Origin of the sequence: Streptomyces sp. NPDC050703, from assembly GCF_040654435.1 — a bacterium.
Taxonomy (GTDB): domain Bacteria; phylum Actinomycetota; class Actinomycetes; order Streptomycetales; family Streptomycetaceae; genus Streptomyces.
The window spans coordinates 55,849-113,132 of sequence record NZ_JBFAHX010000009.1 but is presented as its reverse complement, the minus strand read 5'-3'; the positions used below and the strand labels follow the sequence as shown (position 1 = coordinate 113,132).

The window sequence follows — 57,284 nt, the reverse complement described above, 5'->3', positions numbered from 1 at the left end:
CTGCCGCGGGAGGGGGCGGCACGTTCAGCGCGAGGGGCCGGCGGGCCGGGCCGGGGACGCCAGCCGGGCCGCCATGTGCTGCTCCTCGGCCGTCCGCCGCTGGTCGCGGTAGAGGTCGCGCGCGTTCGTCCACGCCTTGCGGGCGCCGTGCGGGTCGTCACGCTCGGCGCGGACGTCCCCGAGCCTCGCCCACGTGTCGGCCTCGCGGTTGGCGTTGCCGATGGCCTGGAAGTGCCTGAGAGCCTGTTCGTAGGCGTGCAGGGCGCGTTCGGTCCTGCCGGTGCGCCACATGATGTGGGCCAGGGTGTCCCAGGTGGCGGCCTGACCCTCCCCGTCCCGGTGGTGCTTGAGCAGCGGCAGCGCCTTCAGGCAGTGCTCCTCGCCGCTCGCGTAGCGCCCCAGTCGGGCCAGCGCCCACCCCGTGCCGTTGAGGGTGTTGGCCTCGCCGACCTGGTCGCCGAGGCGCCGGTAGCCGTCGAGCGCTTCCGCGAAGTGGGGGAGTGAACTCTCGTGTGCGTCCCTGCGGACGTGCACCTCGGCGAGCGCGTGGTGGGTGCGGGTGAGTCCGGCGGGATCGTCCTGGGAGGCGAAGCGCGACAGGGCCTCCTCCAGATGCGGCAGCGCGTCCTCGTACCGCCCGGCCTGGGCCAGCGCGACCGCGAGACGCAGGCGGGTGTGGGCCGCCAGGCGCGGGTCGTCGAGGGCCGCCGCCGCGTCGAGTGCCGCGAACCAGGCCTCGATGCTCTCCGTGAACAGCCCGCGCCGCCAGCGGAACGTGTGCAGGGACCACGTCAGCCGGCACACCTCGGCGTGCCACTGGCGGCGCCGTGCGTACGCGGTGATCTCCCGCAGGCACGGGTACTCCGCCTCGAACCAGGCCAGGGCGCTCTCGGCGTCGTCGAAGCCCAGGGGTTCGGCCTCCGGCCGGTGCGCGGGGAGCGGGTCGTCGGCGGCGCGGTGGGGGTCCAGGGCCTGGTGGGCCGCGTGGGCGTTGCTGACGTAGAAGTCGGCCAGGCGGCGCACCGGCCGGTCGCGTGACTCGGCGGGCAGCGCCGCCGCCTGCTCCTCCGCGTACAGCCTGACCAGGTCGTGCATGTGGTGGCGCCCGGGGCGGTGCCGGCGCACCAGGCAGGCCTCTTCGAGGACGCGCAGGACCCGGCGTGCCTGGACCGGTGGGAGGTCGAGGAGGCGGGCGAGCGCCAGGAGGTCGAGGTCCAGGTGCGGTGCAAGACCCAGCAGGCGGAAGGCCCGCGCGGCCTCCGGTTCCAGGGCCTGGTGGGAGGAGGCGAACAGTATGCGCAGGTTGGTGGAGACCTCGCCCGCGTCCAGGGCGTCGAGGCGCGTGTGGGGGTCCCGCAGCTCCCGGGCGAGCTGGTGCAGCGCCGTGGCGGGAAGACCGACCGCGTGCGCGGCCGCGATGTCGAGGGCGAGCGGCAGCCCCGCGCACGAGCGGACGATGTCGCGCAGCGCGGGTTCGCCCTCGGTACGAGCGCTGCCGACGCGCCGCGCGAAGAGCCGGGCCGACTCCGCGTCGGGCAGCACCGCCAGGTCCACCGAACCGGCGCCCCACCGCACCTTCAGGGCGCTCAGCCGGTTCCTGCTGGTGACCAGGGTCAGGCAGCCGGGCGTCGCGGGCAGCAGCGGCAGGACCTGGTCGCTGTCCCTGGCGTTGTCGAGCAGGACGAGCATCCGGCGCTCGGCCATGAGGGTGCGGTAGAGGGCGGCGCGCCCCTCGGTGTCCGGTGGGATCTCCCGGTCGACGGCGCCGAGCGCCACGAGGAACGCGTGCAGCACGTCACCGGGGGAGGTGGGTGGTGTGCGCGGGCTGAAGCCGTGCAGTTGGGCGTAGAGCTGGCCGTCGGGGAACGCGTCGAGGTGCGCGTGGGCCCACTGGAGGGCGAGCCACGTCTTGCCCACCCCGCCCATGCCGCCGATGACGGAGACGGCCGGCGCGTCGTGGCCGGTGCCCGCGTCGGTGTGCCGGTCGAGCAGGGCCAGCGTGTCGTCGCGTCCGATGAAACCCGTGGGACGCGCGGGCAGTTGGCGCGGGACGCGGGCGGGCGGCCGGGTGGCCGCGGGTGGTGCCGGGGCGGGTGGTGCGGCGGGGGAGTGCAGCAGGTCCTCGGACGAGACCAGCATCCGCTGGTGCAGTTCCTGGAGCCGGGGCCCGGGGTCGACGCCCAGCGCCTCGGCGAGCCGCCCGCGCAGTTCCTCGTAGGCGGTGAGGGCGGCGGCGTGCCGGCCGCCGCGGTACAGGGCCAGGATGTGCTGGTGGGCCACGCGCTCGTCCAGGGGGTGCTCGGCGGCGAGTGCCGTCAGCGCGGGCACGAGATCGGCGTGGCGGCCCTCGTCGAGCAGCAGCTCATGGTGTTCGAGCCGTACCCGCAGGTGCTCGGCCTCCAGGGAGACCCGGTAGGCGTCCAGCCAGTCGGAGGTGAGCCCGGCGAACGGCCGGCCCCGCCACAGGGCGAGCGCCTCCTCGTACGACCGCTTCGCCTCATCGGCGCCCGCGCCACGCGCCCGCTCGGCCAGCGAACGGAACCGTGCCAGGTCCACGAGTCCTTCGTCGGCCCGGAGCGTGTACCCGGCGGAGGAGCGCACGATGTCCCACTCCTCCGGGTGCGGCAAGGCCGCCCGCAGGGCCCGCAGCCGGGAGATGTAGCTGTAGAGCGTGGCGGAGGCGCGAGGTGGGGGCGCCGTGCCCCAGACCCGGTCGATCAGGGTGTCGAGGGACACGGGCCGGTTGACGTCGACCATCAGCAGCGCGAGGACGCAGCGCTGGCGCGGGGGTCCGGGGACGGTGTCCGATCCGCCGGAGCGGACGACCACATCGCCCAGGAGCGCGAACCGGATGCTCATGCGGCTCCTTCTCGTGTCCTTGCAAGAAAATAGCAAGGTGGCTGCAGGACACCTACGGCAGTCTCGTCCCAAGGGCGTACCGACGGAGGGTGCGTGGGCGCGGGTGACCGCTGACCCACCGCACGCTCCGTGCCTCCCCGTCGGCGCGCCGGCTCTTCACCCACGGGGGTGGTGGAGAGCCGGCGTGCCGGCCCCGCCGACGCGGCGCGTCACGCACCGGCCGAACCGATCGCGATCCCGGCCCCGCCGCCGGATGCGGGTCCGGTCCCGGCCGGGAAGGGGCAGCCGAGCGGAAGGACGCGCTCACTCAGGCAGCCCGTGAGGCGGGTGTCGGTCAGGGAGACGTCCGCGAACCACTCGGCGGCCGTCAACTGCTCGACCAGGGCGCCGAGGTCACTCGCGTCGACGGCGCACAGCGCGGCCACGGCATCCGGGTCCAGGCCCCCGCCGAGAGCGCCGAGCCGGCCGTCGGCGCTGCTGTGGGCGGCACAGACGAGCGCGAGCAGCCGCGCGGCCGCGGGCAGCCTCTTCTTGCGCAGCTTGCGTTCGCCCACGGTCTTCTGCGCCCACCCGGACAGCTTGGCCCGCGTCGTCCTGCCCAGGCCGAGCACTCCGCTGACGCCGTCGGGCGCGAGAAGCGAGTCCACGCGGACATGGGTGGGGTTGTCGGAGCCGGAGGCCAGCAGATCGGCCACGGTCCCCGGCAGCCGCAGCCAGCCCGCGTCGACGAGGCTCCGGAGGACCTGTTCCGCATCGGTCAGGGGCCAGCCCTTGAGATCGAGGCCGGTGACGTTGCCGCTGCCGCCGCACGCGGAACGCAGGGTCAGCATCAGCACCACCAGACGCGCCTCCGGCCCCGGCACCGGCGCGTGGTCACGGACGTGGGCCAGGACGGCACGCGCGTGCTCCCACTGGTTGGGCCCGGTCAGCAGCCGCGTGACGCCCTCGGCGCCCTCACCGGTACGCTGCGCGTGCTGGGCGAGGGCGGTGGCCGCGGCCTGTTCGGCACGCCGCGCCTCGGCACGCAGGCTCGCGTCACCCGTCACCTCGGCCCACGTGGTGAAGGCGAGCGCCTTGCGTTCGTGCAGCCCGGCCAGCCGGGCCAGGTCGGGTTCGGCGGTGCTCTGGTAGGCCCGGAAGGCGTCGCCGAGTTCGATGAGCTCATCGCGCAGGACGGTTGGCTGGAGATCGTGCGGCACATGGCGTTGCGCGATCTTCCCCGACCGCTTCGCCCTGCGGGGCTTGGCCACGGCCGCGCGCGGCGCGGGCAACCGGTCGGCGCCGGCCGGAGCACCGCCGGCGGAGACGGCGTCCGGCGAGGGTGCGGAGAAGAGCGGGACCCCGGCTCCGACTCCCGGGACACCGGCGGACACGGGGGCGTCGTCGACGGCGGCGGCCGGGGCCGCCTCGGGGGCGGTGGCCACCACGCGGGCGGCGGGGTGGGCCGCCGCGCAGCGCGCGCAGCACTCCCACGCCCGCCACCAGCGCCCCATGGGGTCGGTGAGCACGGCGAGCACGACCGCGCCGCCGCACCGCCAGGCCGGTCCCGCGGAGCCGCGGCCCGCGCTCTCGGCGTGGCCCTGGCACCCATCGGCACGGCAGGCACACGCCGCCTCGCCGCGGGGCCCGCCGGCGGCCCGCAGGTGCGCCCTCAGATGCGCGGCGGCGAAGGCCCGCCCCTGGGCGGCCGAGCCCAGGCGCTGCGGGGTGCAGGCCGCCCGGCTGCAGTCCACCTTCACCGCCGTCAGACCGCGCCCCGCGGCATCCAGACGGACCGTCCACACCCGCGCCGCCACCTGCTCGCCCGCCGCATGTGCCTCTGCCATGAACTGCCCCTTCCCGCTTCACCGAGGGCCCGGCTCCGCTGGCCCTCATCATCTGCCACCGGCGGCCACGGATCGCGCAATGGACGCGGGCCACGCCGCGTCCCGGGGCGCGAATGGCTGGTCAGCGCATGCCTGAGGGACACAACGGGCGGTCGGTTTCCTGGTGTGGCAGCCGATACGGGAGTTGCCGCCCCGGCGCGGGCCCGCCGCGACGGGTCAACTGCCCGGCCCCGCCGGCCCGCCGTCCGCTTGCGGTGACTCCACCGCCCTTCCCGGCACGAGGACGGCGAGGGTGCTGCGCGCTTCACGGCGCAGAGTGCGCCGCCGGGCGAAGGTCGCGGTGAGGGCGAGGACCGAGACCGTGCTTCCGTAGAACACGGCGGCGATCGTGGAGAGGAGCCCGACCGTCATCGGGCACGCACCTTTCTTCCCCCGTCCGGCTCGCCCGGCTCATGGCGCGGGACGAGCGTTGATGCGTTTCCCTCTCACCATACGCGCGGTGTCAACCGCCGCGTGCCGTCAACACCCGGCCCCCGGCCTCTCGTTGGCGGCCCCCGGCGCGGCGGCCGCCAGGTCGGCGACGCTGCCCGACATGATCGTCCGCACGTGCCGGGTGATGTGCTCGGCGGGCCAGTCCCACCAGGCCAGCGCCAGCAGCCGGCCGACGTCGTCGGGCTCATACCGGGTGCGGATGAGGCGGGCCGGGTTGCCGCCGACGATGCCGTAGTCGGGTACGTCGCCGGTGACCACCGAGCCGGCGCCGATGATCGCGCCGTGGCCGATCCGTACGCCGGGCATGACGGTCGCCCCGTGGCCGAACCAGACGTCGTTGCCGACGACGGTGTCCCCTCGGTCGGGCAGCCCGGTGAGCAGGTCGACGTGTGCGGACCACGAACCGCCCATGGTGGGGAAGGGGAAGGTCGAGGGGCCGTCCATGCGGTGGTTGGCGCCGTTCATGAGGAAGCGGACGCCTGTGCCCAGCGCACAGAACTTGCCGATGACCAGTTTCTCCGGTCCGTAGTGGTACAGCACGTTGCGTGTCTCGAACGCGGTCGCGTCGTCCGGGTCGTCGTAGTACGAGAACTCCCCGACCTCGATGAGCGGCGAGGTGACCAGCGGCTTGAGCAGTACCACGCGTGGCTGTTCGGGCATGGGGTGGAGCACGGTCGGGTCGGCGGGGACAGAGGGCATGACGGATCGCTGCCTTTCCGGCTGTGGTTGTCGTGAGGTCAGGAAAGGGCCAGGTGGGTGCCTTGCCAGCGGCGGCGCAGCCGGCGGTCGTGGCTGACGACGACGAGGGCGCCGTGGTACCCGGCGAGCGCCGCCTCCAGCTCCTCGACGAGGGCGGGGGAGAGGTGGTTGGTGGGTTCGTCGAGCAGCAGGACGTCGGTCGGCTCGCTGAGCAGCCGCGCCAGGGCGAGCCGCTGCAGCTGCCCCGTGGACAGCCTGCCGACCGGCACCGTGAACTGTTCGCGGTCGAACAGGCCGAGCGTGAGCAGCCGTTCGGCGTGCTCGTCGGCGTCTCCCGCCCGGCCGCGGCCGAAGGCGGCCAGTACGGTCTCGTGCGGTTCCCCCGGGCGCGGCTCCTGGGGCAGGTGGCCGATCCTGCCGTGGCGGACGACGCTGCCGCGGTCGGGGGCGATCCGCGCGGCCAGCACGCCGAGCAGGGTGCTCTTGCCCGCTCCGTTCGGCCCCGTGATCAGCAGGCGTTCGCCCGCCTTGACGGTGAGGCTCGTCCGGTCGAGCCGGTCGGTGACCGCGACGTCCGTGGCGTCGAGCACGACGCCCCGGAGGCGGCCCGACCGCAGCACGGGGGCGAAGCGCAGCGGTTCGGGCGGCGGCGGAACCGGGTCGGCGAGCAGGCGGCGCAGCCGTTCCTCGGCGTTGCGCACCCGGCTCGCCAGCGACTGCTGAACCCGTCCGCCCGCGCGGTCGTACGCCATCTTGTTGCCGTCCTTCATCGCCCGGCCGGGGGCCACTTGGCGCGCGGTGGTCGCGGCGGCCTCGCGGAGCCGGTCGACGTCGGTCCGCCACTGGTCGTACGCCTGGGCCCAGCGCCGCCTGGCGGCGGCCTTCTCCGCGAGACAGCCGGCGTAGCCGTTGCCGTACCGGACGACGTGGTGCCGGTCGGCGTCGACCTCCAGCAAGGTGGTGGCGACCCGTTCGAGGAAGACGCGGTCGTGGGAGACCGTCACCGTGGTGCCCCGCCGGGTGCGCAGGTGTTCCTCCAGCCAGTTCAGGGCGGCGTCGTCGAGGTGGTTGGTCGGTTCGTCGAGCAGCAGCACCTCCGGTGCGGCCGCCAGGACGGACGCCAGCCGGAGCCGGACCTGTTCGCCGCCGGACAGCGTGCCGGCGGTGCGGTCGCGGTCCACCAGTCCCAGGCCGAGGCCGTGCAGGGCGCGTTCCACCCGGGCGTCGGCGTCGTAGCCGCCGCGCAGTTCGAAGACCGTGAGCAGTTCGCCGTACTCGGCCATGCCGGATTCGTCGCCCTCGGCCATGGCGGCCTCCAGGCGGCGCATGCGGTGTTCGACGGCGCGGAGATCGCCCAGCGCCCGGTCGATGATCTGCTGGACGGTCGCCTTCGCGGGCAGCCGCTCGTCCTGGGCGAGGTGGCCGACGCCGCCGGCGGCCTGGACGACGATCTCACCCTGGTCGGGCCGTTCGCGACCGGCGAGCAGGCGCAGCAGGGTCGTCTTGCCCGAGCCGTTCTCACCGATGATCCCGGTGCGTTCGCCCGCGGCGAGCGAGCACGTCACGGAGTCAAGGACGAGCCTGCCGTCGAAGGACTTGCTGACGTCGAGTGCGGTGATCTGAGTGGGCATGCGGAGACTCCGAGGCATTCGGGGACGGGGCGGCGGACAGGGGCCGCGGGGCCGGGCGAACGCTTCGAAGGATCATGGACCACTCCACTAGTGCGACAACTGATGCATTAAGATGGTGCCATACCGCCGTCCCCTGAGCAACGGATCACCGAGATGACATCCGAAGCCTCCGGACCGGGAGCGGAAGACACCCGGCCGGCACCGTCCCTCAAGCAGACCTCCGCACCGCCCCGCGAGCCGACGCGACGCCGGCCAGGGGGCCGCACGGCCCGCATCCGTACGCAGGTGCTCGACGCGGTCCTCGCGGAGCTGGGCGAACACGGTTACGACGGGCTCTCCGTGGAAGGCGTCGCCGCCCGCGCGGACGTGCATCGCACCACGGTGTACCGGCGCTGGGGAGACGTCGGCGGCCTCCTCGCCGACGTGCTCGACGCGGCGAGTGCCGACGACTGGCAGCCGCCGGATACCGGCTCGCTGGAGAGCGACCTGACGCTGCTGAACCAGGAGATCCAGGACGCCCTGCTGGCGGAGCCGCCGATCGTCGCGGCTCTGATCGCCGCCTCGTTCCGCTCCGAGAAGGCAGCCGAAGCGCAGCGCAGGCTCTGGGAGGACCGGTACGCGCGCTGCGAGATCACCGTCGGCCGGGCCGTCATGCGCGGCGAACTCCCGCCGCGCACCGACGCCCGCCGCCTGCTCATCGCCGCCACCGCGCCGATGTACCACCAGCTCCTGCTCCTGCACACGCCGGCCGACCCGCGCCTGCCGGGCCGCGCGGCCAGGACCGCCGCGCTCGCGGCGGTCGCCGGTGCCTTCACGGAGCCACCGTCGGCGGGGGGCGACGGCTGACCGGGCCCGCCGCCCCCCCCCGCGCGTCAGGCGGTCGGCGTGGCGGACACCTCCGGGGAGAGGGCGGACTCCAGGCCGTCCTCGTTGAGCGTGGCGACGGCGTAGTAGTACGCGGTGCCGCCGGTCAGACCCCGGTCGATGTACTCCGTACCGCTCGTGACCGTGGTGAACTCCGCGTTCTCCTTGGTCACCCGAGGGCTCGTGGCGCGGTAGACGCGGTAGCCCGTCACGCGGGACTCGTCGCTGCCGAACGGGGCGGCGGACCAGCCGAGCCGCACGCTGCCCGCACCCGGTGCGACGTCGTGGATGTACGTGGCGCCCGGCGGCCGCGGCTCCGTGTACGCCGGCTTGACCGACGCCGAGGCGGGGGAGCGGACGGAGTGCTGGGACGTGGCGACGACGGCGTAGTAGTGGTGCCGGTCGTCCTCGCCGACCGTGGTGGTGTACTCCTTGCTCGCCGTGCCGGCCAGGCGGTTGGCCGGGTCGGATGTGTCGACCGGGGAGGTCTTGGAGCGGTAGACGGTGTACGAGGAGACCGGCACGTGCGGACTCTGCGACCACGACAGCGTGAGCCGCTTGCCCACCAGCCGGGCGCTGCCGAGAGAGGGAGCCTTGGGCGCGGTGGCGGCGGTGACGGTCCTGGTGCCCGTCACGGAGTTCGACGCCTCGGACTCGTTCCCGGCGGCGTCGACACCGCGCACCTCGTACGAGTAGGTCAGACCCGGGTCGCCCTTCGTGTCGCGGAAGGTCAGCGAGGTCGTCGAACCGACCTTGACCCGGGCGGCGCTCGGGGACTCGGCGCGGTACAGCACGTACTTCACCGAGTCCGAGTCGCCGGTGCGCCACGTCAGCGTCACCCCGCGCTCGTCCTGCCGGGCGCGGGTGAGGTCCCGCGGCGCGAAGGGAGCGACGGTGTCCCGTGTGCCCCGCAGGGGTTCGGTGTAGGGCGAGACGTGTCCGGCGCCGTCCAGGGCGCGGACCCTGTAGGCGTACGCGACATCGGGGTCGGCGGTCTCGTCGGCGTAGGAGCCGGTGGGCACGGTGGCGATCAGTTCGTACGGCCCGGTCTCGTCGGGCCCGGTCCCCTCGGCCTCGGCGCGGTGGACCTCGTAGGCGGTGGCCGCGGAGAGGGGGCTCCAGGAGAGGGAGACCGCATCGCGCCCGGAGTCGACGCGGAAGCCCTCGGGCGCGTCGTACAGGGGGTTCTCCGGCTGGTCCGGGTCGTCGTCGGCGCGGACGGCGGAGCCGGGGGTCGTGGCGGGCGCGGCGGCATGGGCGGTGCCGGTGAGCCCGAGGGCGAGGACGACAGCCGCCGCGGAGGCGACGGCTGCGGGTCTGAGGTGACGGCGTCGAGACACGGCTGGCGTTCCCTTTCCGGTGAACCGCGTACGGGCGTACGGGGATACGGGGATGCAGTCGTGGGGGGAGGTGCTGCTGCTGTGCAGTTGTACCGCTGTGCTGTCGTGCTGCTCTGCTGTCGTGCTGCGGGGGGCAAGGCACTGTAGCCGTTCATGACCATGCGGGGGGAGGCGGCGCGCGCCGCGGCCGGCCGAAGGGTCACACGGTGCTGCCGCCTGCCGCCAACTCCCGCGCCGCCGACGGGAGAAGGGCACGGCAGGGGCGGTGCGGGCGCGGACGTGACGCCGGTGCCATAATCACCGGACCACCTGCCGCCTCACCCGCAGCGCCCGCCACCGGTTCGGTGGAACACGGCCGGCGATCTCGTACACGCTGGAGTCACGCATGACGTCACGGTCTTCCGCAAGCCGCATCGACACGAGCAAGGCCCACCCGGCGCGCGTGTACGGCTGGCTGCTGGGCGGCAAGGACAACTACCCGGTCGACCAGGAAGTGGCGGAGAAGCTGCCGCCGGAGGCGCGGCTCAACGCCCTGCGCAACCGGGCGTTCATGCACCGCGCGGCGGCATGGCTGGCGGGGGCCGGCGTCGACCAGTTCCTCGACATCGGGACGGGCATCCCGACCGAGCCGAATCTGCACCAGATCGTGCAGGGCATCGTGCCGTCGGCGCGGGTCGCCTACGCCGACAACGACCCCATCGTGCTGCGGCACGCCGAAGCGCTGCTGGTCAGCAGCCCCGAGGGCGCCACCGACTACATCGAGGCCGACGTCCGCAGGCCCGCCGCCATCCTCGACCACGCGCGCACGTTCCTGGACTTCACGCGGCCCGTAGCACTGTCCATGATCGCGCTGATGCACTTCGTCACCGACGAGGAGCACCCGTACGGCCTCACGCGGACGCTCGTCGACGCCCTGCCGTCGGGCAGCCACCTCATGTTCTCCCACGGCACCACCGACGAACACCCGCACCTGGTGACGTCGGTGACGAAGACCTACCGCGAGGGCGAGATCCCGCTGCGCATGCGCACGCGCGCCGAGGTCGAGCCGTTCTTCGACGGCCTGGAGCTCCTGCCCCCCGGCCTGGTCACGGCGACCCGGTGGTACAAGGACACCCCGGCGCCCGCCGAGGAGCCGAGCGGTTTCTACGTCGGCGTCGCGCGCGTGCCCTGACCGGGCGGTGAGCCGCCGGTCCGGCTACGCGGCGGCGGTCAGCCGCTCCAGTTCCTCCCCGATCGCGCCGCGCAACGCGTCGTGCCGCGCGGCCAGGGCGTGGCGCTCGTCGTGCCAGTGCTCGCGCCCGTAGAGCCACACCGGCCGGTGGACGAGGCCCGGCGGCTCCCACTCGTAGCGCGGCCACACATGGGCGTGCAGGAAACCGTCGGTGTTGCCGAGGATCTCCAGGTTCACCCTGCGGAAGGCCGGGTCGGAGTGCCGGCAGGCACGCTCGACCGCCTCGCCGAGCGCGTCCATGTCCGACAGGAACGACAGCCTCCGCGCCTTCGGCAGCTCGGACAGGCGCTGCACGCGCGGATCGTCCACGAGCAGCACCGAGTACCCCGGCAGGAACTGGAGGTCCCCCATCGCCGCGAATCCCGCCCGCAGCCGGCGCAGCACGGTGGGGTTCTCGCCGCGCAGCGCGCTGCCGATCCGGTCGGTACGCCAGTCGTCCGTCATGACGGCAACCTGGCGCGGCGCGCGGGGTAAACCAGCGCGGTAGGCCGATGTCCACCCGCGGCTGTATGCCGCGGCGAGGCGGTGGCGATAGCGTCGGACGGCCGTCGGACAGGGGCGGCTGCGGCGGTGCCGACCTGCTGGTTCCGGTCCGGGAGACATCGATCCGAGGGGTGGCCATGCGGTGGTGGAGGTCCGGGACGACGTGGCGTGTGGCGACCGCTCTGATCGGCGCTCTGGCGCTCTCCGCGGCTTCGCCCGCGGTCGCATCGGCCGCCGGGGGGCCGGCCACGGCTGCCCCGGCGGCCGTGAGCTGCCCGGACATCGGGTCCGGTGACTCCGACGGGCTGGACATGCGGTACTGGCGGCCCTCGCCCGACGGTCTCGTCTGCGAGGCGGAGTTCACCACCGACGCGCTGTTCACACCGCGCGGGCCCGGTGCGCCGCAGATCGACCCGGTGCGCAAACCCGTGCGCGTCCGGGTCCACCTGCCCGCGGGATACGACCCGTCGGCCGACTATCCGGTGCTGTACCTCCTCCACGGCGGTGCCGCCGATCACGAGCAGTGGAGCAGCGGCGGCGGCGACGTCACCCGCAGCGTCGGACGAGCCGGCTTCCGGGGCATCGTCGTGATGCCCGAGGGCGGCAAGGTCGGTTTCTACTCGGACTGGCACGGCTCCACCTACGGCAACTTCGCCCCGCTGTGGGAGACCTTCCACATCACCCAGCTGGTGCCCTGGATCGACGCGCACTTCGCCACCTCCGGGGAACGGGCCGTCGCCGGCATGTCGATGGGCGGGTACGGCGCGCTGAAGTACGCCGCCCGGCATCCCGACGTGTTCAGCGCCGTCGGCGCCTTCTCCGGCGGCACGGACATCCGGCGCCCCGACCACCAGCAGATCGTCGGCAACGGCACCACCGTCTACGGGGCCCGGTTCGCGTGGCACGGCGCGGGCGGCGACGCGGGGAACTACTGGAAGTACCTGCTGCCCGGCAACCCCGATGCCCTGGGCCGCACCGAACTGGTCCTCGGCCCGCGGTCCGGCTGGCCGTCGTTCAACCCGGCGCAGGTCGCCCAGAGCCGACCCGACGCGTACCGCTCGTACCAGGGGAAGCTGGCGCTCTACGCCGGCCGGGCCGAGGACCCCTACGCGTGGAACAACGCGCTCCACACGACGCTGGAGCAGCAGAACGTCTCCCACCGCTACTGTTCGGGACCCGGCGGCCACGACTTCGCCACCTGGACGCCCGCGCTCGAACACTTCCTGCGCTTCGCCTTCGCCTCCGGGGCCACCGCCTGCCCCGACGGCACCGGCTGGCGGCAGGAGCCCTGAGCCACGGCTGGTGCCGGCACCGGAGCCGCGTCGGCTATCCCGGCTTCGAGGGGGCGGTCCGTGTGCGGTGGCGTGGCTTGTTCTGGCGCGGGGGGCGGGTCAGGGTGATCTGCCGGACGAGCTGCTGGAAGCAGGCGAGGGCGGCCAGGGCGGGCAGGGCCGCCGCCGCCGCCTCGACCGGGGCGCGCGGCGCCTGCGCGACGCACAGGAGCATGGAGACGGTGGAGAACAGCAGCACGACCGCCCAGGAGTGCACCGCGCGGCGCCGGTGGAGCGCGGCACGCAGGATCGACAGCGAGGCGACCATCCAGGGGCCGTAGACCAGCAGGGGCCACCAGCCCACCGCGGTGGCCGAGGTGCGGTACTGGGCGAGGTGGCGCAGGGGGTCGTAGCTCACGATGCCGCCGAAGACGCACACCATGGAGACGACGACGGCGGCGAGCGCGGCGAGGAAGAAGCTGGTCGTGCGCAGCGCGCCGAGCTTCCGTGCGCGCGAACGCGAGCGGGAACGCGAACGGCGACGGCGGCGGGCCGGGGTGGGGCGCAGCGGGGGCAGCTCACTGGTGATCCTGGTGAGACCGGCGAGCCGGTCGTCGCCGAACTCCTCGCAGACGGGTGCTTCGGGTTCGTGGTCCGGCGAACAGGCGCTGTTCCGCTCGTCCTTGATGGCCTCGTGCAACAGGTGGGCGAGTTCCTCCGCCGGGTCCCAGTGCACCTCCAACGGGTCCAGCCGGCCGGGGGCCGACTGCTCCCAGGCCGGGGAGTGACCGGCTGCCGCCCGGTTTCCGTTGGCCGGCCCCTGGGCGGGCCCAGGACGGCTGTGACGGCCCCGCGTCTCATACATGGGCGACCTGCGGCCGTGAGGCGTGGGAGTGGACGCCGCACCCTTTGGGGGTGCTCGCCAGAATGGTGAAGTGGGCCTCGATCAGGCCGAGTTCGGCAAGCAGGTCTTCAAGGAGCTTGGCGGAATACCGCAGATCGACTCTTCGGAATTCGTCCTGCAACGTCGCGCTGAGGTGGTCGGCTGGGGCCGGGGTGAAGACCCAGGTGCCCATGCGGACCGCGGATGCCGCACCGCTCATCGTGCCGGCCAAGAGGTGCCCTGAAACATACGTTGGCCTTGCTGTGGTCATATCCCGTCCAACGGACCCGCGTGAGGGAAGATGCGTGGCAAACGGGTGGCCGACAGGTCGCATTGTGCGTCTGTCGGTCTAATGATTATTGGTTCCGACGGTCGACCCGCCGCGGGCCCGCCCACCCGGTGTACGCACGGTCGCCGGGACGGCCCGTTCACCGGGGAATCGCTCGTCCCGCCACGGGATGGCGCACCATGGACGCGAAGGGCGGCACCGCCCGCCAGGACGCGCCGGCGTCGGCGCCGAGGGGGAGGAGAGACGGTGAGCGGACGACGACCGGAGGCGAAGGGCACGGCCGCCGCGATGCGGGAGGCGGCGCACGCGCTGCTCGCCGTACTGGACCCGGCTCAGACGCGCGAGCTGCGCGCGGGCCCCGCCCGGCTGGACGCGCCCGAGCTACGGCAGTGGACGTACCTGCCGGGCCCGCGCCCGGGGCTGCCCACGGAGGCCCTCGACGCCCGCGCGCGTGAGGCCGTCGACGCCCTGCTGGCCACGGCGCACAGCGCGGCCGGTGCGGAACTGGCACGCGGGGCGATCGAAGTGGAGCGCCACCGCCGCGCCCTGGCCGGCGCCACCGGCGGGGACCGCTACTGGGTGCGCCTGCTGGGCGACCCGGACGGCGGCGGGCCGTGGGGCTGGCGGATGAACGGCCACCACCTCGCCGTACACGTCACGGTCACGGCGGCCGGTGTCCGGGTGACACCGCACTTCATCGGCGCGGAGCCGGCGCGCGTCACGGACGGCCCACGGGCAGGTCGCCGACTCCTGGGACCGGAGGAGGACCTGGCGCGGGAGCTGGTCACGGATCTGGACGGCGGCCGCCGCGCCAAGGCGGTCTTCGCCGCGGCTCCGCCGGACGACATCCTGACCCGCGACGACCCCTTCGCCGATCCGGGCCGGCTGCCGGCGGGCCTGTCGTACGCCGACATGACGGCCGGCCAGCAGGCGGTGCTGGAGAGCCTGGTGCGCCGCTACCTGGACCGGGCACCCGCGGCATACGCGCGGGAGTGCTGGTCCGGCACCGTGGCCCAGGGGCTGGACGCCCTGTCCTTCGCCTGGGCCGGCGGCCGCGCATTCGGGGACCGGCACTACTACTGCGTTCACGCCCCGGATTTCCTCATCGAGTACGACCACACCCAGGACGACGGCAACCACGCCCACTCGGTCTGGCGCCACCGACGCCACGACTGGGGCGCCGACCTGCTCCGGGCGCACTACACGGAACAGCACGGCTGACGCCCTGACGCGGCGGGTGACCGGATGCACCGGACCGGTTTGACCTTGACACGGTGACAAGGTCTTCGCTGTCGCCCCAGGAGGTGGTCTCGATGACGATCACGGAGCAGGGGCAGGACACGGGTGCGGGTGCGGGTGCGGGATCGGGTACGGACGCGGAGACGGTACGGGCGCTCCGCGGACTGGAGGACGGGCGCGCGTCCGTGCGGCTGCGGGCGGCGCTGGCGATCGGTTCGACGCCTGATCCGCGCTACGTCGACATGCTCGTCGAGCGGTGCGCGGTCGAGCCCGAGTTCTCCGTCCGCGACATGCTGACCTGGGCGCTCACCCGCCATCCGGTGTCCCGCACGCTGCCCGCGCTGCTCGGCGAGGTCCGCTCGGAGCGTGCGCAGGCGCGGAGCCAGGCGCTGCACACGCTGTCCAAGCTCGGCGACCCGCGGGCATGGCCGGCCATCACACGGGAGGTGCTGTCCGACGCCGACGTCGAGGTGGCGCGCAGCGCGTGGCGGGCCGCGGTCGTCCTCGTGCCCGAGGGCGAGGAGCCCGCCCTGGCCGCTGAGCTGGTGACGCAGCTCGGGCGCGGGGAGCGGGGGACGCAGTTGAGTCTCAGCCGGGCGCTGGTGGCCCTGGGCGAGGTGATCGTGCCGGCGCTGCGTGCTGCGACGATGGCCGATGACCCGCGCGTGCGCACGCACGCGCTCGCCACCCGGCAGCTGCTGCGCGACCCGGAGGCCGGATTCGGGTTCGCGGTCGAGGAGGCGAAGCGGATCGTGGCCCTCGGCGGCTCGGGCGGTGAGGGACACGGGACTGACCAGGAGGGACGGTAGGGCGTGTTGATCGGTGAGGTGGCGCGGCGGTCCGGGGTCAGTGCCCGCATGCTGCGGCACTACGAATCACTCGGGCTGATACGGCCCTCCGGCCGGACGGGCTCCGGATACCGGCAGTTCTCCGAGGACGACATCCGGCGGATCTTTCACATCGAGAGCCTGCGCTCGCTCGGGCTGTCGCTGCGTGAGATCGGGCGCGCGCTCGACGACCCCGGCTTCACGCCGTCGGCGCTCGTCGGCGACCTCGTCCACCGGACGCGCGAACGCATCGCCGCCGAGACCGAGCTGCTGACGCGGCTGCGCCGGATCGATGCCGCGGAGCCCGCCCGCTGGGAGGACGTCCTCCAGGTCGTCGCGCTGCTCCAAGCGCTGGGTTCGAAGAGCCCCGACGCACGCCAGCGCGCGGCCCTCTCCACGGCCGACGGTCCCCCTCTGCCGGTGGAGGCCCTGGTCGAGGCCGCGCTGAGCGAGACGGAGCCGAACGTCGCGGGCACCCTTCGATGGGCCCTCGCACGCTCGGGCGACGGCGTCACGGCGCTGCTGGCGGAGGGGCTCAGCTCACCGGTGGCCGCGGTGCGCGGGCGCGCGGTGCAGTGCCTCGCCGAGATGCCGGGCGACGAGACCACCGCGCATCTGCGCCGGGCCCTCGCGGACCCCGACGCCGTGGTGCGCGGATGTGCCGCCCTGGCGCTCGGTGCACGAGGGGTGGACGGTGCGATTCCGGCGCTCGTCGACATGATCGTGGCGGGCAGGAACGACACCGACGCGGCGGACGCGCTGAGCGTGCTGGCGGGCGACGCCGGGACGGCGGACCGGATCGCGGTCCGGCTCGTCGACCGCCTGGCCCACGGCGCCACCGGGGCGTCCGCGCGGGGCAGGCTGACGCAGGCGCTGGGTTCCGTACCGGGGGCGACGGCGGCGCGCGCCCTCGCGGACCTGACGCACGACGAGGACCGAGCGGTCGCGTTCACGGCGACGTACCTGCTGCGCTCGCGCGACGCGTCCTGACGCGCCCGTGAACTGCGGGGGCTCCGGCAGCTTCGCCCCGTTGACCACCCGGGGCGCACGATGCTTGGGTGGCGCCGGGTGAGCCGGGCCGGAAGCCGCGACCGGATCGCACCCACCTGGAGGGCCCGTCATGGAGAGCGTTCCGCACCCCCGCACCGGCGGGAGCTGTGGCGGACCGGTGCGCTCGCCGCGGCGGCTACGGCATGTGCGGCCGCAGGGACGAGTACGAACCGGGCGCGGCCGTGGCGGAGTGACCGGCACGGGGAACGCGGGAAATGCGGGGCACGGCGCCCGCTGAACGGTCCGCGCGGGGGTACACGGCCGGCATGGCATCCAAGACCGCTCGCGTGACATCCCCGAGGGCCGTACGGCAGCTGCGCAGGGTCCGCGCCTTCTACCTGGTGGCCGCCCTGCTGTGGGCGGCGACGACGGCGTGGACGGGCCGGCAGTCCGCGGGGAGCCGGGAGATGTGGCTGTCCGCCCTCCTCCTGGCCGTCTTCTCCGCGCTGCTGCTGGCCGCTTCCGTGTGGCTGCGGCGGCTTCGGCCCGCGGACCCGGCCGGGCCCGCGCACCGTACCGCGACGCGGGCGGCGACGCCCCGCCGGTCGCACGCCTGACGGGGCGCGCCCGGCGGGGCCGCGGGTCAGATCACGCCCTGGGCCAGCATCGCGTCCGCCACCCGCTCGAAGCCCGCGATGTTCGCGCCCGTGACGTAGTCGCCGGGGGAGCCGTAGCGCTCGGCGGTCTCGTGGCACGTGGTGTGGATGTCGTTCATGATGTGCGTCAGCTCTTCCTCGACCCGGTCCGCCGTCCATGACGTACGGGCGTGGTTCTGCGCCATCTCCAGGGCGCTGACCGCGACGCCGCCCGCGTTGGCCGCCTTGCCGGGGCCGAACGCGACACCGGCCTCCTGGAACAGGCGCACCGCCTCGGGGGTCGACGGCATGTTGGCGCCCTCGGAGACCGCCTTCACACCGTTGCGGATGAGCGTGGCGGCGTCGGTGCCGTCCAGTTCGTTCTGCGTGGCCGACGGCAGCGCGATGTCGGCGGGGACCTCCCAGACGCGCCCGCCGGGCACGAAGCGGGCCGAGGAGCCCCGGCGTTCGGCGTAGGTGTCGACGCGTCCGCGCTCGACCTCCTTGACCTGCTTGAGGAGGTCGAGGTCGATGCCCTTCTCGTCCACCACGTAGCCGGAGGAGTCCGAGCAGGTCACGGCGTTGGCACCGAGGGCGGCGAGCTTCTGGATGGTGTAGATCGCGACGTTGCCGGAGCCGGAGACGACCGCCGTGCGGCCCTCCAGGTCCTCGCCGCGCTCGCGCAGCATCGCCGCCGCGAAGAGGACGTTGCCGTACCCGGTGGCTTCCGGACGGATCAGGGAACCGCCCCAGCCCTGGCCCTTGCCGGTGAGGACACCGGCCTCCCAGCGGTTGGTGATGCGCCGGTACTGGCCGAAGAGGTAGCCGATCTCGCGCCCGCCGACGCCGATGTCGCCCGCGGGAACGTCCGTGTGCTCGCCGATGTGCCGGTGCAGCTCCGTCATGAACGACTGGCAGAACCGCATGACCTCCGCGTCGCTGCGGCCGTGCGGCTCGAAGTCGCTGCCGCCCTTGCCGCCGCCGATGCCGAGACCGGTCAGGGCGTTCTTGAAGATCTGCTCGAAGCCGAGGAACTTGATGACGCCGAGGTTCACCGACGGGTGGAAGCGCAGACCGCCCTTGTAGGGGCCGAGCGCGCTGTTGAACTCCACCCGGAAACCGCGGTTGACCTGGACGCGACCCCGGTCGTCCTGCCACGGCACCCGGAAGAGGACCTGACGCTCGGGCTCGCACAGCCGCTCGATCAGGCCGGGCTCGGCGTACTCGGGGCGGGCCGCGACGACCGGCTCCAACGTCTCAAGGACCTCGTGTACGGCCTGGAGGAACTCCGGCTGGGCCGGATTGCGGTGTTCGATCTCCGAGAGCAGGTGCGCGAGCGTGGTCTTCGTATCGGGTCGCGTGGTCAAAAAAGGAGGCCTTTCTGGCACGGCTGGCACCGGCGATCCGGTGCAGGGCGCGGCTCACCGCGGTTCAGCCCGTCGGGACGCTCGGCGCCGTTGCCGTGCGCGGGACACTCAAGTGTTACGCGCATGTAAACATACGGACCGCTGTTCGGGTCCAGAGTACGACCACTATGCGAGACCGGGCCGCGCGGGAGGCGGCCGGGCCGGATGGTGACGGGAAGCGGCCGGGCCGGTCAGTGAGACGTGGTCCAGTGCGGCGCGGTCCGGGTCCAGCGTGCCTCCCAGTCGGCCAGGTTGCGCCGGCGCAGGCCGAGCGCGGCGGCGCCGTAGGCGGCGGCACCCGCGACGGCGACGGCCAGGAAGGCGATGACCGCCCAGCCCATGGCGCGGCTGCGGATCTCGTCGGCGGACATGGGCGCCCCGGTGACCGCTCCCCGGGCGTCGGCCCAGACGCCGACGGTGCTGCCCCGGCTCAGCCCCGGCAGGACGTCGGCCTCGGCGGTACGGGTCTCCCCGTCGGGGGCCGCGTAGCGGACAGTGACCGGATAGCGGGCCTTCTTCGCCTCGTCGGAGCCCGGCTCCGGGTGGCGCGGGGCGTCATGGGTGAGGGTGGCGTCAAGGAGATGCCGGGTCTGCGCCTGCTGCTCGGCGACGGCGCGGTAGTGCGCGAGGGCGGCGTCCTTGGCGGCGAACGCGGCGGCCAGACCCAGCACGGGAGCGAGCAGCAGCAGCGCCAGGGCGGTCCAGCCCTGGATGCGGTCGGTGCGCCTGTACAGCGGGTTGCGCCGCCAGCGCCACAGCGACAGGGGGTGCACCGGCTCGTGCCGCCCGGAAGCGGGGGACGGCTGCTCGGAGGGCATGACGCCGGACACGGTGGTTCCCCTTCCGGTGACGGGATGGTGGGGTGGTGAGGTGGCGGGCACTGCGGGGGCCACGGGCCGGTGGAGCGGCACCGGCCCGTGGCGGTGGGGACGGGCTCAGAGCCTGTGTCATAACCTCGGTCGGATCAGCGTGCGTGCCAGGCGTCGCAGGCCCGGCCGGGGTTATGACACAGGCTCTCAGCGGGACAGCGGGCCACGGCCGGGCGGGGACACCGTGCCGTGCGAGGGGTGGGCGTGCGCGGCCCGCAGGATCTTCGCGGCGCCGCGGATGGCGGCGGTGTGCGGTGCGGCGACGGCCCGCAGCGGCGCCTGGAGGCCGGTGATGAGCCGCCGGGCGAGGTCGGGCCGCAGGGCGCCGCCCCCGGCCAGCAGGGCTCCCCGGCTCAGCGCGTCCGCCGTGACCGGCGTGCGGTCCTGGCGGAGCATCGACGTGATCATGGCCGTGACGGCTTCGCCGATCTCCGCCGAGGTGTGGGCGGCCGACAGGTCGGTCGTGCCGAGGGCGGTGCGGCGGGCGTCGAAGACGTCGCCGTCGACCAGCAGGACGACCTCGGTGAGGTGGGCGCCGATGTCCACCACGAGCAGCGGGCGTTCGAGGTCGGCCTCCGCCGCCAGCGCGATCGCCCGCGCGGAGGGCACGGTGATCACCGAGCGCGGGCGCAGCACCTGCACCGCGGCACGGGCGCGCTCGCGGTAGAGGGGGCCGTCGAGGACGGGCGTGGTGACGACCACCAGCGGGCGGGTGAGGCGCGGCAGGCGGTCACCCAGCAGACGGTCGAGCATCCGGGCCGTCCCGGGCACGTCCACGATCGCGCCGCGCTGGATCGGGTACGCGGCCCCGGCTCCGGGAAAGGTGATCGTGGGCACGTCGAGGATCGCCTTGCGGCCGGAGATCCAGGCGCGGGTGCGCGCGCTGCCCATGTCGAGGGCGAGACCGCAGCACTGCCGGCACAGCGGCCAGGGCCGGTGCCTGCCGAGGAAGGCGGGGCGGCCCCGGCGCACGGCGGTCACGGCTGCGCCTCCCGTACGTGCTGGCACCGTCCGCAGTAGCGGGCCTGCGGCACGATCATCAGGCGTTCGCGCTCCACGGGGCGCCGGCACAGGTGGCAGGTGCCGTAGCGGCCCTCGGCGATGCGCCGCAGCGCCGCTTCGACGTCGGCGAGGACCATGCGGGCCGAGGCCGCGAGCTTGTCCCGCACCTCGGCCCGCGCGGCGGAGCACCGGTGGCCGCCGGCGGAAGAGGTCGCGTCGATCTTCCGCAGCTGCTCCCGGCGGAAGAGCAGCTGTTCGTGCAGGTTCTCCTGCAGTGCGGCGAGGTCTTCGGGCGGCAGGTGCGCGGCTCGGTCGCCGATGGTCTGATGGTTCACCACTTCACCCCTCACGCAGGGCGGGATACGAAGGCGGGACGGTGGGCCTGCGGCCGTGTCAGGCCGAGGCGCGGCGCTGGCAGGTGACGCAGTACCGGGTGTACGGCAGGATCTCCAGGCGCTCGGCGGGGACGGGCGCGGAGCAGCCGAGGCAGGCGCCGTAGGAGCCGTCCTCGATGCGGGCGAACGCCTCGTCGATCTCCTTGAGGACCCGGCCGATGGCCTCCGCCTGAGCGGACATCAGGTGGTCCTCCGCGCTCTGGCCCGTCTCGTCGAGGGCCTGCAGCTGCGCCAGGCGGCTGCTGCGGGCGTGTTCGAGGCGCTGGCGCGCGTCGTGGGCGGTCAGCCCCGCGGAACGGGAGCCGGTACGGGAGGTGTCGAGGGTCACGGGAGGGTCCTTCCGACGGCCGCGGGGCCCGAGTGACGGGCCCCAGGGCGCAGCGATGGCCGCCCGGTACGGACGAACGCTCGGCGGACCCCGAGCGCCGGCCGTTCCGGGCGGCCTGGTCACCTCCGACTCTGCTCCTCGGCGCCGCCGAAACCCATCGGGCGCAGGCCCCATTAACCGGGGGTCGCGATACCCATGAGCAGCCGTACGCGGCCCCTGAACGCCTCGGATATGGTGATCTCAGCCCCTCGACGGCACGCACACTGCAAGGCAGCATGAGCCTCAAGAGGCGCGAATCGAAGGCTGTGTCCTCCGCGCCCCACGGCGTGCGGTACCCATCGGCCGGAGCGGAACAAGCCCGCCCCCCTTACGCAGAGGAGCTGTCCCGGTGTCACTGTTCGGGCGGATCTTCGGGCTCAACGCCCTGGTACTCGGCGCCGCGACGGCGCTGCTGCTGTGGGCGCCGGTCACCGTCTCCGTACCGGTGCTCCTGACCGAGGCGTTCATCCTGGTGGGCGGCCTCGCCGTCATGCTGGTCGCCAACGCCGCCCTGCTGCGCTGGGGCCTGTCCCCGCTGGGCCGGCTGACGAAGCTCATGACCACCGTCGACCTGCTGCGCCCCGGGCAGCGGCTGCCCGTGCCCGGCGCGGGCGGCGGCAGCGAGGTGACCGAGCTGATCCGCACCTTCAACGCCATGCTCGACCGCCTCGAACACGAGCGCGCCACGTCCAGCGCGCGGGCGCTGCTCGCCCAGGAGGCCGAACGGCGCCGCATCGCCCAGGAACTGCACGACGAGGTCGGGCAGAGCATGACCGCGATCCTGCTGGTGCTCAAGCGGGCCGCGGACGACGCCCAGGAGCCGCTGCGCGGGGAACTGCACCAGGCCCAGGAGATCACCCGGGACAGCCTGGACGAGGTCCGCCGGCTGGTCCGCCGGCTGCGGCCCGGCGTCCTGGACGACCTCGGGCTCATCAGCGCGCTGACCTCCCTCACGCAGGACTTCGCCACCCACGCGGGGCTCTACGTGGCGCGCCGCTTCGACACCGATCTGCCCGCCCTCGCCCCGGAGACCGAGCTGGTGCTCTACCGGGTCGCGCAGGAGAGCCTGACGAACGCGGCCCGCCACGCCGAGGCGAGCCGCGTCGAGGTGAGCCTGCGGCGCGTCGGGGACGCGGTGGAGCTGGAGATCGCTGATGACGGCCGCGGCATCGAGGCCGCCTGCGAGGGCGCCGGAATCCGCGGCATGCGCGAACGGGCCCTGCTCGCCGAAGCCACCTTGGACCTCACCTCGAAGCCCGGCTCCGGCACCCGCATCCGCCTCACCGCCCCGCTCCCGGGAGCCGGTGCCACGCCCCCGGTCGGCGGACGCCCCACCCCGTCACACCACACGGGCGCCCCCCGAAGCGACCTCCCGGTCCCGGGACGTGGCACCGGCTCCCTGGAGGGTGGCTCGTCGGTCTCGGGGCGTGGCGGCGGCTCTCTGGAGGGTGGCTCGTCGGTCTCGGGGCGTGGCACGGGCACCCAGGGAGGTGCCCTTCCGGCCCCGGGGCGTGGCGCTGGCGCCCGGGGCGGTGATCTCCCGGCCCCGGGGCGTGGCACCGGCGTCCAGGGCAGCGACCGCAGCGGTCGTCCGGCCCCGGGGCATGGCCCGGGCATCGCGGCAGGGGCCCCTCCGGTTCCGGGATGTGGCGTCGGCTCCCCGGTAAGTGACCTGCCGGTCGCGGGACATGGCCCAGGCTCCCTGGGCAGTGGCCCCCCGGTCCCGGGGTGTGACGCCGCGACCCCGGAGAATGTCCCGGCCCCGGCCACCGCGGGCAGCGGCACCCCGACCCGGGGGAACGTCACGCCGCTTCCGGAAGGTACCGCCCCTCCGCTTCCGGAAGGTACCGCCCCTCCGCTCAGGAAGACCCCCTCATGACCGACCCCGCCCAGCCCCCTGAACCCACCACGGCATCGGCGTCCTGCGTCGACGCCGTGCGGCCCATCCGCATCCTGCTGACCGACGACCACGCCCTCGTACGCCGTGGGGTCCGTTTGATCCTCGACCGGGAGCCGGACCTCCAGGTCGTCGCCGAGGCCGGAGACGGTGCCGAGGCCATCGAGGCGGCCCGCGGCCACGACATCGACCTGGCCGTCATGGACATCGCCATGCCGCGCCTGACCGGGCTGCAGGCCACCCGCGAACTGGTGGCGCTCAAGCCGGGCCTGCGCGTCCTGATGCTGACCATGCACGACAACGAGCAGTACCTGTTCCAGGCGCTCAAGGCCGGCGCCTGCGGATACGTGCTGAAGTCGGTCGCCGACCGCGACCTCGTCGCCGCCTGCCGGGCCGCGATGCGCAACGAGCCGTTCCTCTACCCCGGCGCGGTCACCGCCCTGATCCGCAGCTACCTGGAGCGGGTCAGGCACGGCGAGGAGAACCCCGACCAGCTCCTCACCCCGCGCGAGGAGGAGGTCCTCAAGCTCGTCGCCGAGGGCCACTCCTCCAAGGGCATCGCCGAGATGCTCTTCATCAGCATCAAGACCGTGCACCGCCACCGGGCCAACCTGCTGCACAAACTCGGCCTGCGCGACCGCCTGGAACTGACGCGCTACGCCATCCGCGCCGGCCTCATCGAACCCTGATCCCGGCGCGGAGCGCCGAGGCCGTCATCGCCGCCTACGGGACGGGCTGGTCGGCATCGGCGGACGACCCCGCCAGGAAGCCTCAGACATGCTTGCCGGCGGGCAGGAAGTGCGTCTCGGCCTGGACGCGCGCCCGTAGCGCGGAGCCGTAGGGGCAGTCCGGCGCCAGGTCGTCGAGGAGGGCGCAGGCCTCTTCGCGCAGCGCCGACAGGCGTGCGTGATACGGCCGCAGGACCTCGGGCGCGGTCATCATGGCGCGCAGCCGCTCCCGGTCGATGGCCGAGGAGGGGGCTTTCCGCAGGAAGGCCAGAGCCTGTTGCAGGCCCTGGCCGGAGAGGCAGTCCAGCAGGTGGACGAGCAGGTAGGTGGGTGTCCGGTTGCGCAGATCCTCGCCGGGCCCGTCACGCAGGTCGTCCTCGTCGTTGCGGAACTGCGCCAGCATGCCCAGGATCTGCCCGAAGCGGTGCCAGGCCGCGACGCGTTCGGTACCGGAATCGGTGAGGCTCGCCGTGCCGGTGGCCAGCCGGGCGGCCATCGCGCAGGCCATGGCGTAGATGGCCCCGCTCTTGTCCCGGTAGACGTCGAGGATGGCCTGCGGGGTGGCCCGTTCGGGCTCTATGAGGAGGTCGCCGAGCTGTCCGTTGCTGGCAGCCGTCCAGCCGTGGAGGTAGGCGCCCACCAGCTCGTCGCGTACGTGCTCCGGCGCGTCCACGGCGGCCAGGGCCCGCAACGGCAGGGCGTATCCGCACTCCAGAGCCGCGGTCAGGGCGGCGCCGCGGGAGATCCCGTACAGGTGGGGGGCGGCGTCGCGGTCGGCGATGTCGTCGAAGGTGTTGGCGGCACGCCACCACAGGGCGTGCGCGGCGGCGACCGGGACGGCCGGCGCGGGATCGCCGGTCATGGCGCCGTGCACCAGGAACGGCAGGGAGTGTTCGAGAGGGGAAGCCCTTCCGTGCGCCACGAGCCGGCTGACGGAGGACTGCAACTGGGCGTGCTGGGGCGGGTAGGCGTCGAGGAGTTCGGCGACGTACTGATGTACGTGGGGCAGGCTGCGGGCCAGGGCGGCCTCCGCGGTGGCGGACGACGAAGCGGCTACGGGTAGCTGGTCGGGGAGCAGATCTGCCTCCGTGATGTAGTGCGCAGGCCGGGGCGGGAATCCATGCGCCGGCGGGGACGGGTGGGCGCGGCGGTTCCTGAGTGACCGCCCATGTGGAGGGTGCCCAGTTCGGCGCGGGCCCCACTCAGCACCGCTTGACCAGCGGAGCGCGCGCCCGGCTCACGGCGCGGGTGACTCGGGCCGCGCCCGGAGGGGGGAGCGCGCGATGCGCGCCGCGTGGCTCACTTGGGCGGGTACGTGAGCGGGGCGCACCTCGGCGGGGTGCGGGGCGGCCTCACGGGCGTGGAGTCGACGGACGGCGCCCGCTGACCCACAGCGTCAGGACCACCGAGCACACGGCGGCGGACGCACACCACGTCGAGATGTACTCCTGCCGCCACAGGGTGAACGACACCGCGGCCCCCGCGGCGACGAGGACGCCGAACAGGACCAGACCCCGGTCGCCGGACAGGAGCAGGGAGCCGATGGTGGCGACGAGGTAGCCGAGCACGGTCAGCTCGGGTCGCGGCAGCCCCAGGGAGTACCCGACGGTGTGCCCGCGGATCTCGGCGGACACGGTGCGGCTCGCGAGCGCGTGGGCGAGCGCCGCCGCCGTCGCGACGCCGGCCACCAGCGGCGGGAGCAGGCGGCGGCGGGCGCCACGCGGCGCGGCGCACAGCACGGCCACCGGTACCCACAGGGCAAGGAGCGGCAGCGCGATGACGGCCCAGGCGAGCGTGGCGGGTCCGGTGCCGCCGTCGCGGTGCCAGACCACGGCCTCGACGATCTGATGGACGCCCAACAGGAGCGGCAGCGCGGCCAGCGGCAGGTCACGGGGGCGGCGGGCCGCCAGGGCCACCGAGACGACCCCGACGGCCGCGATGCCCGCGCCCGCGGCGAGGTCGGCCGTCGCGCTCCAGCACATGGCGGCAACGCTACGGCGGTCCCGGCGCGGCAGCGCGCCGGGCACCACCGAACGGCCGCGGAACCGTCACCACGGAGCCGTGGCCGCCGATTCATCCGGCTGCGGCGACGCGGCCGAGCAGTACGACGAACAGCCCGCACCCCGGCCGGCTTCCACCAGCGGTGCCCGGCTCACCATCCGGGTGGCCCAGGGGCCCCGCACATCGGAGTCCTCGGCCCCGGCGGTCGGCATCTCCGCGAACGCGCGGCAGGTGCCGGCCCGGACACCACCCCGCGGCGCCATACAGGCCCGCGGCCGTCAGCCGAACCGCAGGACGCGGGGCGCGAAGGTGGACCCGGGGCCGGCGGCCCGGCCGACCGACCACACCGTCTCCGTACCCGGCACCGGCGCCAGCCGGAGCACCGCGGAGTCGCCCTCCCCGGCCACCTCCGGTTCGCTGCACTCGGCGAAGGACCGGCCGTTCCAGGCGAGGAAGTCCGGTCCCGGGACGAGCGGGGGAGTACTGCCTGGCGGGCCCCACTTCTGCGAGCGGGACACCGAGACCCAGCCCAGTCCACCGGACGGGCCGGGGGCCAGCGAGCTGATCGAGCCGAAGTCGGCCGGCACGTTCACCCGGCTCCACGACTGCCCGTCGAACCGGACGAGGAGGGGCGGGATCGGCTTGCCCACCGGGCCGCCGACGAAGCCCGACGTGCCCCCCGCCCACACCTCCGTCGGCGAGACCGCGAGCACGCTGCCCACGGCCGCCCGCGGGAATCCGTCCACGATCGTCTGCTGCCACGCCGTCCCGTCGAAGTGCGAGACGGCCGCACCCGCGTGGGTGTCACCCGCCGCCCAGACGTCGTCCCCGGCCAGGATGTGCAGGCCGTACACGGCCCCCGGCGGCACCGGCAGGTCACGCCAGCCGCGCCCGTCCCTGCGCAGCAGCACCTGAGCGCCGTCCCGCGAACCGATCAGCCAGGTCTCACCGCCGCCCGCGACGACTCTGGTCAGCGCCACGCCACTCGGCGGACGGCTCTCGTGCCAGGCTTTGCCGTCGAAGCGCAGCAGACGGGCACCGCCCGCCGCGTCCCGGCCCACCGACCAGGCCGCCCGCGGCGAGGTCGCGGCGATGGACAGCAGCTCGCCCTGCCAGTCGACGCCGGGCAGCTTCTGGCGGTGCCAGGCGGTTCCGTCCCAGCGCAGCATCAGCGGGTAGCCCGGCGCCTCGCGGCCCACGGCGTCGGTGCCCACCGCCCACGCCCGGCCGGGGCCGAACGCCACGGCTTCGTTCAGCCCGGCCTGCGGGCGTACCTGTGCGGGGACCGGAACGTGTTGCCAGGACATCGTGTCCGCCGCGGCCGGCACCATGGCGGTCACCAAGGCCATGGCGGCGGCGAGGACCGCGACGAGAAGTCGGCGTGCCATGGTCAGCCTCCCAGGCGCTCGCTCATCACGTTGGGTTTCGACCCGTAGATCTCGGCGGTCCCGAAGGACAGCAGCGCGGACCCGGCCCTCGCCAGGGCACGCGGCTTGACGTCGATCGCGTTCGCGCGGGTCGGGCCGTACGAGAAGGTGGTGCGGGAACCGTCGATCCGTGCGTACTTCGACTGGAAGGCGCGGTCGCTGCGCACCGGCAGCCACAGCGCGCCGTCCGGGCCGCGCGCGATGGCCTCGGTGTACGTGTCGCCCAGCGGCGGGTAGGTGGTGCGCCAGTCGTCCCCGGCGCGCCCGGACCAGGTCATGAGGTAGGTACGGGGCGCGCCGTCGCCGTACTGGCTGCCGCCGATCGTGACCCGGCCGGAGGGTTCGACCAGGATCGTGTGCATGTTGCTGTTCGGCGGCAGCGGCACCTTCGCGTCCCGCCACGCCGTGCCGTCCCAGCGCAGGACCATGGTCCCCTCGGCGGCGTCCGCCCAGGCCCAGGCCTCGTCGGGGGTGCGCGCGGTGATCCCCATGAGGAAGTGCACTCCGTCCGGGGTGGGTTGCTCCGCCCAGCCGGAACCGTCGTGACGCAGCACCTTGAGCCCGGTGTCGTCCTCACCGACCACCCAGGCCGCACCCTGCACCGCGGCGAAGTCCTGGTAGGTCCGCAGGGTCCGCGGCAGCGGGAGGGCGCTCCACCCGTCCGCCGACCGGCGCAGGATCTGGCCCGTCCCTTCGTGGTCGTGGAGAATCCACACCTCGTCGCCGACGAACTGCACCTTGCCGAGCCAGCCGAGTCCGGCGGCGCCGGGGAAGGCCGTGTCGCGGCTCCACTCGGTCCCGTCCCACCGGTACAGCATCGGCCGCAGCCCGTCGGCTGCGTGCTCGTACCCGCTCGCCCACGCTTCGTCAGGGCCGCGGGCGCCGAGATCGGAGACCGTCACCAGCGCGGACGCCGGGGGCACGGGCAGTGCCGACCACCGGGGCCTCGCGGCTTCGGCCCGCGGCGCGGTCGCGGAGGACGGGGCGGCGAAGGACGGTGACACGACCGCGGCGCAAGCGAGCACGAGACAGACGACAACCGCACGGAGACCGTTCACGAGACCCCCACAGCACGAAGGGCGCAGAGCTTATCGACGTCCCCCACAGATGAACAGGCTTCGGTCCGGCAGGAATCGGCACGGTTCCCGTGCCGCGCGTTGTCCGCGAACCACCCCGAAATTGTCCGTGATCGGTAACAGACGCATCCCTTGCCCGGCGCGTCTCGTCCTGCCAGGTGGTCGCGGGGCGACCGGGGAAAGTGGCGAGGCACTGCGTGAAAAGGGGCGGACATGGCACGGCACGGCGGCGGGCGCGGCTGGTACGGCAAGATGGTCGGAGCGGCTCTCGGGGTGACGATCCTCGCCACGGGTGCTTCCGTGTGGACCGCGCAGGCCGGCGGCACCGATGACGCGCCCCCGAGGGCGACCGCGCCGAGCAACGCCGTCAAGCCGGTCGACGCGACCATCGCGCACGCGTCGGAGGCGGGAAAGCGCGGCATCAACATCACCATCGACGACGGCCCCGACCCCAAGTGGACCCCCGTCCTCCTCGACCTGCTGCGGGAGCACGAGGTGAAGGCCACCTTCTGCATGGTGGGGGCGCAAGCCGAAGCCCATCCCGACCTGGTCAAGAAGGTGGTCGCCGCCGGCCACCGGCTGTGCGACCACTCGGTGTCGCACGACACCGCCATGGACAAGCGGTCCGGGGCCTACCAGTCGAAGCAGATACTCGACGCCGAGCGCATGATCACCAAGGCGTCGGGCGGCGTACGGCCGATGTACTACCGGGCGCCCGGCGGGGCGTTCACCCCGCACAGCCGGCAGCTCGCCGCGTCCCGGGGAATGCGCCCGCTGGGCTGGAACGTCGACACCAAGGACTTCGAGCTTCCGGGCACGGACGCCATCGTCGCCACCGTCGAGCGGGAGCTGCCGAACGGCCCGACCCTCCTCTTCCACGACGCGGGCGGCGACCGCACCCAGACCGTCGAGGCCCTGCGCCGGCTCCTGCCCCGGCTCAAGGAGCAGGGCTACGTCTTCGGCTTCCCCGTGCGCTGAACGACCTGGGGACCTCATGGGCGGCAAGCACCTTGCCGCCCATTTTTCATGCCCGGCGAGGCCCGGTTCGCCCTGGTACGACCCAACCGCGTTTTCCGCCAAGACGTGAATGGTGCTAGCGTCATTAGCATCATGTTGCTGAGATTGAACGTCGCGGACACGAGTCCCCTCCATGAACAAGTGGCGGGCTCGATCCGGCGCGCCATCGCCGAGGGCGAACTCGCCCTGGGCGACAAGTTGCCTCCGGCACGGGACCTCTCCCAGGTGCTCGGGGTGAACGCGAACACGGTGCTGCGCGGCCTTCGGACCCTGCGCGACGAGGGCGTACTGGAGTTCCGGCGGGGCCGGGGCGTGACGGTGGCCGGTGGAGCGGACCAGCGTGCGGTGCTGCTGGACCGCGTCCACGAACTCGTCGCCGACGCCGCGCGCATGGGCTACGGCAAGACCGAACTCATAGAAATGATCAGGGGGACCTCGTGAACGAACGCAAGAGGCGTGTGGGCGTGGCGACGTGGAGTGCCGCCGGCTGGTCGGCCGGGGTGCTGCTGCTCCTCGCGGGAGCCCCACTCGCCGCGAGAGGGCGGCTGCCGGAGCGGGTGGCGACGCATTGGGGCGCCGGGGGCGAGCCCGACGGCTCCATGCCCCTGTGGGCGGCGGCGGTCCTCCCCGCGCTGATCTGGGCGGTGCTGGTGGCGGTCGCGGCCGTGGCCCGGCTGCGGGCGGACGACCGGACGGGAGCGGCGGCCCGGGGGTGGACCGGCGCCACTCTGCTCTCCGCGGGCGTCTTCCTCATGGGCGGTCAGGCGGCCGTGGTGCGGGCCAACGTGGACCGCGAGCACTGGCGTGAGGCCGGTTCGGTGTCCGGCTGGATCGTGGCGGCCCTCGTCGCCGCCGTCACGATCGGGCTCGCCGCCCGGCTGATGACCCGGCGGGACACCGCCGCGGGCGAACAGGCGGCGCCCGGACCGGAGTTGAAGATCCCCGCCGGTCAGCGCGTCGTGTGGTTCTCGCGCGCGTCGAACCGGTGGCTGCACCTGATGTCCCTCGTGACCGGCCTCCCGGCCGTGGCGGCCGGCGTGGCCGCCGCGGCCGGCCTGACGCGACCGCACTGGTCGTTGATCGTCCCCTTGGGCCTCGCCTCGCTGGCGGTCCTGTGCTGCTCCTCGGTGCGGGCACGGGTCAGCGACAGGGGCCTCGAAGTCTCCTTGGGACCGTTCGGCCGGCCGACCCGGCGGTGGGCGCCCGAGGACATCGAGTCGGCCCGCGCCGAGAACCGCGCCCCGGCGCAGGTCGGCGGCTGGGGATACCGGCTGAACGGCCTGGGCACCACGGTCATGCTGCGCGGCGGCGAGTGCCTCGTCGTCCGGGCCAAGGGCAAGGACTTCGCGGTGAGCGTGGACGACGCGGAACGCGGCGCCGCGCTGCTGAACTCCCTGACCGCCAGGGCCGCGTCCTGAGACCCGCCGGGCGGGGCACGGCGAGCCCGGGCGGCCGAGCCGCCCCGGAGCCGGCCGCCCCGCCCGTCCCTCCCTAGGGGCGAGAGCGGCGGTAGGGACGGAAGAACGCGCGCAGTTCCCGCGCGTACAGCTCCGGCTGCTCGAACGGGGCGAAGTGGCCGCCGCGTTCGGGCTCGCTCACGTACGCGAGGTTCGTCGTGCGCGCCAGCCACGCCCTCGGCGGACGGACGACGTCGCCGCGGAAGAGCGAGAAGCCCGACGGCACATCGACCCGTCGGGTCAGTCGCGCCGGGTCGATCGCGGCGTTCGCGTGGTACATCCGCATCGACGAACCGATCGTGCCGGTCAGCCAGTACAGCGTCACCGCCGTGAGGATCTCGTCCCTGGTGTAGACGCTCTCGATGTCGCCGCCGCAGTCGCTCCACCCGCGCAGCTTCTCGACGATCCACGCGGCGAGCCCGACGGGCGAGTCGGTCAGCCCGAACGCGGCGGTCTGCGGCTTCGTGCGGTGCAACGCCCCGTACGCGCCCTCGCTCGCCCCCCAGGCCCCGGCACGCTCGATCCACTCCCGCTCCTCCGCCGTCAGCTCCGCCGGATCACCGCTGAACACGGGCAGCCCGGCGTCCGTGCGGTGGACCGCCACGACCCGGTCGGGATGGTCGAGGGCGAGGTAGCGGCTGACGTGGCTGCCTATGTCGCCGCCCGCCGCGCCGAACCGCTCGTAGCCGAGCGTCGCCATGAGGTCCGCCCACAGGCCGGCCACGTCGACGGAGCTGAGCGGCGGTCCCGCGGGGCGCTCGGAGTAGCCGTAGCCCGGTATGTCGGGCACGACGACGTCGAACGCGTCGGCGGGGTCACCGCCGTGCGCGCCCGGGTCGGTGAGCAGCGCGACGACCTTGGAGTAGCGCCAGAACGAGTCCGGCCAGCCGTGGCAGAGCACGAGCGGCAGCGCACTCCCGTGCGGGGCGGCGGCCCGCGCGTGCACGAAGTGGACGCCGAGGCCGCCGACGCGCGCGCGGAACCGGGGCAGCAGCGCCAGCCGCGCCTCCTGGGCGGCCCAGTCGAAGCCGTCCGCCCAGTAGCCCGCGAGGTCACGGAGGTAGGCGGCATCGGTGCCCAGGGTCCAGCCCGCGCCCTCGGGCGCGTCGGGCCAGCGGGTGGCGCGCAGACGGGCCCGCAGGTCCTCCAGGGCGGCCGGACCCGCCCGCGGCGCGAACGGCTCGGGGCGGGACGCGGGCACGTCGGCGCCGGTGGCGGTGTCGCTCGTCATGCGCGACATCCTGCTACGGAGAGTGGGGCGCCGCCCGCAGGCGCGCCCCCACCAGGTCGGGCGAGCGCAGCATCCGGGGCGGGATGTTCCAGGCGTCGACGAGGTCGGACGCCAGCGGCCGGATCTTGCGGCAGAGGTCGGTCACCTCGCGGCGGATGGCCTTGGAGCGCTGTGCCGTGAGCCGGCCGTGCTCCATGAACCAGGCGCGGTCCGTCTCGATGGTGGAGAGGGCGAAGAGGTCGCACAGCAGCTTCAGCGCGACCCTGTCGTCACCCTCGGGCACCTGCTTCACCTTGTCGACGAACGCTTCGAGCACCAGCCGCTCCACGTGGGCGTGGGCCACCGCGATGACGTGGTCCTGGACCCGGGAGAAGACGACGCCGGGGTCGGAGTCCTGGTCCATGCCCCGCTTCAGCCGGCGCGCCACACCGGCGAGCATGTGCTCCTCGCGGAAGCGGAGCATGGCGAGCTGGTACTCCGGATCGAGGAGGCCCGCCTCCCTGTCCCACTCGTCGCCGCCGGGCAGCAGGTCCCGTACCCGCTCCAGGAGTTTGTGCGCCGACGTCCTCTCGATGACCGCCTCGACGGCGAGGCCCGCGACGTACCGGACCATGCCGAGCTGGTCCATGTTCTCGAACTCGCTCGCGTGGTGGGTCAGCAGGCCCTTCGCCACCAGTTGCAGCAGTACGTGGTTGTCGCCCTCGAACGTCGAGAAGACGTCGCTGTCCGCCTTCAGCGCGGCGAACCGGTTGACGGCGAGGTAACCGGCACCCCCGCACGCCTCGCGGCACTCCTGGATCGTGCGCGTGGCGTGCCAGGTGCCGAGCGCCTTGGTGCCCGCGGCCCGTGCCTCCAGCTCACGCCGAGCGTGTTCGTCGTCGCCGTTCCCCGAGAAGACCTCGTGCAACTGCGTGCGGACGACGTCCTGGGCGAAGTGCAGCGCGTAGGTGCGGGCGATGAGGGGGAGCAGCCGGCGCTGGTGCATGCCGTAGTCGAGGAGTACCTGCTCGTCGGTGTTCGGGGACGCCCGGAACTGGCGTCGGCGCTCGGCGTACTTGACGGCGATGGCCAGGGCGACCTTGCCGGCGTTGATGGCGCCGCCCGCGACGCTGACCCGTCCCTGCACCAGGGTGCCGAGCATGGTGAAGAAGCGGCGGTCGGGGCTGTCGATCGGGCTCCGGTACTCGCCCTCCGGGGTGACGGCGGCGAACCGGTCGAGCAGTGCCTCGCGCGGCACGCGTACGCCGTCGAACCAGATCCGGCCGTTGTCCACGCCGTTGAGGCCCATCTTGCGGCCGTCGTCCTCGATCCGGACACCGGGGGCCGGCTCGCCGCCGACCCGGACCGGGACGACGAACGCGTGCACGCCCCGCTGCTCCCCGCCCACCTCCAGCTGGGCGAAGACGACGGCCAGCTCGGCGTGCCGGGCCGCGTTGCCGATGTAGTCCTTGCGCGCCCGGTCCGTGCCGGTGGTGATGACGAACTCCTGGCTGTCCGCGTCGTACCTGGCCAGGGTGGCGAGCGCCTGGACGTTGGAGCCGTGGTCCGTCTCGGTCATCGCGAAGCAGCCCATCAGCTCCCCGGTGACAAGACGGGGCAGGTAGGCCCTGTGGTGGCGCTCGGTGCCCAGGTGCAGGATGGCGCCGCCGAAGAGGCCGAACTGCACGCCGACCTTCACCAGCACCGACAGATCGCCGAAGGCCAGCGTCTCGAACGCGGCGATCGACGCGCCGATGTCGCCGCCACCGCCGTACTCCTCCGGGAAGCCGAGGCCGGTCTGACCCGTCGCCGCCAGCTCGACGACGAGGTCACGCACCCGCTCACGGAACTCGTCGAAGCCGAGCTGCTCCGCTTCGTCGAGCACGTCCGCGTACCTCGTGAGGTTGGCGCGGACCAGATCGCGGACCTCGGCGTATTCGCCGTCGAGCAGCCGGGCGATGGCCTGGACGTCGATGACGGGCTGCGCGTATCCGCGCGGGGTGGCGGCGCTGTCGGTGACCATGCCGCCCTGCTACCCGACCGGGGGATCATCGAATCGGTGGTGCGGCCCGATCAGCAGTGGGGCGCGGCCGGCCCCCGGCCGACGAGTTCTCGCGCGGAGCGATCCAGTGACGGGTTCACGCGGGGCGGCTGGTTCGTGCCGCATCTGGACGAGGACGTCGAGCGCGGGGCGGGCACCGGGCCCGGTGCGGTGGACGCGTTCCCGTTCGGCCGCCGTGCGGACGAGAACTTCGCGAGTACGTCGCCTCCCACCGCCTGACCGAGGCCCGCTGGGACCCGGCCACGATCCTGTCCGGCGACATCCCCGCCAGGTGGCCGAGGCGAAGCGGCAGCCCGGCCGCGAGCCGCAGATCCACGGCAGCGCCCGGCTGGTCCGAACCCGACCCGGCCCCGCGAGGCGTGCGATAGGTTGCCCGCCATGACCGGCCCCGGACGCGTGACCCGGCCCCCGGCCCCGATCAGGACGCGGCGGCTCGTGCTCCGCGAGTCCGAGTCGCGGGACCGCGCGGCGTTCATCGAGTTGTTCGCCTCGCCGGAGGTGGGCACCTACCTCGGTGGCGCTCGCGGCTCGCGCGCCGAACTCGAACGCGTGGTGCCCGAGGTGCCCGGCCGGCGGCCCGGCCTCTTCGTCGTCGACCTGGACGGAGCGATGATCGGCACGGTCACGCTCGAACGGCGCGACCCGGAGCGGCCGGGGCACGTCCGCGAGGACGCGGAGCAGACCGAACTCGGCTACCTGTTCCTGCCGGCGGCCTGGGGGCACGGGTACGCCGCCGAGGCGTGCGCGGCGGTGCTCGACTGGTTCGCAGGGACGCGGCCGGGCGAGCCGGTGGTGCTCTGTACCCAGACCGCCAACACCCGCTCGATGCGCCTGGCGGCCGGGCTGGGCTTCACCGAGGTGGCACGGTTCGAGGAGTTCGGCGCCGAGCAGTGGTTCGGCGTGTGGCCCTCCGCGGCGACGACCGCCTGACCGTGCCGCCGGTGGACGGCCCGTGCGGCACGGGCCGTCCACCGGCACCGGTCACCGTGCCGCGTCGCCGCCGGCCGTCGGCAGGAAGCGTGGTGCTCGCCATGCCTTCAGGCGGTGCTCCACCGCCGCCCCCAGTGACAGCAGCTCGGCGTCCCGCCGGTCGCCTGCCATCAGGAGCAGGCCGACCGGCAGTTCGCCCACGGACCCGGCGGGCACCGAGAGGGACGGGTAGCCGGCGACGGCCGCCGGGGTGGAGGACGGGATCACGTCGTTGTCGCCGCGCGCGCAGTCGGTCGTCCACGCGGGCGGGTTCGTGGGCGCGGCGATGGCGTCCAGGCGGTGGGAGGCCATGGTCTCGTCGATGGAGCGCCGGGACAGGTCCTTCAGCTCCGCGCGCATCTTCCGGTACCGGGGGTCGCTGGTCGGCGGCGCGGCCAGCGCCTGCTCGAACAGCTCCTGCCCCGCGAAGCAGGTCTGCTCCCCGGGATGGGTGCGGTTGAACTCGATCAGCTCGGCGAGGTCCTGCGGCCCTTCGCGCGTGGCGAGGTAGGCGTCGATGTCCCGGTGGAACTCACTGAGCAGCGCCGGGAATTCCAGCTCGGCGAGCCGGTCCTGGTAGGGCGGCGTCACCTCCACGACCACGGCCCCGGCCGTGCGCAACCGCTTCGCCGCACGGGTCATCACCGCGTCCACGTCCGACCCGAGCGAGGGCAGGCGCCACAGGCCGATCCGCTTGCCGCGAAGGCTCGGGAGGTTCGGGAGGCCCTGGGCGTCCTTGCCCCCGCTCAGCACCGAGAACGTCAGCGCGGTGTCGACCACGTTGCGCGCCATGGGTCCCGCCGTGTCCTGCTCGGCGGAGATCGGCACCACGCCCGACTGACTGACCGGGCCGAGGCTGGGCTTGTGGCCGACGACGCCGTTCATCCCCGCCGGGCACACGATGGAGCCGTCCGTCTCGGTGCCGATCGCCACCTGTGCCAGCGACGCGGCGAGCGCGGCGGCCGAACCGGACGACGATCCGCACGGGTTCCGGTCGAGGACGTAGGGGTTCTTGGTCTGCCCGCCCACCGCGGACCACCCCGATGTCGGCTTCGCGGCACGGAAGTTGGCCCATTCCGACAGGTTGGTCTTGCCGAGGACGACCGCCCCCGCCTCGCGCAGCCGGGTCACCAGCGTGGCGTCGGTGCCGGGCGGTTTCCCGGCGAGTGCCAGCGAACCGGCCGTCGTCGGCATGTCCCGGGTGTTCACGTTGTCCTTGATCAGGACGGGAATGCCGTCGAGGGGCCCGAGGGTCCTGCCGCGCCGGTGCCTGGCGTCGCTGGCGGCCGCCTGGCGCAGGGCCGTCGGGCTGGTGCGCAGCACCGAGTGGATCCGGGGGTCGACTTTCTCGATGCGCCGCAGGTAGGCACGGGTCAGCGCCGAAGACGTCAGCGAGCCGCGCGCCCTGCGCGCCTGCAGCTCAGGGATGGTCACCGTGTCGAGGTCCACCCCGGCGACGGTGGCCCTGGACGGTTGCGGTGAACTGTCGGTGCCGGACTCGGCGGCTCGCGCACCCGCGGGCGGCCCGGCCATCAGAAGGGACCCCGCGACAAGGGCGGCGGTCATTGCGGCCATGCTTCTTTTCCCCATGCGCGTCAGCGGACTACATGGAGCACGTCCGGCGCAAGGGCGTGGGGCCACCGTGGAACGCGGACACCACGTTCACGCCTCTACCCGGGTGCCACCCCGCACCGGACGCCCGGGGAGACGACGGATACTGGGGTGGGCGTCCGGCGCCACCGCTCCCAACCACGCGTACACAGAGATGAGTTCGATGCGAGCCAGTGCAGGCGATGACGCGATCAGGCCCCTCGCGGAGACCCTCCGGGACCACGCCTCGCGCCGCGGGGAGAAGGTCGCCTTCCAGGACCGCCAGGTACGGAGGACGTACCGGGACCTGGAGCGGCGGACCGGACGGCTCGCGGGCCACCTGGCCGGGCTGGGGCTCGCGCGGGGCGAACGGGTGGCCGTCCTCCTCGGCAACCGCGTCGAGGCGGTCGAGAGCCTGCTCGCGGTGGTCAGGGCGAGCGGAGTGGGCGTACCGCTGGACGCCGGCGTTCCGGACACGGAGCTGGAGCATCTGCTCGACGACTGCGGTGCGCGCGTCCTGGTCACCGACGAGGCACGGCTCACCCGTCAGCCGGGGCTGCGCTCCCGCCACGGGCTGACCCTGGTGGTGGCCGAGGGCGGGGGCGAGGAGCGCGACGAGGACCGCGCCGCCGGAAACGCGGGCGCCGCGCCGGACGCGCCCGACGCACCCGGCGGCGCCGTGCTGCGGTACGAGGACCTGGCCGGTACGGAGGCGGTGGCGCCGGCCCGGGACGACCTGGGGCTCGACGAGGTGGCGTGGACGCTCTACACCTCCGGCTCCTCCGGTACGCCCAAGGGAGTGCTGTCCACACAGCGCAACCGCCTGGCCCCGGTCGTGACGGGCCTCGTGGGCGTCCTCGGCCTGTCGGAGCGGGACCGGCTGCTGTGGCCGCTGCCGCTGCACCACGCCATGAGCCAGGTGGTCTGCGTCCTCGGAGTGACCGTCACCGGCGCGAGCGCCACGATTCCGCCCCGGTTCTCGGTGCGGGAGGTGCTCGGCGAACTGCGCCGCGAGGACAACCCGTACACCCTGCTCGGCGGGGTGCCGACGACGTACTCGGCCCTGCTCGACGAAGTCCGCCGCACCGGCGGCGCCGACATGGGCGGCGAAGGTCTCGGCGGGCCCGCGCTGCGGGGCTGCATCAGCGGGGGAGCCTCCGCAGGGGCCGAGTTCCGCGGGTCCTTCGAGACGATCTGCGGTGTGCCCTACCTGGAGCACTACGGCAGCACCGAGGCCGGTCCCGTCACCATGGCGGCACCCGGCCAGGACCTGGCGGCCGGCTCCTGCGGCCAGGCGCTGCCGGGCACCCTGGTCCGGGTCGGTGGCGGCGTGGACGGACAGGGCACGGGCGAAGGGGAGCTGTGGGTGCGGGGGCCGGGTGTCATGGCCGGCTACCACCGCGCGCCGGAGGCCACCGCCGAGGTGCTGCGCGAGGGCTGGTTCCGCACCGGGGACGTGGCGAGGATCGAGCCGTCCGGCGACCTCGTGATCACCGGCCGGGCGAGTGACCTGATCATCCGCGGCGGCGTGAACGTCCACCCCGCGGAGGTGGAGGCGGTGCTGCGCCGGCTGCCCGGCGTGACGGACGCCGCCGTGGCCGGGCGCGAGCACCCCGTCCTCGGCGAGGTGCCCGTCGGATACGTGGTCGCCGGGCCGGACGGCGCCGCTCTGGACCGGAGCGCCCTGCTCGCCGCCTGCCGCGCGCGGCTGTCCGCCGCCAAGGTGCCCGCCGACCTGTACGAGGTGGACCGCATCCCCCGTACCGCGTCCGGGAAGGTCCAGCGGTTCGCCCTCGCCGGCCTGAACGCGCGTGAGATCGGGGAAGGCACGGCGACCGGCACCACCGATGACCTCCTGGCCCTGGTGCGCGGTGAGACGGCGGCGCTCGTCGGCCGCCCGGTCGAGGACGTGGAACCCGAAACGGCCCTCAGGGACCTGGGCATGGACTCACTGACCGCGACGACGCTCCGGGAACGCCTTGCGGCGGCCACCGGTCTGCCCCTCTCCGAGGCCGTCGCCTTCGACTTCCCCACGGCCGCGGCGCTGGCCGCCCACCTCCGCGCCCGCGGCGCCACCGCTCGCCCCGCCACCGGCGCCGCGCGTCCGGGCCCCGGCCGGGCGGACGACGACCCCGTGGTGATCGTCGGAATGGCCTGCCGCTACCCCGGCGGCGTCACCTCCCCCGAGGAACTGTGGGCACTGGTGGCGGAGGGAAGGGACGCCATCGGCCCGTTCCCCACCGACCGGGGCTGGGACACGCGGGCCCTGTACGACCCGGACCCCGCCCGGCCCGGCCACACCTACGTCCGCGAGGGCGGCTTCGTCTCCGGCGTCGACCGCTTCGACCCCGGCTTCTTCGGCATCTCACCCCGTGAGGCCGTGGCCATGGACCCACAGCACCGGCTGCTCCTCGAAGTCGCCTGGGAGGCCTTCGAGCACGCCGGTGTGGTGCCCCGCTCCCTGCGCGGCACACCGGCCGGGGTGTACGTCGGCATGATGTACAGCGACTACGCCGGGCGCCTCGCCGAGACGCCCGAGCACGTCGAGGGCTACCTCGGCCTGGGCAACGCCGGAAGCGTCGCCTCGGGCCGCATCGCCTACACCTTCGGTCTCGAAGGGCCGGCCGTCACGGTGGACACGGCGTGCTCGTCCTCGCTGGTGGCCCTGCACCTGGCGGCCCAGGCACTCGACCGCGGAGAGTGCTCGTACGCGCTGGCCGGCGGGGTCACGGTGATGTCGGGGCCGGGGTCGTTCGTGGAGTTCAGCCGCCAGCGGGCGCTGGCTCCCGACGGTCGCTGCAAGGCATTCGGGGCCGCGGCCGACGGTACGGGGTGGGCCGAGGGCGCCGGGATGCTGCTGCTGACCCGGCTGTCCGAGGCCCGCGGCGCCGGACTCCCCGTACTGGCCGTCGTACGCGGAACGGCGGTCAACCAGGACGGGGCGAGCAACGGACTGACGGCACCGCACGGCCCGGCGCAGCAGCGGGTGATCCGGCAGGCACTCGCGCGGGCCAGGCTGACGCCCGCCGACGTCGACGCGGTGGAGGCACACGGCACCGGCACCCGGCTGGGCGACGTCATCGAGGCGGAGGCGTTCCTGGCGACCTACGGTCACGGGCCGCGCGAACGCCCCCTGTGGCTGGGCTCGGTGAAGTCGAACATCGGTCACACCCAGGCCGCCGCCGGGGTGGCGGGCGTGATCAAGACAGTGCAGGCGATGGCGCACGGACTGCTGCCCCGCACGCTGCACGCGGACGAACCCACCGGCCGCGTCGACTGGTCGTCGGGGCAGGTGGCGCTGCTCACCCGACCGGCACCCTGGCCGAGGACCGACCGCCCGCGCCGGGCCGGGGTGTCCTCGTTCGGCATCAGCGGCACCAACGCCCACGTGGTGCTTGAGGAGGCGCCGCAGGACGCGGGCACACCACCGCGGACCCCGGAGGCGGACGATCGCGCCGCACGCGTGAGCGACCACCCCGGCGGCGAAGGCGGCGGTGCGGCGTCGGCGGCCGTCGCGGTCCCGGTGTCGGCGCGGACCGCGTCCGCACTGCGGGCCCAGGCGCGACGGCTGTACGCGCGGGTGGCCGCGGACGCGGACGTGACCCCGCTGGACGTCGGCTTCACGCTCGCCACCGCCCGTACCGCCTTCGAGCACCGGGCCGTGCCGGTGGTCCGGAACCGTACCGAACTGCTCACCGCGCTCCAGGCGGTGGCGGAAGGCGCGGCCCCGGCCGGAACACACACCGGCACCGCCCGCCGCCAGGGCCCGCTGGCCTTCCTCTTCACCGGACAGGGCAGCCAACGCCTTGGAATGGGAAGGGAGTTGTACGCGTCGGCGGACCGGCACCCCGGCTTCGCGCGGTCCCTCGACGAGACCTGCGCCCTGCTCGACCCCTGGCTGCCGCTGCCCTTGCTCGACGTCCTGTTCGCCGCCCCCGGCACCGAGGAGGGCGCACTCCTGGCCACCGCCCGGTTCGCGCAGCCCGCGCTCTTCGCCGTGGAAACGGCCCTGGTCCGGCTCCTCGCGGACTGGGGAGTGCGGCCGGATCTGCTGGCCGGGCACTCGCTGGGCGAGGTGACCGCCGCGCGGGTCGCCGGAGTGCTGTCGCTCGGTGACGCGTGCGCCCTGGTCGCGGCCAGGGGCCGGCTGACGGACGCGCTGCCGCCCGGTGGCGCGATGGCTTCGCTGGCCGCCGGTGCGGACGAGGTGGCGGACCACCTCGCGCGGACGGGGCACGCGGTGGAGATCGCCGCCGTCAACGGGCCCCTCGCGGTGGTCGTCTCCGGGGACGAGACCGCTGTGGCACGGACCGTCGCGGACTTCCGCGAGCAGGGGCGCCCGGCGACACCTCTGCGGGTCACCCACGCCTTCCACTCGGCCCGGATGGAACCCATGCTGGGCGACTTCGCCGAGGTGGTGCGCGGTCTGTCCTTCGCCGCGCCCCGGCTGCCGCTGGTCACCGCCGTGGCGGGACGGGCGGCGACCGATGAGGAGCTGCGCTCACCGGACTTCTGGGTGGACCACGTCCGCCGCCCCGTGCGGTTCGCCGACACGGTGGCCCAGTTGCGCGACCGTGGAGCGGCGCACTACGTCGAGGTGGGGCCGGGCGGCGTACTGACCGGCCTGGTGCGGGACGGCGTCGCGGAGCAGACCCCGGCACCGCTCGTGCTGCCGACCCTGCGTCAGGCCCGGCCGGAAGCCGACGCCCTGGTGGGGACCGTGGCGGCCCTGCACAGCCACGGGACGCCCGTCGACTGGGAAGCCGTCTTCGCCGGACGCGGCCCCCGGCGCGTATCCCTGCCCACCTACGCCTTCGAGCGCCGCCGGTACTGGCTCGAAGCCTCGGTACGGCACCGGCCGGCACCCCCGTACGAGAAGCCGCTCCACCCCTTCCTGACCCACCGCGCCGCGACGGCCGACGGCGGCCTGGTGCTGGGCGGACCGCTCTCCGTACGCGACCACCCCTGGCTGGCCGACCACACCGTGGCGGGCACGGTGCTGCTCCCCGGCACCGCCCTCGTCGAGATGGCCCTGCACGCCGGTGCGTCGCTCGGCACACCCGGCCTGCACGAACTCGTGCTGACCGCGCCGCTGGCGCTGCCTCCGGACGGCACCGTCGAACTCCGGGTGACGGTGTCCGGGCCGGACGGCGCGGGGCGGCGCACCGTCCACTTCCACGCCCGTCCGCAAGCCTCGGACGACGACCGGCCCTGGCACCCGCACGCCGCCGGCACACTCGGACCGGTGGAACAGCCGGAGGACCGGGCCACCGCCACCGCCGCCGGTTCGTGGCCGCCACCGGGCGCCGCCCCGCTGTACGACGACGGCTCCGAAGGCGACCCGTACGGGCCCTTGGCCGAGGCCGGTCTGGGCTACGGCCCCTCCTTCCGCGGCCTGCGTGCCGCCTGGCGCCACGGGCAGGAGCTGTACGCCGAGGTCGCCCTGCCCGAGACCGCTCGGGCCCCGCTCGCGGAAGAGGGCGCCCCGCAGTTCCTGCTGCACCCCGCACTGCTGGACGCGGCTCTGCACGTCCTGGCCGTCGGCAGCCGCACGGCGGGCCGTGCCGAGGCGACCGAGGAGGGCGGCGCCGGGGTGGCCCTGCCGTTCGCCTTCGAGGGAGTGGGCCTGCACACCACCGGCCGGCAGCGGCTGCGGGTGCACGTCACATCGGCGGCGAACGGGCGGGCCGAGGTGCGACTGGCCGACGGGGGAGGGGCGCCGGTGGCGACGGTGCGTTCGCTGACGCTGCGACCGCTCCGGGTGCCGCCCCCGCACGCGGCGCCGGCATCGAAGGACCCGGCCGCCGGGCTCCTCCACCGCGTAAACTGGACGCCCCTGCCTCAGCCGCCCGCGGCCCCGACGGCGCCCACCTGGGGCGTCATGGGACCGGTCGGCACCCGGCTGGCCGCCGCCCTCGCGCCCCGAGGCTCCGGCGTTCCGGTCCACCCCGACCCGGCATCGGCGGGTGAAAAAGCACCCGGTGTGGTCGTCGTCCCGTGTCCGGCACCGTCGGCCACGACCGCGGCGCACGGTGCGCGGGACCAGGCGGCACAGGTACTTGCCGCGACGAGCCAGGCCCTGGAGCTGATCCAGGAGTGGCTGGCCGAGCCGCGTCTGGCCGCTTCCCGCCTCGTCCTCGTCACATCCGGCGCCGTCTCCCCGGTCGAGGGCGGCGACGCCGACGCGGGGAACCGCGCACTGGCCCATGCGGCGGTGTGGGGCCTCGTCCGCTCGGCCCAGCGTGAGAACCCGGGCCGCCTGGCCCTGGTCGACATGGACGACCACCCCGACTCCTGGCGACTGCTCCCCGCCCTCCTCGCCGCGGCGGAGCAGGCACACGGCGCGGCCCCGGAAACGGCCGTACGGAACGGGACGGCGTTCGTCCCCCGCCTCGTCCCGGCCGACGGCCGCGGGCAGCGCGGGCGGCGGCTCGATCCCGACGGAACCGTCCTGGTGACCGGCGGCACCGGTTCGCTCGGCATGCTGGTCGCACGGCACCTGGTCACCGCGCACGGAGTACGGCATCTGGTCCTCGCCGGCCGACGAGGCCCCCGGGCACCGGGAGCGGACGCGCTCGTCGCCGAACTCGCCGGACACGGCGCGGAGGCGAGCGTGCGGGCCTGCGACCTCACGGACCGGGCCCAACTCGCCGCGCTGCTCGCCTCCGTACCCGCGGCCCACCCGCTGACCGGCGTGGTCCACGCGGCGGCGGTCCTGGACGACGGCATCGTCCCCGCCCTCACCCCCGCCCGGCTGGAACGCGTGCTGCGGCCCAAGGCCGACACCGCCCTCGCCCTGCACGAACTGACCCAGGGGCACGACCTGGCGATGTTCGCGCTGTTCTCCTCCATCGCCGGTGTCCTCGGCTCCGCGGGGCAGGCCAACTACGCGGCGGCCAACCACGTCCTGGACGCGCTCGCACGACACCGCGCACGGCTCGGTCTGCCCGGCACGTCCATCGCCTGGGGCCCGTGGCGGCAGAGCGACGGCATGATGGCGCACCTCACCGAGGTGGACCTGCGCAGGATGGCCCGCTCCGGCTTCGTCCCGCTCGGCCAGGAGGAGGGCCTCGCCCTCTTCGACGCCGCCGTGGCCGGTGACGACCCCGAGGTGGTCGCTGCCCACATCGCCGCGGCGGCTCCGCCGGAGACGGCCGGCCACCGGACACCGGCTCCCGCCGCGCCGGCACCGGGCGGCGACGGCCGGACCCCGCTCACCCGTCGACTGGCCACCGCCTCCCCCGACCAGTGGGCGGCCATGCTCCTCACGGAGGTCCGGGCGCGGGCAGCCGCCGTCCTCGGCCACCCCGAGGGCGCGGACGCGATCGACGAGAGCGACCGGTTGACGGACCTGGGACTCGACTCCCTGGCCGCGGTCGACCTGCGCAACACGCTCTCGGCGTCGACGGGTCTCGCACTGCCGTCCACGCTGCTCTTCGACTTCCCCACGCCGCGCTCGGTCGCCGCCGAACTGGCGGACCGGTATGCCAGGGACGCCGCCACCCCGGAACAGCGGCACATCACCGGCCTCCCGGCACCGGTCGCAGCGGACGCCGGTGACGCCCCGGACTCCCTCGGCGCCCTCTTCCGCGGCGCCTGCCTGCGGGGCCGTACCTGGGACGGCATGGTGCTGCTCACCATCGCGGCGCGCCTGCGGCCGGCCTTCGACGAAGCCGGGGCCACCGGGGCGGTGCTGGAACCCGTCCCCCTGACATCGAGCGGCACGGGCGCCCGGCTGATCTGCTTCCCCTCCTTCAGCATGCACTCGGGCCCCTACGAGTACGCGCAGTTCGGCGCCGGGCTCGAAGGGCTGCGGCCCGCCACGGCGCTGCGGCACCCGGGCTTCGAACCCGGTGAGGCCCTGCCCGCCACCCTGGACGCCCTGATCGCCGCGCAGACCGCGGCGGTCCTGGCCGTCGCGGGGGAGGAGCCACCGGTGCTGTTGGGCCGCTCGGCCGGCGGCTGGGTCGCCCAGGCCGTGGCCGAGCGCCTGGCAGCCGATGGCTCCGCGCCGGCCGCCCTCGTCCTGGTGGACACCTACCCGCACGACGCGGACAGCCATGGGCAGTCGCTCTCCGCGCTGACGTCGGACATGCTGCGCCGCGCCGCGGCGGCCCCGTCGGCCGACACCGGCCGGCTCACCGCCATGGCCGGATACTTCGACCTCTTCGCCGACCGGAAACCCACCCGGCTCACCGCCCCGACCCTGTACCTGCGGGCCCGCGACCCGCTCCCCGGCACGGAACCCGCCCCGCCCTGGAGCCTGCCGCACACCGAAGTCACCGTGCCCGGGGACCACTTCACCGTACTGGAGGAACACGCCCGGACGACGGCACTGGCCACCCACCACTGGCTGACCGACACCATCCCCGGCTGAGCGGGACCAACCCCGGTTGACCTTCACCTTGGGGGAGGCCACACCATCGGTGGGGCCGGGCGAAGCGCCCGGCACGAGGAGGAAGAACATGGGACTGCTGACCATAGGGGCGTTCGCGAAGGCGTCCCGGCTGTCGCCGAAGGCACTGCGTCTCTACGACGACCTCGGTCTGCTGACCCCGGCGCGCGTCGACCCGGTGACGGGCTACCGCCTCTACGCCCCGGACCAACTGGAGCAGGCCCGACTGGTGGCGTGGCTGCGGCGCCTGGACATGCCGCTGGCCCGCATCCGGCACGTGTGCGCGCTGGACCCGGACGCGGCGAGCCAGGAGGTCCGGGCCTTCTGGGCGCGGGTCGAGGCCGACGTCACCGCCCGGCGGGACCTGGCCGGCTTCCTCATCGACCATCTCGCAGGGAAGGACCCCACCATGTCCCCGACCACCGAGCCGCTGTCGATCCGCTACGCCGCGCTGTCCGACACGGGCCTCGTGCGCGAGAGCAACCAGGACACCGCCTACGCCGGCTCCCGGCTGCTCGCCGTCGCCGACGGCTGCGGGAGCCGCGGGGCCCCCGCGGGCGCGGCCGCCGTCGACGCGCTCAAGCACCTCGAAACCGACGGCATCCCTGCGGGCAACCTCCTGAACGTCCTCGAAGACGTCGTCGACCGGGCCAAGCAGGCCGTGCACGACGTCACCGGGGGCGGCACCTCGCCCGAGTACACCGGCACGACCCTCACCGCGATGCTCTGGACCGGATCACAACTGGCCCTCGTCCACATCGGCGACTCGCGCGTCTACCTCCTGCGCGACGGAGAGATGTTCCAGATCACCCACGACCACACCATGGTCCAGTCGATGGTCGACGAAGGACGCCTCAGCCCCGAGGAAGCCGCGTCCCACCCGGAGCGCTCACTGCTCGTCCGGGCCCTTGGCCAAGGGGCCGACGGCACCCCCGACATGCGCCTCCACGACGCGCGGGCGGAAGACCGCTACCTGCTCTGCTCCGACGGCCTCTCGACCGTCGTGCCGCAGCAGGACATCCACCGGGTGCTCTCCGAGGTGAGCGGACCCGAGCAGGCCGTCCGCGAACTCGTCGCCCTCGCCAACGGCCTCGGCGGCCCCGACAACGTCAGCTGCGTCGTCGCCGACGTCGTCTGACTCCGGCAGGAGGCCGGGGCCCTCGCCTACGCGTGGGCCGGGCGGTCCGCCGAGACCAGCCACGAGGTGCTGATCAGCCGGACCGTGCCGTCCGCCGTCTCCCGGGCGCGCAGATGGTCCGTCAGGGTGCGGCGGGCGCGGGACCGCGTGGGCGCGTCCGCCTGCTCCATCAAATGGCGGCCGGGCCCCGTGCCCAGGAGGAACGCCGCCGCGTCAGCGGCTCCGTGCCCCCATGTCCCGTACGCCTGGACCCGGTCGACGCCGATACCGGTGTACCCGGCTGCGGTGAGCACCGCGCGGATGCGGTCCGGGGCTGCCAGGGAGAACATCCCCGGCAGGCCCGGCCGTCCGAAGTCGCCGACGGGCAGGACGTCGCGCAGTGACGCCATGGCGGTCACCCAGCCGTTGAGCGCGGCATCGGCCGGGGTGACGAACGCCAGGCGCCCACCGGGCCGCAGCGCCCGCAGGACGTTGCCGAAGGCCGCCACCGGGTCGGCGAAGAACATCACCCCGTAACGGCTGACGGCCGCGTCGAACGAAGCTTCCTCGAAGGGGTGCACCTGGGTGTCACCCTGGGCGAACGCGGCATTCGTGACACCCTCGGCCTCCGCGCGGGCCCGCGCCTCGGCCAGCATCGGCCCGGACAGGTCGACACCGAGCGCGTGCCCTGCGGACGCTCTGCGCGCGGCGAGGCGCGTGGTCTGTCCGGAGCCGCAGCCGAGGTCGAGGACCCGGTAATCGCCCGCGATCCCCGCGGCATCGAGCAGCGGCTCGTCGAAGCCCTCGTTCACGGCGTTCCACCGGTCCTGGTTGCGGGCCCAGTGCGAGCCTTCGGGGCCGTTCCATGCCTGGGCCTGCTGGGTGTTGACGACGTCCGGCACGAGTCCTCCTGCGGCGACTGATGATGACGGCCCCCATGGCAGCCCGCCCCACGGGCGCGGAACTCACCCGAAGGGCAGGCGCTCACCATGGGTATGGGCGCTTGCCCAAACAGTATGGGCGGATGCCCAAACTGGCAATCCCCGTTATCGTGCACGGAGTCGCAGCCATCCAGAGCGGAAGAGAGAGCCCCATGTCACCGCGCGGAGTGTCGACGCCGGACGTACGCGAGCGGCTGTTCGCGGCGGCCGAGCGCGTCGTGGAGCGGGACGGACCCGGCGCGCTCACCAGCCGGGCCGTCACCACCGAAGCGGGCTGCGCCAAGGGCCTGCTGCACGCGCACTTCGCGGGGCTCGACGCGTTCGTGGCCGAGCTCTGCCTCGACCGGTTCGCGCGGACGGCGGAGCGGGCACGGGCGCTCTCGCGGCTCGTCGGGCAGGACACGGTGGTACGGAACCTCGACGCCGTCGCCCTCACGCTGCTCGACTCCGCGGGCCCGGCCCTCTCGGGCCTGGCCATGAGCCGGGCCACCTCCACGCGGCTGATCCGCGAGGCCCTGGCGGGCGGAGCGCCCGGCTTCACCGCCATCGAGGAGGCCGTCACCGCCTATCTGGTGGCCGAGCAGAGGCTCGGCCGGGTCGCGGAGACCACCGACCCGGGCAGCGCGGCCCTCGCGATCGTCGCCACCGCCCACCACCTCCTGATGACCGGCGGACCGGGCACACCTGACCCGCGCCCCCGCGTCCGGCGCCTGGTGGCCACGCTGGTGGAGGGCTGAGGGCTGAGGGCTGAGGGTTGCGGACTGAGGGCCGTCGGGAGGCATCGAGTGGGCCGGTGGGGCCGAGGGGGGCGAATTAAGGCACTGACAGATCGCCGCGTCTGTGGTTAGGATTCCGGCGATGAAGAACTTCTCCTCGCACGGAACGGGGGAATCTTTCGCGCAAGGTGAGTGCTGATGGCACCTCACCTCGCGAACGAGATTCCGCCCCACCTGTTGATGTGGCAGCGCGTACGCGGATACGCCGTGCCACAGTCCATGATCGAGACCGCGACCGCACGGCGTGCCGCCGGTGACTGGGCGGGAGCCTGTGCCGCCGCACACGTCGACGTCGACCTCGATCTGCGCGCCGTCCGCAACCGCCACGGCACCGCGTTCCTCACCCGCCTCCGCGCGGATCTGCGTCGGCTGACGCCCGATCTGCTGCGCTGGCACATGCCCCGGATCGCCCCCGACGGCCGGCTCAGGCCCGGCCTCACCCTCTCCCTCATCCGCTACGGAAGTTACGCCGACACACCCTTGCACCTGGTCATACGGACACCGCCGGCCTGGGCGGACGCCGGGCAGCGGATGTCCCTCGCCCTGTGGGACGGGGCCGTGGCCGCCACCGCCGGGCGCCGTTACGCATCCCCGCATCCACACCCCCACCCCGACCGGCGCTTCCGGCTCGACCTGCACAGGCACCTCTGGGACGCGGGGCGCAGCGGGGAGCTGGGAGTCCGCAGCGGGGCGAGCGGGACGAACCCGCCCGAGGGCGGCTGGGCGCTGAGCCGTTGGGCGCCCGAGGCGGAGCTGCTGCTGCGCGCCGAGGGGCGGCCTCGGGGGGCCTTCACCGTGCGGCTCGGCGCGCGCGGTCGCCGGGTGACGCTCGAACTCGTCGCCCCCGACGCCGGCCACGCCCCTACGGCGCGGCCGCCGGCCGAGGTGCTTCCGCCGCAGGAGGTCGCCGCGCTGCCGGTGCTTCCCGAGGCCGCGGCCAGGACCCTGCCCGACCTGGAGCTGGTGCGGGCCGGCCTGGTCACCTCCGGGTGCCTGCATCCGCTCGTCGCCGCGGCACTCCCGGCGTTCGCCGGGGCGCCGTCGGCCACCGGCCGGACCGCGGGGTCCGGCGATCCGCACCGCGTCCAGTGCCGGGGCGAGATCCACCGCATCGCGCTGCGGGACGGCGTGCTGACCGCCGTCGACCACGACCCGGACCAACTGCGCCGCGAAGCGCTGCTGGTGGCCCTGGGCGGGCCGCCGCTGCCCTGCCTGCGGGCCATCGACGCGGTGCACCGCGACCCCGAAGCACTGCCCGCGGTGCGCGAGCGGCTCGGCCACGGGGATGTCACCGGGGCACTGGCCGTGGTCGAAGGGCTGCTCGGTACCGGAGCGGTCCTGCGTGACGGGCCGCTGCGGGAGGCACTGGAGTCCGCCGCGGCCCGCCGCGTCGACCACGGTCTCTTCCGGGCCGGGCTGGTCACCGGGGACGCCGGGGCGTGGACCCGGTCCCGCACCCGCGGCGGCTCGGACGGTGACGAGGACGACGGGAGCGACGGGTACGCCGGGGGCGCCGCGCGCCCCGACCCCGCCCACGCCGAAGCGGCTCGCCGTCCCCGCGTCGACCGCCGTACACCGGTCATGACGCGCCGCAAGCGCGGTACGCGGTCCCACCCCCGCACCGGGCTGGCTTGCTGACCGGCTGCTCCTATTCACCGAAGCCTTCGCGCCGGGCTGGCTTGCTGACCCGGCCGCTCTCACTTACCAAAACCCTTGCGCCGGGCTGGCTTGCTGACCCAGCTACTTGCACTCACCGAAGCCCTCACGCCGGGCTGGCCTGCTGACCCGGCTGCTTGCACCCACCGAAGCCCCCCGCCCGCACGGCTCCGTGACCGCCGGGCGTGGGCGCCGCCCCGCAGCAGCACGGCCCCGTACGCCCTTCGCCGCCCACGCGTGGCGCTTCACGACTTCGCGCTCCGGGACGGGACCGCCCCGTCCTCCTGACCCACTCAGGTGATGCCCATGACCGCCAGTACCCTCCTGCCCACTCCGCACCCGGCCGCCGGCGCCGGCATGCCCGTACCGGCGTGTCCGGAGCCACCCGGCGCCGGCGCCCGGCTCGCCCTCGCCGACGACCTGCTGTCCCTCCTGCGAACGACCACCACCGAGCCGCGCCCCGACGAGCAGCTCGAAGCGCTCACCCTGGCGGTCTCGGCCGACCTGCCCGTGCTGCTCTGGGGAGAACCCGGCATCGGCAAGACCGCGGCGCTGACCCAGCTGGCGGCCTCACTCGACCTGCCGCTGACGACCGTGATCGCCAGTGTCCACGAGCCGTCCGACTTCTCCGGGCTGCCCGTCGTCGGTGACGACCCGGCGACGCAGGGCGTGCCCATGGCACCGCCGCAGTGGGCCGTCGAGCTCGTACGCGCCGGGCGGGGACTGCTGTTCCTCGACGAGTTGTCCACCGCCACCCCCGCCGTGCAGGCCGCCCTGCTCCGGGTGGTCCTGGAGCGGCGGGTCGGAACGCTGCGACTGCCCTCGGGCGTACGCGTCGTGGCCGCGGCCAACCCGCGCGCCTCGGCGGCGGACGGGTGGGAGCTGAGCCCGCCGCTGGCCAACCGCTTCGTGCACCTGTACTGGACGCACGACCGTGAGGTGGTGGTGCGCGGCCTCGGCGGGGTGTGGCCGCGGGCCGAACTGCCCCGGCTGCTGCCCGAGCGGCTGCCGGAGGCGGTGTCCTTCGCCCGGCGCGTGGTGTGCGGCTTCCTGGAGGTCCGGCCGACGCTGATCCACCGGCTGCCGAGCACCGAGACGCGGCGTGGCGGGGCCTGGCCGTCGCCACGGAGTTGGGAGGCCGCGTTGACCCTGCTCGCCTTCGCCACGGCCGCGTCCGTCTCCCGGGACGTCCTTGCGCTGCTGGTGCGGGGCGCGGTGGGGGACGGCCCCGGCCTCGAACTCCTCGCGTATCTGGACCGGTTGGACCTGCCGGACCCGGAGACGCTGCTCGCCGATCCGGCCGCCGCCGAACTGCCCGAACGCGGCGACCTGCGCCAGGCGGCACTGGACGCGGTGGTGGCGGCCGTCGGGGCGCGGCCCGAGCGGCAGCGGTGGGAGGCGGGCTGGGCGGTGCTGGCCCGCGCGCTGGAGACCGGCGCCCCCGACCTCCTCGTCGCCCCTGCGACGACGCTGGCCGCGCTGCGGCGCGACGACTGGGAGGTGCCGGACACGGTGGAGCGGCTGACCCGGGTGGTCGGCCTCGCCCGGCGCGCCGACCGCTCCGTGGAGCGGGCCACGGCGGTGAACGGACCGGCCGCGGGGCGACGCCGATGATGGGCCCCGCACGGCGCCCGCTGCCCCGCGGGGAACAGCGTCCGCTGCCCCGCCCGCTTCCTCGGCCCGCGCCGCCGCGGCCGGTGCGGGCCGGGGCGGCGGGGCCGCCGTCCCGTTCCGGGGGCGGGCACGGGCTCCCCCTGGACAGGGAGAAACTGCTCTCCGCCCGGCTGCACGCGGTGAAGGTCCGGCCCTACCTCGCCGACGCGCTCTTCGCCCTGCACGTGGTGGAGGACCGGACGGTGCCGACGATGGCGGTGGACGCCCACTGGCGCTGCTACGTCTCCGCGGGTTTCGTGGCGCGCACCCCCGTGGAGGAACTGGCGGGGGTCTGGGTGCACGAGGTCTCGCACCTGCTCAGGGACCACCACGGGCGGGGCGAGCGGTACGCCCGCGAACACGAGCGGTACGGACCCGGCGAGCGGTTGCGGCGCAACATCGCCGCTGACTTCGAGATCAACGACGACATCTACGGCGACGGCCTGCCCCGCCCCACCGGGGTCGTACTGCCGTCGCTGCTCCGGTTGGGCGATGGGCTCCTGATGGAGGAGTACCTGCGCACGGCCTCGATGTCCGGACTCGCCGCGGAGCTGGCCTGGCTCGACTGCGGCAGCGGAGCCGACGGCCAGGAGCGGCCCTGGGAACTCGGCCCCGACGGGGCGCACGGGCTGACCCGGCAGCAGCGTGACGCGGTGCGCTTCCGGGTCGCGGAGGGCATCAAGGGCCGGCCGGGCAGCGCGCCGGAAGGGTGGCGCCGCTGGGCGGACGAGGCGTTCCAGCCCCCGCAGCCCTGGCGGCGGTTGCTCGGCTCGGCGATCCGCTCGGCGGCGGGCGCGCCGGGGGTGGGCGAGAACCACAGCTACCGCCGCCCCTCCCGGCGTTCGGCCGGTGTCCCCGGCGTGGTGCTGCCCAGCCTGCGCCGTACGCCGCCCAGGGTCTGCGTGGTGATCGACACCTCCGGTTCGGTGAGCGACGCCGAGCTGGGCGCCGCGCTGCTGGAGGTCGCGGCGATCGCGCGGGCGGTGGGCGGGCGGCGCGACCTGGTCTCGGTGATCTCCTGTGACGCGGCGGCCGGGGTCGCCGTGCCGCTCTGCCGGGCCGAGCGCGTGGAACTGGTCGGCGGCGGCGGAACGGACCTGCGCTCCGGGTTCGCCCGCGCGCTCCGGAGCCGGCCGCGGCCGGACGTGATCGTCGCCCTCACGGACGGCCAGACCCCCTGGCCCTCGGCCCAGCCGCCCTGCCGCACCGTCGTGGGTCTCTTCCCCCGCGTGACCCGAGACGCCGACGAGGAAAACCCGGACTACGTCCCGGACATCCCGCCGCCCTGGGCCCGTGTCGTCACCATCGGCTGAGAGCCTCTGTCCACAGGCGTGAAGTCGGGCAGAGCGAGCGCCGAGTAGGCCGGTCGCCCCTCCGCGGCGGGCAGGGTGCGGAGTCCGCGCAGCATCGCGTTGCGCCGCTCCAGGGCCCGGGCGGTGGTGGGGAAGAGGGAGGCGCCGCCCTCGCCGACCAGGTCCTGGTTCGCGGTCACGAACCCCCGCGTACCGCGTTCGTACGCGGCGAAGCCCTCGGCGTGGTCGCGGTCCGCGAGGGAGGCGGCGAGCATGTACGCACCGACGAGTGCGAGGCTCGACCCCTGCCCGGTGAGGAACGAGGGCGCGTACGCGGCGTCGCCCACCAGCGCGACCCTGCCGCTCGACCAGCGGGGCATGCGGATCTGACTGACCCCGTCGAAGAACAGGTCGTCCGCGTCGCGCAGGGCGGCGAGCATGCCGGGCACCTCCCACCCCGCGTCGGCGAAGACCGAGGCGACCAGGGAGCGCTGGGCCCCGGGATCTCTGAACGCGTCGAACGGCGGCTCCGGGCGGGCGAAGTCGAGGAAGGCGTGGACCTCGTCGTCGTTGTTCCCCACGGCGTAGAGAGCCGCGGCCCTGCCCGGGGTGTTCCACATCATGATCTCGCGGGAGAGCCCCAGGGTGTTGCGCATGGTGAAACCGGCGAAGCAGTGGCCGAGGTACCGGTGGAACCGCTCCTCGGGTCCGAAAAGGAACTCCCGGGTACGTGAGTGCATGCCGTCCGCACCGAACACCATGGCGAACGTACGACTGCCGCCCCCGCGGAAGGTGACGTCGACCCCCTGTCCCGACTGGTCGAGGGCGGCGACGGAGTCGTCGAACAAGAACTCCACGTCGTCGCGGACCACCGAGTGGAGGGCGTCGGTGAGATCCCCGCGCCGCACCTCGATGTCCCGTCCCGCGGCACTGCCGGCGACGGCGTGCGGGTCGACCGAGGCCACCTCGCCGCCGTCCCCGTCGAGGAAGGTGATGCGGCGCGAGTCGACGTGCGCGTCGCGCAGTCGCGGCAGCACCCCCATCCTGCGGACGACGTCGACAGCGGTGCCGCGCACGTCGACGGGGTAACCACCGCTGCGGACGGTCGCCGCCTTCTCGACCACCGTGACCGCGTATCCGGCGCGGTGCAGCCAGAACGCGAGGGCCGACCCCGCGATGCCGGCCCCCGATATCAGGACCTCGCGCCGGCGCGGGGCACGGGCGGTCCGCAGCGGGTGGCTGCCCGTCAGAGGCCGCCCGTCCCTCAGATGCTGTCCGCCCGTCAGTGGGTGGGTGCGGTTCATGCCTTGGCTCCTTTGTTCATGGTGCGGACGACGGACAGGGACAGTGCCGTGACGACCCCGGCGACGACGAAGCCGGTGACGAAGGCCGATTCGGCGGGGACATCCGACCCGGCAGGCGTACCGGCGGTGAGGATCGCACCACTGGCCTGCACTCCCACCGCGTAACCCAGTACGCGGGTCACCAGGACCAGGCTGGTGGCGATGCCGGTGTCACCCCGCTCGACGGAGGTGGCGGTGCTGGTCACCATCGCCGTGACGCACAGGCCGTTGGCCAGCGCGATCACCGTCTTGCCGACGACGAGGTGCCAGACCTCGGTGTGCACCGCCGCCAGGAGCAGCAGGGCGGTGACCATCATGACGACCCCGGTGGTGACCACGGCGCGCGAGCCGAAGCGGCGCACACCGAGCCCGCTGACCGGCCCGGCCAGCGACGCGGCCACCGCGCCGGGCAGCAGGAAGAAGCCGATCGCGGTCGCACTGGCCCCGAAGCCGTACGCGTCGTCGGACACCGCGAACAACTGCGGGACGAGATAGACCGCCACCGAGGTGCCGACACAGATCACGAACGTCAGCACACACGACTTCCACACCGCGGGCCGTGCCAGCATCCGCAGATCGACCATGGGCGAGGCCGCGCGGCGCTCGACGGCCACCCACCCGGCCGCGAAGGCGGCGAGCACCACGACGACGGCGCCGAGCACGAGCGGTCGCGAGCCGATCTCGGGTGCCAGCGCGAGCGCGAGCATGAGGGTGACCAGCGTCCCGCTCAGGAGGAGAAGGCCGGGCCAGTCGATCCCCGCCTCGTCCGACCTGCCCGGCGGATCGTGCGGCAGCAGCCTGTTCACCAGCAGGGTGGCCGCGATGACGGCGATCGTCGGCAGCGCGAACATCCAGTGCCGGGACAGGCCTTCGGCGACGGGCCCTGCGGACAGCGTTCCCGCCATCCCGCCGCCCACGAACAACCCGCTGACCACCCCGATGGCCACTTTCGCCTCGCCCTCGGGGAGGTGGGCGCGTACGAGGATGAACGACAGGGGCAGCGCGCCCACCATCGCCCCCTGCAGCACCTGGCCGAGCAGCAGGACCGGCAGGTTCGGCGCCAGCGCGGACACCAGGCCACCGGCGCTGACCACCGCCATCAGCCGTATCAGGACCCGTTTTCCGCCGTAGCGGTCGCCTAACTTGCCCGCGATCGGCGTGATGAGTGCGCCGGTGATGAGCAGCATGACGCTGAGCAACGCCCCTTCGGCGGGGCTCATGTCGAGTTCGCGTTGCAGGAGGGGAAGCGTCGGTGTCACCACCGACTCCAGGGCGCCGGTGGCCACCGCCAGCATGCCGAGGGCCGCGACAGCGGCCTTTCCGACGCGGACCGGGGGAGCCAGGGTTGCGGTCATGGACGTCCTTCCGTCTGTCTGTCCGTTGTCCGTCTGGACCAGAACTACACTACACGGTGTAGTAAAGTCAGGTTAGGATACGGCCATGCCGACCACGAAGACACTGCGCGAGGGGTCCGCGCGGAAGCGGGCCGCCATCCTCTCCGCGGCCCGCGAACTGTTCCTCGCCGACGGGTTCGACCGGACGAGCGTCGACGCGATCGCCGCCCGCGCCGAGGTGTCCAAGCGGACGGTCTACGACTACTTCGGTGACAAGCAGACGCTGCTGCAGGCGGTCGTCGACTCCGTCGGCCAGTCGCTGATCGCCACGATCCGGCGCATCCTCGACGACACGCTGACCGACCCGGCCGGGACCGCGGACCTGGAGGACGTCCTGGTCGCGTTCTCGATGCGCATCGCGACCGACATGCTCGGTTCGGCGGAGCACGCGACACTGCGACGCCTGGTCCGCGCGCAGTCCGGGCACCTGCCGGACCAGGGCGAGAACCCCATGGCCGACACCCCCGACGAGGCGCTCGCCGAGCGGTTCGCCGCCTTCGCGGCGGCCGGGCGGCTCGACGTCCCCGACCCCCGCCTCGCGGCCGACCAGTTCATCGCGCTGACCTTCGGCGTCGCCCTCAACCGGTACGGCTCCGCGAACGCCGCGGAGGACGCCCGCGTCGAACCGCTCATCGTCGAGGGAGTGCGGACCTTCCTCCGCGCCTACGGGGTGAAGTAGCCGCCGGTTCTCACTGCTACGGCGCTCCCGCGGGCATCCGCCTGCCGCGCGATCCGCGCGGACTCCTCGGCGATCGGCCGATCGCGGCGGATGCCATGGCCGAGGCCGGCATCGACATCTCCGCGGAGATCCCGAAGGCGCTCACCGTCGACGCGGTCAGGAAATCCGATGTCTGCATCACCATGGGCTGCGGCGACACGTGCCCCGGCTCCCCGGCAAGCGCTACCTCGACTGGGACCTGGCGGACCCCGCGGGGCAGGGGGTGGAGGCCGTGCGCCCGATCCGGGAGGAGATCGCCCCGGCCACGGCACGCGGACGGCGAGGTGAGACCGCCGACAAGGACGGCATGGCGCTGCAAGGACGGCGGCCGGGTTGACGGCGGCGCCCGGGGCGGACCCGGCGGAGCGGACCTCGACACGGTCGCCGGCCAGGTGGGTCAGCCAGCGGGAATCGGCCTCGCCTACGACCGCACGGCGACCCTCGCCCTCACCGCGGCGGGCAACAACTTCGAGCTCGCCATCGCCATCGCCACCTTCGGCGTCACCAGCGGTCAGGCCCTGTCCGGCGTCGTCGGCCCGCTCATCGAGGTGCCGGTCCTGATCGGCCTCGTGTACGTGGCCCTGGCGTGGCGCGGGAGTTCAGCGACCCGGCACCGGCACCCTCCCCGGACCACGCCTGAAGGCTCGTCAGTGGCTGCCGGTCAGCTCGCCGCTGAGCCTTCCGTGGATGCGCGCGCTGGCCTCGTTCAGGCCGATGATCTCGACGGTCTTGCCGCGGTCGGCGTACTTGGTCTCGATCGCGTCGAGGGCCGCGACGGACGAGGCGTCCCAGATGTGGGCGTGGGTGAGGTCGATGATGACCTTCTCGGCGTCGACGGCGTAGTCGAACTGGCCCACGATGTCGTTGGAGGAGGCGAAGAACAGCTCACCGGTCACGGAGTACACCACCGTCTCGCCGTCGGGCTCCGCGAGGGAGGTGACGTCGGCCAGGTGCGCGACGCGCCGGG

45 protein-coding genes and 4 pseudogenes (1 of these 49 running past the window's edge) are annotated in these 57,284 nt (G+C 74.1%); 23 read left to right on the top strand and 26 right to left on the bottom strand.

Going from position 1 to position 57,284, the window contains the following annotated elements; genetic code table 11:
- Positions 1-24: 24 nt before the first annotated feature.
- The 5 genes from AB0I16_RS11670 to abc-f all read right to left on the bottom strand — a co-directional run bounded on the left by AB0I16_RS11670 (position 25) and on the right by abc-f (position 7,507).
- The gene (locus AB0I16_RS11670; protein ID WP_363249132.1) at positions 25-2,859 is read right to left on the bottom strand and encodes a BTAD domain-containing putative transcriptional regulator; all 2,835 of its coding nucleotides are present in this window, start codon (positions 2,857-2,859) and stop codon (positions 25-27) included.
- 209 nt (positions 2,860-3,068) lie between these two features.
- A complete protein-coding gene (locus tag AB0I16_RS11665) occupies positions 3,069-4,685 on the bottom strand; it encodes a hypothetical protein (protein ID WP_363249131.1) in 1,617 nt (538 codons plus the stop codon).
- A 216-nt stretch (positions 4,686-4,901) separates the two neighbouring features.
- Positions 4,902-5,096 carry a hypothetical protein gene (locus AB0I16_RS11660; RefSeq protein WP_363249130.1) on the bottom strand — a complete coding sequence of 65 codons (195 nt, stop codon included), beginning with the start codon at positions 5,094-5,096 and terminating at the stop codon, positions 4,902-4,904.
- Positions 5,097-5,204: 108 nt separating this feature from the next.
- Positions 5,205-5,876: a CatB-related O-acetyltransferase gene (locus AB0I16_RS11655; protein ID WP_363249129.1), complete on the bottom strand. Its 672-nt coding sequence runs from the start codon at positions 5,874-5,876 to the stop codon at positions 5,205-5,207.
- A gap of 38 nt (positions 5,877-5,914) precedes the next feature.
- Positions 5,915-7,507, bottom strand: a complete 1,593-nt coding sequence (gene abc-f / locus AB0I16_RS11650; protein WP_363249128.1) for a ribosomal protection-like ABC-F family protein — start codon at positions 7,505-7,507, stop codon at positions 5,915-5,917.
- Positions 7,508-7,660: 153 nt separating this feature from the next.
- Here abc-f and AB0I16_RS11645 point away from each other — a divergent pair, with 153 nt between their 5' ends.
- On the top strand, positions 7,661-8,353 hold the full coding sequence (locus AB0I16_RS11645; protein ID WP_363249127.1) for a TetR/AcrR family transcriptional regulator: 693 nt from the start codon (positions 7,661-7,663) through the stop codon (positions 8,351-8,353).
- A gap of 26 nt (positions 8,354-8,379) precedes the next feature.
- On the opposite strand, the gene AB0I16_RS11640 is transcribed toward AB0I16_RS11645, so the two are convergent.
- The gene (locus AB0I16_RS11640; RefSeq protein WP_363249126.1) at positions 8,380-9,711 is read right to left on the bottom strand and encodes a hypothetical protein; all 1,332 of its coding nucleotides are present in this window, start codon (positions 9,709-9,711) and stop codon (positions 8,380-8,382) included.
- A gap of 385 nt (positions 9,712-10,096) precedes the next feature.
- Here AB0I16_RS11640 and AB0I16_RS11635 point away from each other — a divergent pair, with 385 nt between their 5' ends.
- Entirely contained in the window at positions 10,097-10,882 is a 786-nt protein-coding gene (locus AB0I16_RS11635; RefSeq protein WP_363249125.1) for an SAM-dependent methyltransferase, read from the top strand.
- Positions 10,883-10,906: 24 nt separating this feature from the next.
- Here the strand turns inward: AB0I16_RS11635 and AB0I16_RS11630 are convergent, their stop codons facing one another.
- Complete coding sequence (locus tag AB0I16_RS11630) at positions 10,907-11,386, bottom strand: diadenosine tetraphosphate hydrolase (protein WP_363249124.1); 480 nt, start codon at positions 11,384-11,386, stop codon at positions 10,907-10,909.
- Positions 11,387-11,595: 209 nt separating this feature from the next.
- Here AB0I16_RS11630 and AB0I16_RS11625 point away from each other — a divergent pair, with 209 nt between their 5' ends.
- On the top strand, positions 11,596-12,717 hold the full coding sequence (locus AB0I16_RS11625) for an alpha/beta hydrolase-fold protein (RefSeq protein ID WP_363249123.1): 1,122 nt from the start codon (positions 11,596-11,598) through the stop codon (positions 12,715-12,717).
- Between the two features lie 34 nt (positions 12,718-12,751).
- Here the strand turns inward: AB0I16_RS11625 and AB0I16_RS11620 are convergent, their stop codons facing one another.
- Entirely contained in the window at positions 12,752-13,432 is a 681-nt protein-coding gene (locus AB0I16_RS11620; protein ID WP_363249234.1) for a DUF2637 domain-containing protein, read from the bottom strand.
- A gap of 121 nt (positions 13,433-13,553) precedes the next feature.
- Positions 13,554-13,811, bottom strand: coding sequence for a hypothetical protein (locus AB0I16_RS11615; protein WP_363249122.1), 258 nt, complete (start codon positions 13,809-13,811; stop codon positions 13,554-13,556).
- Positions 13,812-14,114: 303 nt separating this feature from the next.
- Between AB0I16_RS11615 and AB0I16_RS11610 the strand changes: the two genes are divergently transcribed.
- The 4 genes from AB0I16_RS11610 to AB0I16_RS11595 all read left to right on the top strand — a co-directional run bounded on the left by AB0I16_RS11610 (position 14,115) and on the right by AB0I16_RS11595 (position 17,541).
- The gene (locus tag AB0I16_RS11610; protein ID WP_363249121.1) at positions 14,115-15,089 is read left to right on the top strand and encodes a DUF3500 domain-containing protein; all 975 of its coding nucleotides are present in this window, start codon (positions 14,115-14,117) and stop codon (positions 15,087-15,089) included.
- A gap of 92 nt (positions 15,090-15,181) precedes the next feature.
- Positions 15,182-15,916, top strand: a complete 735-nt coding sequence (locus tag AB0I16_RS11605) for a HEAT repeat domain-containing protein (protein ID WP_363249120.1) — start codon at positions 15,182-15,184, stop codon at positions 15,914-15,916.
- Between the two features lie 3 nt (positions 15,917-15,919).
- A complete protein-coding gene (locus AB0I16_RS11600; RefSeq protein ID WP_363249119.1) occupies positions 15,920-16,924 on the top strand; it encodes a MerR family transcriptional regulator in 1,005 nt (334 codons plus the stop codon).
- Positions 16,925-17,250: 326 nt separating this feature from the next.
- Positions 17,251-17,541 carry a hypothetical protein gene (locus AB0I16_RS11595; protein WP_363249118.1) on the top strand — a complete coding sequence of 97 codons (291 nt, stop codon included), beginning with the start codon at positions 17,251-17,253 and terminating at the stop codon, positions 17,539-17,541.
- A 26-nt stretch (positions 17,542-17,567) separates the two neighbouring features.
- Here the strand turns inward: AB0I16_RS11595 and gdhA are convergent, their stop codons facing one another.
- From gdhA to AB0I16_RS11570, 5 genes are all read right to left on the bottom strand, one after another.
- Positions 17,568-18,926 (bottom strand): NADP-specific glutamate dehydrogenase, encoded by a 1,359-nt coding sequence (gene gdhA, locus AB0I16_RS11590; protein WP_363249117.1) that lies wholly within the window; start codon positions 18,924-18,926, stop codon positions 17,568-17,570.
- Between the two features lie 230 nt (positions 18,927-19,156).
- Positions 19,157-19,795: a hypothetical protein gene (locus tag AB0I16_RS11585; protein ID WP_363249116.1), complete on the bottom strand. Its 639-nt coding sequence runs from the start codon at positions 19,793-19,795 to the stop codon at positions 19,157-19,159.
- A gap of 186 nt (positions 19,796-19,981) precedes the next feature.
- Positions 19,982-20,815: a rod shape-determining protein gene (locus tag AB0I16_RS11580; RefSeq protein WP_363249115.1), complete on the bottom strand. Its 834-nt coding sequence runs from the start codon at positions 20,813-20,815 to the stop codon at positions 19,982-19,984.
- The gene (locus AB0I16_RS11575; protein ID WP_363249114.1) at positions 20,812-21,174 is read right to left on the bottom strand and encodes a TraR/DksA C4-type zinc finger protein; all 363 of its coding nucleotides are present in this window, start codon (positions 21,172-21,174) and stop codon (positions 20,812-20,814) included. Before AB0I16_RS11575 ends, AB0I16_RS11580 begins: the two co-directional genes overlap by 4 nt.
- Positions 21,175-21,229: 55 nt before the next feature.
- Entirely contained in the window at positions 21,230-21,559 is a 330-nt protein-coding gene (locus tag AB0I16_RS11570) for a TraR/DksA C4-type zinc finger protein (protein WP_363249113.1), read from the bottom strand.
- Positions 21,560-21,947: 388 nt separating this feature from the next.
- Between AB0I16_RS11570 and AB0I16_RS11565 the strand changes: the two are divergent.
- Both AB0I16_RS11565 and AB0I16_RS11560 read left to right on the top strand, forming a co-directional pair.
- Positions 21,948-22,895: pseudogene (locus AB0I16_RS11565) on the top strand (histidine kinase); the annotation flags it as partial.
- Between the two features lie 578 nt (positions 22,896-23,473).
- On the top strand, positions 23,474-24,184 hold the full coding sequence (locus AB0I16_RS11560; protein ID WP_363249112.1) for a response regulator transcription factor: 711 nt from the start codon (positions 23,474-23,476) through the stop codon (positions 24,182-24,184).
- 82 nt (positions 24,185-24,266) lie between these two features.
- Here the strand turns inward: AB0I16_RS11560 and AB0I16_RS11555 are convergent, their stop codons facing one another.
- The 4 genes from AB0I16_RS11555 to AB0I16_RS11540 all read right to left on the bottom strand — a co-directional run bounded on the left by AB0I16_RS11555 (position 24,267) and on the right by AB0I16_RS11540 (position 28,709).
- Positions 24,267-25,085 carry a hypothetical protein gene (locus AB0I16_RS11555; RefSeq protein ID WP_363249110.1) on the bottom strand — a complete coding sequence of 273 codons (819 nt, stop codon included), beginning with the start codon at positions 25,083-25,085 and terminating at the stop codon, positions 24,267-24,269.
- A gap of 490 nt (positions 25,086-25,575) precedes the next feature.
- Entirely contained in the window at positions 25,576-26,205 is a 630-nt protein-coding gene (locus tag AB0I16_RS11550; protein ID WP_363249109.1) for a DUF6629 family protein, read from the bottom strand.
- Positions 26,206-26,502: 297 nt separating this feature from the next.
- The gene (locus AB0I16_RS11545) at positions 26,503-27,612 is read right to left on the bottom strand and encodes a hypothetical protein (RefSeq protein ID WP_363249108.1); all 1,110 of its coding nucleotides are present in this window, start codon (positions 27,610-27,612) and stop codon (positions 26,503-26,505) included.
- A 2-nt stretch (positions 27,613-27,614) separates the two neighbouring features.
- A complete protein-coding gene (locus AB0I16_RS11540) occupies positions 27,615-28,709 on the bottom strand; it encodes a hypothetical protein (RefSeq protein ID WP_363249107.1) in 1,095 nt (364 codons plus the stop codon).
- 231 nt (positions 28,710-28,940) lie between these two features.
- Here AB0I16_RS11540 and AB0I16_RS11535 point away from each other — a divergent pair, with 231 nt between their 5' ends.
- From AB0I16_RS11535 to AB0I16_RS11525, 3 genes are all read left to right on the top strand, one after another.
- Complete coding sequence (locus AB0I16_RS11535) at positions 28,941-29,705, top strand: polysaccharide deacetylase family protein (RefSeq protein WP_363249106.1); 765 nt, start codon at positions 28,941-28,943, stop codon at positions 29,703-29,705.
- 132 nt (positions 29,706-29,837) lie between these two features.
- Positions 29,838-30,185 carry a GntR family transcriptional regulator gene (locus AB0I16_RS11530; RefSeq protein WP_363249105.1) on the top strand — a complete coding sequence of 116 codons (348 nt, stop codon included), beginning with the start codon at positions 29,838-29,840 and terminating at the stop codon, positions 30,183-30,185.
- A complete protein-coding gene (locus AB0I16_RS11525) occupies positions 30,182-31,162 on the top strand; it encodes a DUF1648 domain-containing protein (protein WP_363249104.1) in 981 nt (326 codons plus the stop codon). The genes AB0I16_RS11530 and AB0I16_RS11525 overlap by 4 nt, the downstream gene beginning before the upstream one ends.
- 73 nt (positions 31,163-31,235) lie before the next feature.
- On the opposite strand, the gene AB0I16_RS11520 is transcribed toward AB0I16_RS11525, so the two are convergent.
- Positions 31,236-32,432, bottom strand: coding sequence for an epoxide hydrolase (locus tag AB0I16_RS11520; RefSeq protein ID WP_363249103.1), 1,197 nt, complete (start codon positions 32,430-32,432; stop codon positions 31,236-31,238).
- A gap of 13 nt (positions 32,433-32,445) precedes the next feature.
- A complete protein-coding gene (locus tag AB0I16_RS11515) occupies positions 32,446-34,434 on the bottom strand; it encodes an acyl-CoA dehydrogenase (protein WP_363249102.1) in 1,989 nt (662 codons plus the stop codon).
- Positions 34,435-34,470: 36 nt separating this feature from the next.
- Here AB0I16_RS11515 and AB0I16_RS11510 point away from each other — a divergent pair, with 36 nt between their 5' ends.
- Entirely contained in the window at positions 34,471-34,692 is a 222-nt protein-coding gene (locus tag AB0I16_RS11510; protein ID WP_363249101.1) for a hypothetical protein, read from the top strand.
- 159 nt (positions 34,693-34,851) lie between these two features.
- Complete coding sequence (locus AB0I16_RS11505; protein WP_363249100.1) at positions 34,852-35,403, top strand: GNAT family N-acetyltransferase; 552 nt, start codon at positions 34,852-34,854, stop codon at positions 35,401-35,403.
- A 51-nt stretch (positions 35,404-35,454) separates the two neighbouring features.
- On the opposite strand, the gene AB0I16_RS11500 is transcribed toward AB0I16_RS11505, so the two are convergent.
- Complete coding sequence (locus AB0I16_RS11500) at positions 35,455-37,032, bottom strand: amidase family protein (protein WP_363249099.1); 1,578 nt, start codon at positions 37,030-37,032, stop codon at positions 35,455-35,457.
- A gap of 184 nt (positions 37,033-37,216) precedes the next feature.
- Here AB0I16_RS11500 and AB0I16_RS11495 point away from each other — a divergent pair, with 184 nt between their 5' ends.
- Positions 37,217-45,409 carry a type I polyketide synthase gene (locus AB0I16_RS11495; RefSeq protein ID WP_363249098.1) on the top strand — a complete coding sequence of 2,731 codons (8,193 nt, stop codon included), beginning with the start codon at positions 37,217-37,219 and terminating at the stop codon, positions 45,407-45,409.
- An 88-nt stretch (positions 45,410-45,497) separates the two neighbouring features.
- Entirely contained in the window at positions 45,498-46,565 is a 1,068-nt protein-coding gene (locus AB0I16_RS11490) for a MerR family transcriptional regulator (RefSeq protein WP_363249097.1), read from the top strand.
- Positions 46,566-46,591: 26 nt separating this feature from the next.
- Here AB0I16_RS11490 and AB0I16_RS11485 read toward each other — a convergent pair whose 3' ends face one another.
- Complete coding sequence (locus AB0I16_RS11485) at positions 46,592-47,446, bottom strand: class I SAM-dependent methyltransferase (protein ID WP_363249096.1); 855 nt, start codon at positions 47,444-47,446, stop codon at positions 46,592-46,594.
- A gap of 191 nt (positions 47,447-47,637) precedes the next feature.
- On the opposite strand from AB0I16_RS11485, the gene AB0I16_RS11480 reads away from it, so the two are divergent.
- From AB0I16_RS11480 to AB0I16_RS11465, 4 genes are all read left to right on the top strand, one after another.
- Positions 47,638-48,222 carry a TetR/AcrR family transcriptional regulator gene (locus tag AB0I16_RS11480; RefSeq protein ID WP_363249095.1) on the top strand — a complete coding sequence of 195 codons (585 nt, stop codon included), beginning with the start codon at positions 47,638-47,640 and terminating at the stop codon, positions 48,220-48,222.
- A 177-nt stretch (positions 48,223-48,399) separates the two neighbouring features.
- On the top strand, positions 48,400-49,899 hold the full coding sequence (locus tag AB0I16_RS11475) for a hypothetical protein (RefSeq protein WP_363249094.1): 1,500 nt from the start codon (positions 48,400-48,402) through the stop codon (positions 49,897-49,899).
- A gap of 375 nt (positions 49,900-50,274) precedes the next feature.
- The gene (locus AB0I16_RS11470; protein WP_363249233.1) at positions 50,275-51,531 is read left to right on the top strand and encodes a MoxR family ATPase; all 1,257 of its coding nucleotides are present in this window, start codon (positions 50,275-50,277) and stop codon (positions 51,529-51,531) included.
- A complete protein-coding gene (locus tag AB0I16_RS11465; RefSeq protein ID WP_363249093.1) occupies positions 51,528-52,883 on the top strand; it encodes a VWA-like domain-containing protein in 1,356 nt (451 codons plus the stop codon). Before AB0I16_RS11470 ends, AB0I16_RS11465 begins: the two co-directional genes overlap by 4 nt.
- Here AB0I16_RS11465 and AB0I16_RS11460 read toward each other — a convergent pair.
- Both AB0I16_RS11460 and AB0I16_RS11455 read right to left on the bottom strand, forming a co-directional pair.
- The gene (locus AB0I16_RS11460) at positions 52,832-54,166 is read right to left on the bottom strand and encodes an FAD-dependent monooxygenase (protein ID WP_363249092.1); all 1,335 of its coding nucleotides are present in this window, start codon (positions 54,164-54,166) and stop codon (positions 52,832-52,834) included. The genes AB0I16_RS11465 and AB0I16_RS11460 overlap by 52 nt on opposite strands.
- On the bottom strand, positions 54,163-55,560 hold the full coding sequence (locus tag AB0I16_RS11455) for an MFS transporter (RefSeq protein WP_363249091.1): 1,398 nt from the start codon (positions 55,558-55,560) through the stop codon (positions 54,163-54,165). The genes AB0I16_RS11460 and AB0I16_RS11455 overlap by 4 nt, the downstream gene beginning before the upstream one ends.
- Before the next feature lie 85 nt (positions 55,561-55,645).
- Between AB0I16_RS11455 and AB0I16_RS11450 the strand changes: the two genes are divergently transcribed.
- The gene (locus tag AB0I16_RS11450; RefSeq protein WP_363249090.1) at positions 55,646-56,278 is read left to right on the top strand and encodes a TetR/AcrR family transcriptional regulator; all 633 of its coding nucleotides are present in this window, start codon (positions 55,646-55,648) and stop codon (positions 56,276-56,278) included.
- Between the two features lie 77 nt (positions 56,279-56,355).
- Positions 56,356-56,654 (top strand): annotated as a pseudogene (locus tag AB0I16_RS11445) (hypothetical protein); the annotation flags it as partial.
- Here AB0I16_RS11445 and AB0I16_RS11440 read toward each other — a convergent pair.
- Positions 56,632-56,718: pseudogene (locus tag AB0I16_RS11440) on the bottom strand (phosphotyrosine protein phosphatase); the annotation flags it as partial. The pseudogenes AB0I16_RS11445 and AB0I16_RS11440 overlap by 23 nt on opposite strands.
- A gap of 9 nt (positions 56,719-56,727) precedes the next feature.
- On the opposite strand from AB0I16_RS11440, the pseudogene AB0I16_RS11435 reads away from it, so the two are divergent.
- Positions 56,728-56,910, top strand: a pseudogene (locus AB0I16_RS11435) (arsenical-resistance protein); the annotation flags it as partial.
- 54 nt (positions 56,911-56,964) lie between these two features.
- On the opposite strand, the gene AB0I16_RS11430 reads toward AB0I16_RS11435, so the two are convergent.
- Positions 56,965-57,284, bottom strand: the 3' portion of a protein-coding gene (locus AB0I16_RS11430) for a SulP family inorganic anion transporter (RefSeq protein WP_363249089.1). It continues 1,186 nt past the right edge of the window; only the last 320 of its 1,506 coding nucleotides appear in the window; its start codon lies off the right edge, out of view; its stop codon occupies positions 56,965-56,967.

Coding starts and splice junctions, on each gene's coding strand:
- AB0I16_RS11670 (WP_363249132.1), bottom strand. CDS start 2,859: ATGAGCATCCGGTTCGCGCTCCTGGGCGATGTGGTCGTCCGCTCCGGC.
- AB0I16_RS11665 (WP_363249131.1), bottom strand. CDS start 4,685: ATGGCAGAGGCACATGCGGCGGGCGAGCAGGTGGCGGCGCGGGTGTGG.
- AB0I16_RS11660 (WP_363249130.1), bottom strand. CDS start 5,096: ATGACGGTCGGGCTCCTCTCCACGATCGCCGCCGTGTTCTACGGAAGC.
- AB0I16_RS11655 (WP_363249129.1), bottom strand. CDS start 5,876: ATGCCCTCTGTCCCCGCCGACCCGACCGTGCTCCACCCCATGCCCGAA.
- abc-f (WP_363249128.1), bottom strand. CDS start 7,507: ATGCCCACTCAGATCACCGCACTCGACGTCAGCAAGTCCTTCGACGGC.
- AB0I16_RS11645 (WP_363249127.1), top strand. CDS start 7,661: ATGACATCCGAAGCCTCCGGACCGGGAGCGGAAGACACCCGGCCGGCA.
- AB0I16_RS11635 (WP_363249125.1), top strand. CDS start 10,097: ATGACGTCACGGTCTTCCGCAAGCCGCATCGACACGAGCAAGGCCCAC.
- AB0I16_RS11630 (WP_363249124.1), bottom strand. CDS start 11,386: ATGACGGACGACTGGCGTACCGACCGGATCGGCAGCGCGCTGCGCGGC.
- AB0I16_RS11605 (WP_363249120.1), top strand. CDS start 15,182: ATGACGATCACGGAGCAGGGGCAGGACACGGGTGCGGGTGCGGGTGCG.
- AB0I16_RS11595 (WP_363249118.1), top strand. CDS start 17,251: ATGGCATCCAAGACCGCTCGCGTGACATCCCCGAGGGCCGTACGGCAG.
- AB0I16_RS11560 (WP_363249112.1), top strand. CDS start 23,474: ATGACCGACCCCGCCCAGCCCCCTGAACCCACCACGGCATCGGCGTCC.
- AB0I16_RS11555 (WP_363249110.1), bottom strand. CDS start 25,085: ATGACCGGCGATCCCGCGCCGGCCGTCCCGGTCGCCGCCGCGCACGCC.
- AB0I16_RS11550 (WP_363249109.1), bottom strand. CDS start 26,205: ATGTGCTGGAGCGCGACGGCCGACCTCGCCGCGGGCGCGGGCATCGCG.
- AB0I16_RS11545 (WP_363249108.1), bottom strand. CDS start 27,612: ATGGCACGCCGACTTCTCGTCGCGGTCCTCGCCGCCGCCATGGCCTTG.
- AB0I16_RS11535 (WP_363249106.1), top strand. CDS start 28,941: ATGGCACGGCACGGCGGCGGGCGCGGCTGGTACGGCAAGATGGTCGGA.
- AB0I16_RS11530 (WP_363249105.1), top strand. CDS start 29,838: ATGTTGCTGAGATTGAACGTCGCGGACACGAGTCCCCTCCATGAACAA.
- AB0I16_RS11520 (WP_363249103.1), bottom strand. CDS start 32,432: ATGACGAGCGACACCGCCACCGGCGCCGACGTGCCCGCGTCCCGCCCC.
- AB0I16_RS11515 (WP_363249102.1), bottom strand. CDS start 34,434: ATGGTCACCGACAGCGCCGCCACCCCGCGCGGATACGCGCAGCCCGTC.
- AB0I16_RS11505 (WP_363249100.1), top strand. CDS start 34,852: ATGACCGGCCCCGGACGCGTGACCCGGCCCCCGGCCCCGATCAGGACG.
- AB0I16_RS11500 (WP_363249099.1), bottom strand. CDS start 37,032: ATGGGGAAAAGAAGCATGGCCGCAATGACCGCCGCCCTTGTCGCGGGG.
- AB0I16_RS11495 (WP_363249098.1), top strand. CDS start 37,217: ATGCGAGCCAGTGCAGGCGATGACGCGATCAGGCCCCTCGCGGAGACC.
- AB0I16_RS11490 (WP_363249097.1), top strand. CDS start 45,498: ATGGGACTGCTGACCATAGGGGCGTTCGCGAAGGCGTCCCGGCTGTCG.
- AB0I16_RS11480 (WP_363249095.1), top strand. CDS start 47,638: ATGTCACCGCGCGGAGTGTCGACGCCGGACGTACGCGAGCGGCTGTTC.
- AB0I16_RS11475 (WP_363249094.1), top strand. CDS start 48,400: ATGGCACCTCACCTCGCGAACGAGATTCCGCCCCACCTGTTGATGTGG.
- AB0I16_RS11470 (WP_363249233.1), top strand. CDS start 50,275: ATGCCCGTACCGGCGTGTCCGGAGCCACCCGGCGCCGGCGCCCGGCTC.
- AB0I16_RS11465 (WP_363249093.1), top strand. CDS start 51,528: ATGATGGGCCCCGCACGGCGCCCGCTGCCCCGCGGGGAACAGCGTCCG.
- AB0I16_RS11460 (WP_363249092.1), bottom strand. CDS start 54,166: ATGAACCGCACCCACCCACTGACGGGCGGACAGCATCTGAGGGACGGG.
- AB0I16_RS11455 (WP_363249091.1), bottom strand. CDS start 55,560: ATGACCGCAACCCTGGCTCCCCCGGTCCGCGTCGGAAAGGCCGCTGTC.
- AB0I16_RS11450 (WP_363249090.1), top strand. CDS start 55,646: ATGCCGACCACGAAGACACTGCGCGAGGGGTCCGCGCGGAAGCGGGCC.